The 57,671-nt window shown below is 50.6% G+C and carries 47 protein-coding genes and 6 tRNA genes (1 of these 53 cut by a window edge); 19 read left to right on the top strand and 34 right to left on the bottom strand.

Annotation, left to right across the window (positions count from 1 at the left end):
- From L1285_RS09875 to L1285_RS09840, 8 genes are all read right to left on the bottom strand, one after another.
- Nucleotides 1-112, bottom strand: the start of a protein-coding gene (locus L1285_RS09875; protein ID WP_235412188.1) for a riboflavin synthase. It extends 545 nt beyond the left edge of the window; only the first 112 of its 657 coding nucleotides appear in the window; its start codon is at nt 110-112; its stop codon lies beyond the left edge, outside the window.
- A gap of 6 nt (nt 113-118) precedes the next feature.
- On the bottom strand, nt 119-1,237 hold the full coding sequence (gene ribD / locus L1285_RS09870) for a bifunctional diaminohydroxyphosphoribosylaminopyrimidine deaminase/5-amino-6-(5-phosphoribosylamino)uracil reductase RibD (RefSeq protein ID WP_235412187.1): 1,119 nt from the start codon (nt 1,235-1,237) through the stop codon (nt 119-121).
- The gene (nrdR, locus tag L1285_RS09865; protein WP_010382799.1) at nt 1,234-1,686 is read right to left on the bottom strand and encodes a transcriptional regulator NrdR; all 453 of its coding nucleotides are present in this window, start codon (nt 1,684-1,686) and stop codon (nt 1,234-1,236) included. The genes ribD and nrdR overlap by 4 nt, the downstream gene beginning before the upstream one ends.
- 164 nt (nt 1,687-1,850) lie before the next feature.
- Nucleotides 1,851-3,107, bottom strand: a complete 1,257-nt coding sequence (glyA, locus tag L1285_RS09860; protein WP_046006870.1) for a serine hydroxymethyltransferase — start codon at nt 3,105-3,107, stop codon at nt 1,851-1,853.
- A 255-nt stretch (nt 3,108-3,362) separates the two neighbouring features.
- Nucleotides 3,363-4,649, bottom strand: coding sequence for a threonine synthase (gene thrC, locus L1285_RS09855; protein WP_235412186.1), 1,287 nt, complete (start codon nt 4,647-4,649; stop codon nt 3,363-3,365).
- Between the two features lies 1 nt (nt 4,650).
- Entirely contained in the window at nt 4,651-5,589 is a 939-nt protein-coding gene (gene thrB / locus L1285_RS09850) for a homoserine kinase (protein ID WP_235412185.1), read from the bottom strand.
- An 8-nt stretch (nt 5,590-5,597) separates the two neighbouring features.
- Nucleotides 5,598-8,015 (bottom strand): bifunctional aspartate kinase/homoserine dehydrogenase I, encoded by a 2,418-nt coding sequence (thrA, locus tag L1285_RS09845; protein WP_235412184.1) that lies wholly within the window; start codon nt 8,013-8,015, stop codon nt 5,598-5,600.
- Nucleotides 8,016-8,350: 335 nt separating this feature from the next.
- A complete protein-coding gene (locus L1285_RS09840) occupies nt 8,351-8,716 on the bottom strand; it encodes a response regulator (RefSeq protein ID WP_235412183.1) in 366 nt (121 codons plus the stop codon).
- A gap of 217 nt (nt 8,717-8,933) precedes the next feature.
- Between L1285_RS09840 and L1285_RS09835 the strand changes: the two genes are divergently transcribed.
- Together L1285_RS09835 and rdgC are read left to right on the top strand one after the other, a co-directional pair.
- Complete coding sequence (locus L1285_RS09835) at nt 8,934-10,694, top strand: sensor histidine kinase (RefSeq protein WP_125782286.1); 1,761 nt, start codon at nt 8,934-8,936, stop codon at nt 10,692-10,694.
- A gap of 104 nt (nt 10,695-10,798) precedes the next feature.
- On the top strand, nt 10,799-11,707 hold the full coding sequence (rdgC, locus tag L1285_RS09830; RefSeq protein WP_235412182.1) for a recombination-associated protein RdgC: 909 nt from the start codon (nt 10,799-10,801) through the stop codon (nt 11,705-11,707).
- 83 nt (nt 11,708-11,790) lie between these two features.
- Here rdgC and L1285_RS09825 read toward each other — a convergent pair whose 3' ends face one another.
- Nucleotides 11,791-12,630, bottom strand: coding sequence for an HDOD domain-containing protein (locus L1285_RS09825; protein WP_235412181.1), 840 nt, complete (start codon nt 12,628-12,630; stop codon nt 11,791-11,793).
- A 341-nt stretch (nt 12,631-12,971) separates the two neighbouring features.
- Between L1285_RS09825 and L1285_RS09820 the strand changes: the two genes are divergently transcribed.
- Nucleotides 12,972-14,657, top strand: a complete 1,686-nt coding sequence (locus L1285_RS09820) for a dipeptidyl-peptidase 3 family protein (protein ID WP_235412180.1) — start codon at nt 12,972-12,974, stop codon at nt 14,655-14,657.
- 32 nt (nt 14,658-14,689) lie between these two features.
- Here the strand turns inward: L1285_RS09820 and L1285_RS09815 are convergent, their stop codons facing one another.
- Nucleotides 14,690-15,088 (bottom strand): HIT domain-containing protein, encoded by a 399-nt coding sequence (locus tag L1285_RS09815; RefSeq protein WP_235412179.1) that lies wholly within the window; start codon nt 15,086-15,088, stop codon nt 14,690-14,692.
- A 351-nt stretch (nt 15,089-15,439) separates the two neighbouring features.
- On the opposite strand from L1285_RS09815, the gene L1285_RS09810 reads away from it, so the two are divergent.
- Nucleotides 15,440-17,656: a S9 family peptidase gene (locus L1285_RS09810; protein ID WP_235412211.1), complete on the top strand. Its 2,217-nt coding sequence runs from the start codon at nt 15,440-15,442 to the stop codon at nt 17,654-17,656.
- A 210-nt stretch (nt 17,657-17,866) separates the two neighbouring features.
- A complete protein-coding gene (locus L1285_RS09805; protein WP_235412178.1) occupies nt 17,867-19,501 on the top strand; it encodes a methyl-accepting chemotaxis protein in 1,635 nt (544 codons plus the stop codon).
- On the opposite strand, the gene L1285_RS09800 is transcribed toward L1285_RS09805, so the two are convergent.
- The 3 genes from L1285_RS09800 to dinB all read right to left on the bottom strand — a co-directional run bounded on the left by L1285_RS09800 (nt 19,498) and on the right by dinB (nt 24,199).
- Nucleotides 19,498-21,030 (bottom strand): M17 family metallopeptidase, encoded by a 1,533-nt coding sequence (locus tag L1285_RS09800; protein WP_235412177.1) that lies wholly within the window; start codon nt 21,028-21,030, stop codon nt 19,498-19,500. The two genes, L1285_RS09805 and L1285_RS09800, sit on opposite strands and share 4 nt — an antisense overlap.
- A gap of 150 nt (nt 21,031-21,180) precedes the next feature.
- Nucleotides 21,181-22,872, bottom strand: coding sequence for a carbon starvation CstA family protein (locus L1285_RS09795; protein ID WP_235412176.1), 1,692 nt, complete (start codon nt 22,870-22,872; stop codon nt 21,181-21,183).
- Nucleotides 22,873-23,128: 256 nt separating this feature from the next.
- On the bottom strand, nt 23,129-24,199 hold the full coding sequence (gene dinB / locus L1285_RS09790) for a DNA polymerase IV (protein ID WP_235412175.1): 1,071 nt from the start codon (nt 24,197-24,199) through the stop codon (nt 23,129-23,131).
- A 193-nt stretch (nt 24,200-24,392) separates the two neighbouring features.
- On the opposite strand from dinB, the gene L1285_RS09785 reads away from it, so the two are divergent.
- The 5 genes from L1285_RS09785 (at nt 24,393) to L1285_RS09765 (ending at nt 30,666) form a co-directional block, all read left to right on the top strand.
- The gene (locus L1285_RS09785; RefSeq protein WP_125782302.1) at nt 24,393-25,445 is read left to right on the top strand and encodes an aldo/keto reductase; all 1,053 of its coding nucleotides are present in this window, start codon (nt 24,393-24,395) and stop codon (nt 25,443-25,445) included.
- An 85-nt stretch (nt 25,446-25,530) separates the two neighbouring features.
- The gene (locus L1285_RS09780; RefSeq protein WP_235412174.1) at nt 25,531-26,049 is read left to right on the top strand and encodes an NUDIX hydrolase; all 519 of its coding nucleotides are present in this window, start codon (nt 25,531-25,533) and stop codon (nt 26,047-26,049) included.
- A gap of 72 nt (nt 26,050-26,121) precedes the next feature.
- Complete coding sequence (locus L1285_RS09775) at nt 26,122-26,835, top strand: hypothetical protein (protein ID WP_235412173.1); 714 nt, start codon at nt 26,122-26,124, stop codon at nt 26,833-26,835.
- A 168-nt stretch (nt 26,836-27,003) separates the two neighbouring features.
- On the top strand, nt 27,004-29,679 hold the full coding sequence (locus L1285_RS09770) for a bifunctional acetate--CoA ligase family protein/GNAT family N-acetyltransferase (RefSeq protein ID WP_235412172.1): 2,676 nt from the start codon (nt 27,004-27,006) through the stop codon (nt 29,677-29,679).
- A gap of 39 nt (nt 29,680-29,718) precedes the next feature.
- On the top strand, nt 29,719-30,666 hold the full coding sequence (locus L1285_RS09765; RefSeq protein WP_235412171.1) for an ion transporter: 948 nt from the start codon (nt 29,719-29,721) through the stop codon (nt 30,664-30,666).
- A gap of 33 nt (nt 30,667-30,699) precedes the next feature.
- Here L1285_RS09765 and L1285_RS09760 read toward each other — a convergent pair whose 3' ends face one another.
- The 3 genes from L1285_RS09760 to L1285_RS09750 are packed head-to-tail and all read right to left on the bottom strand — an operon-like array spanning nt 30,700 to nt 35,800.
- Nucleotides 30,700-35,163, bottom strand: a complete 4,464-nt coding sequence (locus tag L1285_RS09760) for an EAL domain-containing protein (protein WP_235412170.1) — start codon at nt 35,161-35,163, stop codon at nt 30,700-30,702.
- The gene (locus L1285_RS09755; RefSeq protein WP_235412169.1) at nt 35,151-35,594 is read right to left on the bottom strand and encodes a GNAT family N-acetyltransferase; all 444 of its coding nucleotides are present in this window, start codon (nt 35,592-35,594) and stop codon (nt 35,151-35,153) included. The genes L1285_RS09760 and L1285_RS09755 overlap by 13 nt, the downstream gene beginning before the upstream one ends.
- Nucleotides 35,595-35,596: 2 nt before the next feature.
- Complete coding sequence (locus L1285_RS09750; protein WP_046006889.1) at nt 35,597-35,800, bottom strand: DUF3283 family protein; 204 nt, start codon at nt 35,798-35,800, stop codon at nt 35,597-35,599.
- A 155-nt stretch (nt 35,801-35,955) separates the two neighbouring features.
- Here L1285_RS09750 and L1285_RS09745 point away from each other — a divergent pair, with 155 nt between their 5' ends.
- On the top strand, nt 35,956-36,639 hold the full coding sequence (locus L1285_RS09745; RefSeq protein ID WP_235412168.1) for a substrate-binding periplasmic protein: 684 nt from the start codon (nt 35,956-35,958) through the stop codon (nt 36,637-36,639).
- Here L1285_RS09745 and L1285_RS09740 read toward each other — a convergent pair.
- The 7 genes from L1285_RS09740 to L1285_RS09710 all read right to left on the bottom strand — a co-directional run bounded on the left by L1285_RS09740 (nt 36,636) and on the right by L1285_RS09710 (nt 37,675).
- Entirely contained in the window at nt 36,636-36,893 is a 258-nt protein-coding gene (locus L1285_RS09740; protein WP_235412167.1) for a DUF1289 domain-containing protein, read from the bottom strand. The two genes, L1285_RS09745 and L1285_RS09740, sit on opposite strands and share 4 nt — an antisense overlap.
- Nucleotides 36,894-37,067: 174 nt before the next feature.
- A tRNA-Thr gene (locus L1285_RS09735) sits at nt 37,068-37,143 on the bottom strand.
- A gap of 11 nt (nt 37,144-37,154) precedes the next feature.
- A tRNA-Phe gene (locus L1285_RS09730) sits at nt 37,155-37,230 on the bottom strand.
- Nucleotides 37,231-37,292: 62 nt separating this feature from the next.
- Nucleotides 37,293-37,368, bottom strand: a tRNA-Phe gene (locus L1285_RS09725).
- A gap of 61 nt (nt 37,369-37,429) precedes the next feature.
- Nucleotides 37,430-37,505, bottom strand: a tRNA-Phe gene (locus tag L1285_RS09720).
- Between the two features lie 5 nt (nt 37,506-37,510).
- A tRNA-Thr gene (locus L1285_RS09715) sits at nt 37,511-37,586 on the bottom strand.
- A gap of 13 nt (nt 37,587-37,599) precedes the next feature.
- Nucleotides 37,600-37,675, bottom strand: a tRNA-Phe gene (locus L1285_RS09710).
- 251 nt (nt 37,676-37,926) lie between these two features.
- Here L1285_RS09710 and L1285_RS09705 point away from each other — a divergent pair.
- The gene (locus tag L1285_RS09705; protein ID WP_235412166.1) at nt 37,927-40,860 is read left to right on the top strand and encodes a hybrid sensor histidine kinase/response regulator; all 2,934 of its coding nucleotides are present in this window, start codon (nt 37,927-37,929) and stop codon (nt 40,858-40,860) included.
- Nucleotides 40,861-40,902: 42 nt separating this feature from the next.
- Here L1285_RS09705 and L1285_RS09700 read toward each other — a convergent pair whose 3' ends face one another.
- The 4 genes from L1285_RS09700 to L1285_RS09685 all read right to left on the bottom strand — a co-directional run bounded on the left by L1285_RS09700 (nt 40,903) and on the right by L1285_RS09685 (nt 44,406).
- Nucleotides 40,903-41,082: a hypothetical protein gene (locus L1285_RS09700; RefSeq protein WP_046005527.1), complete on the bottom strand. Its 180-nt coding sequence runs from the start codon at nt 41,080-41,082 to the stop codon at nt 40,903-40,905.
- 132 nt (nt 41,083-41,214) lie between these two features.
- Complete coding sequence (locus L1285_RS09695; protein WP_235412165.1) at nt 41,215-42,348, bottom strand: sodium ion-translocating decarboxylase subunit beta; 1,134 nt, start codon at nt 42,346-42,348, stop codon at nt 41,215-41,217.
- A gap of 10 nt (nt 42,349-42,358) precedes the next feature.
- Nucleotides 42,359-44,131 (bottom strand): sodium-extruding oxaloacetate decarboxylase subunit alpha, encoded by a 1,773-nt coding sequence (gene oadA / locus L1285_RS09690; protein ID WP_235412164.1) that lies wholly within the window; start codon nt 44,129-44,131, stop codon nt 42,359-42,361.
- A 14-nt stretch (nt 44,132-44,145) separates the two neighbouring features.
- Entirely contained in the window at nt 44,146-44,406 is a 261-nt protein-coding gene (locus tag L1285_RS09685; RefSeq protein WP_235412163.1) for an OadG family protein, read from the bottom strand.
- Between the two features lie 407 nt (nt 44,407-44,813).
- Between L1285_RS09685 and L1285_RS09680 the strand changes: the two genes are divergently transcribed.
- Entirely contained in the window at nt 44,814-45,311 is a 498-nt protein-coding gene (locus L1285_RS09680; RefSeq protein ID WP_235412162.1) for a YcxB family protein, read from the top strand.
- A gap of 48 nt (nt 45,312-45,359) precedes the next feature.
- Here L1285_RS09680 and csrA read toward each other — a convergent pair whose 3' ends face one another.
- From csrA to L1285_RS09650, 6 genes are all read right to left on the bottom strand, one after another.
- Nucleotides 45,360-45,551, bottom strand: a complete 192-nt coding sequence (csrA, locus tag L1285_RS09675; RefSeq protein WP_010386837.1) for a carbon storage regulator CsrA — start codon at nt 45,549-45,551, stop codon at nt 45,360-45,362.
- 90 nt (nt 45,552-45,641) lie between these two features.
- Nucleotides 45,642-46,862, bottom strand: coding sequence for an aspartate kinase (locus tag L1285_RS09670; RefSeq protein WP_235412161.1), 1,221 nt, complete (start codon nt 46,860-46,862; stop codon nt 45,642-45,644).
- A gap of 3 nt (nt 46,863-46,865) precedes the next feature.
- Nucleotides 46,866-49,469 carry an alanine--tRNA ligase gene (alaS, locus tag L1285_RS09665; RefSeq protein WP_235412210.1) on the bottom strand — a complete coding sequence of 868 codons (2,604 nt, stop codon included), beginning with the start codon at nt 49,467-49,469 and terminating at the stop codon, nt 46,866-46,868.
- A 38-nt stretch (nt 49,470-49,507) separates the two neighbouring features.
- Entirely contained in the window at nt 49,508-49,975 is a 468-nt protein-coding gene (locus tag L1285_RS09660) for a regulatory protein RecX (RefSeq protein ID WP_046005521.1), read from the bottom strand.
- Nucleotides 49,975-50,769 (bottom strand): BPSS1780 family membrane protein, encoded by a 795-nt coding sequence (locus L1285_RS09655; RefSeq protein ID WP_235412160.1) that lies wholly within the window; start codon nt 50,767-50,769, stop codon nt 49,975-49,977. The genes L1285_RS09660 and L1285_RS09655 overlap by 1 nt, the downstream gene beginning before the upstream one ends.
- Before the next feature lie 151 nt (nt 50,770-50,920).
- A complete protein-coding gene (locus tag L1285_RS09650; RefSeq protein ID WP_046005520.1) occupies nt 50,921-51,553 on the bottom strand; it encodes a GTP cyclohydrolase II in 633 nt (210 codons plus the stop codon).
- Nucleotides 51,554-51,850: 297 nt separating this feature from the next.
- On the opposite strand from L1285_RS09650, the gene L1285_RS09645 reads away from it, so the two are divergent.
- Genes L1285_RS09645 through L1285_RS09635 form a run of 3 tightly spaced genes read left to right on the top strand, consistent with a single transcriptional unit; the run spans nt 51,851 to nt 55,066 of the window.
- On the top strand, nt 51,851-53,080 hold the full coding sequence (locus tag L1285_RS09645; protein WP_235412159.1) for a hypothetical protein: 1,230 nt from the start codon (nt 51,851-51,853) through the stop codon (nt 53,078-53,080).
- Complete coding sequence (locus L1285_RS09640; protein ID WP_235412158.1) at nt 53,080-53,517, top strand: hypothetical protein; 438 nt, start codon at nt 53,080-53,082, stop codon at nt 53,515-53,517. The genes L1285_RS09645 and L1285_RS09640 overlap by 1 nt, the downstream gene beginning before the upstream one ends.
- 7 nt (nt 53,518-53,524) lie before the next feature.
- A complete protein-coding gene (locus tag L1285_RS09635) occupies nt 53,525-55,066 on the top strand; it encodes a sensor domain-containing diguanylate cyclase (RefSeq protein WP_235412157.1) in 1,542 nt (513 codons plus the stop codon).
- Between the two features lie 33 nt (nt 55,067-55,099).
- On the opposite strand, the gene L1285_RS09630 is transcribed toward L1285_RS09635, so the two are convergent.
- The gene (locus L1285_RS09630; RefSeq protein WP_235412156.1) at nt 55,100-55,606 is read right to left on the bottom strand and encodes a DUF3087 domain-containing protein; all 507 of its coding nucleotides are present in this window, start codon (nt 55,604-55,606) and stop codon (nt 55,100-55,102) included.
- A 169-nt stretch (nt 55,607-55,775) separates the two neighbouring features.
- On the opposite strand from L1285_RS09630, the gene L1285_RS09625 reads away from it, so the two are divergent.
- From L1285_RS09625 to L1285_RS09615, 3 genes are all read left to right on the top strand, one after another.
- Nucleotides 55,776-56,423 carry an energy transducer TonB gene (locus L1285_RS09625; protein WP_235412155.1) on the top strand — a complete coding sequence of 216 codons (648 nt, stop codon included), beginning with the start codon at nt 55,776-55,778 and terminating at the stop codon, nt 56,421-56,423.
- Between the two features lie 72 nt (nt 56,424-56,495).
- A complete protein-coding gene (locus L1285_RS09620; protein WP_235412154.1) occupies nt 56,496-57,047 on the top strand; it encodes an RNA polymerase sigma factor in 552 nt (183 codons plus the stop codon).
- Complete coding sequence (locus L1285_RS09615; RefSeq protein WP_235412153.1) at nt 57,040-57,642, top strand: hypothetical protein; 603 nt, start codon at nt 57,040-57,042, stop codon at nt 57,640-57,642. Before L1285_RS09620 ends, L1285_RS09615 begins: the two co-directional genes overlap by 8 nt.
- The last annotated feature ends 29 nt before the right edge of the window (nt 57,643-57,671 follow it).

The following is a 57,671-nucleotide window of genomic DNA, read 5'->3' as shown; positions in this document are numbered from 1 at the left end:
GTTGCACATCATCCATATCCAGTGTTGCGCTGCTAATCCGCACGCTGAGATCACCTTGCTTGAGCGTTAACTCGGTCAATGTGCCCGTTGCTTCAATGATGCCTGTAAACATAATGCCTTACTTACCTTGTTGTTTGTGTGCCGTAATACGAATATCGGTGCCAATCGAGGTGACCTCGGTGAACTGTAGTTCAGTGATCTGGCTCATCGACGAAAGCGCTGCACTGTTGAATAAGTCTCTGCCATCCGTACCAATGATCTTGGGCGCCAGATAGATCAGGTACTCATCAATCAGGCCTTGCTGATGCATGGCCCCCGCCAGCGTCGCCCCCGCTTCCAGCCAGATCTGATTAATATTGCGCTCAGCCAGCGTATTCAGCGCCGCTTGCAGGTCAATTTTACCTGCCCGGGTGTTAATCTTAATTTGCTCTACGAAATGTGGCCAGTTGTGCTGATTATCAAGGTCTGAACGCAAAATAACGACGGGAGATGGAATTTTAAATAACGCCAGCTCGGGATGAAGACGGTTTTGCGAGTCGATGATCACCCGAACAGGCTGACGCCACTGCTCTACGGGGCGCTCAATATCCGTCAATTCCTCAGCCCTTACATTGAGGCGCGCATCGTCGACCAGCACAGTATCGGCGCCGGTTAAAATCGCGCAACTTTGTGCCCGGCCCAGCTGTACATCGCGCCGTGCTGCGGGCCCGGTGATCCATTTACTTTCGCCATTGCCCAATGCCGTTTTACCATCCAGGCTTGCTGCAAGTTTACAGACCACATACGGACGCCCCTGCTCCATACGTTTCAAAAAGCCCTTATTCAGTGCGCGAGCCTGCTGCTCGAGCAACCCAAAAGCCGTTTCTATCCCGGCCTCATTGAGCATCGCAAGCCCTCGCCCGGCCACTTCCGGATTGGGGTCAACCATAGCGGCAATAACTTTGCTCACGCCGGCCTCAATCAGCCCTTTTGCGCACGGCGGTGTACGACCGTAGTGACTACAGGGCTCCAGGGTGACATAAGCTGTTGCACCACGGGCACGCGCTTGAGCTTGTCGCAGCGCATGCACTTCTGCATGAGGCTCGCCGGCGCGCAAATGAAAGCCTTCACCAACAATCTCACCGTTTTTGACGATGACGCAGCCGACATTGGGATTTGGGGTAGTGGTAAAGCGGCCCTGTTGCGCCAGTTCAATGGCGCGTGCCATATAAGTCTGATCGGCTTGTGTAAAACTCATTCATCCCCCAGTCGGGCAATTTCTTCGCCAAACTCTTTCACGTCTTCAAAACAGCGATAGACCGACGCAAAACGAACATAGGCCACTTTATCGAGTTTTTTCAGCGCTTCCATAATACATTCACCCACCAGCTGACTGGGCACTTCGCGCTCACCGGTGGCGCGCAACTGAGACTTGATCTGATGGACCACTTCTTCAATCTGCTCGGTGCTCACCGGACGCTTCTCCAGTGCGCGATGCAGACCATTTTGCAACTTATCTTCATTGAATGGCTCTCGTGAGCCATCTTGTTTAATGACCCTGGGCATCACCAGCTCAGCGCCTTCAAAGGTGGTGAAACGCTCATGACATAAAATACATTCACGCCGCCTGCGAACCTGATGGCCCGAGCCGACTAACCGCGAATCAATCACTTTGGTTTCTTTTGCTGTACAAAATGGGCAGTGCATAAACGCTCACTATGAAAAACTGACAAACACCCAAAGCGCCTCATTTAATTGAGAGCACACTTTGAGCCAATTGCCAGAAGTATATCAAGATAGTGCCAGTGGGTGCACATAAAAAAGGCCGCACTCAGTGCAGCCTTCTTTGCTATCTCTGTGGTATCTGAGATTTATGCGTATACAGGCAGTTTAGCGCAGATTGCTTTCACTTTTTCTTTCACTTGTGCCTGAACTGACTCGTCTTCGATGTTGTCCAGTACATCACAGATCCAGCCTGCCAGCTCGCTTGCTTCAGCTTCTTTAAAGCCACGACGGGTAATTGCCGGTGAACCAATGCGCAGACCTGAAGTAACGAACGGAGAACGCGGATCGTTAGGTACTGAGTTCTTGTTAACCGTGATGTTGGCACGGCCAAGCGCTGCGTCGGCATCTTTACCTGTGATGTCTTTGTCGATCAAATCCAGTAGGAACAGGTGGTTGTCAGTCTTACCAGACACCACTTTGTAGCCACGCTCCTGAAGTACAGCCACCATAGCTTGGGCGTTTTTAACCACTTGCGTTTGGTAAGCTTTGAAGTCGTCCTGTAACGCTTCTTTGAATGCAACGGCTTTGGCTGCAATCACGTGACACAGAGGACCACCCTGACCGCCCGGGAAAACCGCGCTGTTAAGCTTTTTATAGATGTCGGCGTCGCCACATGCAGACAGGATCAGACCACCGCGAGGACCAGCCAGTGTTTTGTGTGTAGTCGTTGTCACAACGTGTGCGTGTGGAATTGGACTTGGGTAGATACCCGCAGCAACCAGACCCGCTACGTGTGCCATATCGACCAGCAGGTAAGCACCTACTTTGTCTGCAATCTCACGGAATTTCGCCCAGTCAACAATACCTGAGTAAGCCGAGAAACCGCCGATGATCATTTTTGGCTTGTGCTCTAATGCCAGCGCTTCTACCTGCGCGTAGTCAATTTCGCCCGTTTCTTCATTCAGACCGTACTGAATCGCATTGTAAGTCTTACCTGAGAAGTTCACGTGAGAGCCGTGAGTCAGGTGACCACCGTGTGCCAGGCTCATGCCCAGAACGGTGTCGTGCGGCTGAAGTAATGCCTGGAAAACCGCGGCATTTGCCTGAGAACCTGCGTGTGGCTGAACGTTCGCGTAGTCACATCCAAACAGTTCACAGGCACGGTCAATCGCCAGTTGCTCAACCACGTCAACGTGCTCACAGCCACCGTAGTAGCGCTTACCCGGATAACCTTCAGCATATTTGTTAGTTAACTGCGACCCCTGAGCCTCTAGTACACGCGGGCTACAGTAGTTTTCAGATGCGATAAGCTCGATGTGCTCTTCCTGACGAGTTGTTTCCGACTGGATCGCTTGAGCTAGTTCAGGGTCAAAATCTGCAATATTCATGTTACGTTCTAACATGGTGTCTCCTAGGTACACGTAAGATTGGTTTTTGAAGGCTTGATTGTACGCAAATTGCGGCCATTTGCCTATGAAATCGGCGTGAGCCTATTTAATCAAGGATTGAATTTATTTCACAGTGTTTGGGGGATGATATTTTTTTATTTAAACATTTATATTTTTTATTAAAATACGAAATTACATTTCAAATTGAAATCTACTGAATGGGCTTTGCCGATGCCTCAGAGGGTCACCAGCAAAGCAACTTACCAGGGTTTAACCCGTCAGACGCGCCAACACGGCCTGCTTAAGGGCAGCATAATCGGCAGACAAAGGCTCAGCCAGGCAGGGTTTTTCAAGCGCCGTTGCCAGCGCCTCTGGCATCTCTATCACCTGCTCCAGCACCGCTTCCACCGTTTCTCTAAATTTGGCGGGGTGTGCCGTCGCCAGAAAAATCCCGGTTTCTTCGGGCTGACCATCCAGCAGTAGCCCTTCATAGGCAATTGCAGTATGAGGCTCTGTCACATAACCTCCTTTCGCAACCTGACGCATGACTTCCTGGGTTCTCTCTTCAGACACTGAACATGAATAAAATTCATACCTTTGGAAATACCCTTGTTCTAACATGGACTCAACTCGAGGCCAGTTATTAGGTTTACTCACATCCATGGCATTGGAAATTGACTCTAAAGTCGCATTCGGCTGCCACTGACCTGAGTCCAGATAACGGGGCACAGTGTCATTCTGGTTGGTGGTCGCACTGAGGCGTTTTACCGGCAATCCCAGTGCGGCGGCAATCATGGCTGCACACACATTGCCGAAGTTACCGCTCGGCACAGAAACATGAACCTGCTGGCGCTGAGCCGCGTTAAGCTGGGCAAATGCCTCAAAGTAGTAGCAAACCTGAGCCAGCAAGCGGCTGATGTTGATTGAATTGGCCGAGTTCAGACCTAACGTTTGTTTAAACTCATCGTCCAGGAAGGCTTGTTTTACCAGTGCCTGACAGTCATCGAAGCTGCCTTCTACCGCATAGCAATGGATGTTTTCACCCAGCGTAGTAAAGAGTTTTTGCTGAGCCAGTGAGATTTTCCCCTGTGGATAGAGGATCACCACATCCACGCCCGGCATCTGATAAAAGGCATGAGCTACCGCCGCACCGGTATCGCCGCTGGTCGCGGTAAGAATGGTGACCCGCTCTCCCTGACTAAAGGCACCAATGCATTGCGCCATAAAACGTCCGCCAAAATCTTTAAAGGCCAGCGTCGGGCCATGAAATAGCTCAAGGCAATATTTATTTTTTTCAACTTCAACTAAGCGCGCAGGAAAATCAAATGCCTGCTCACACATGCTCTGTAATGAGTCCAGAGGTAACTCATCTCCAATCAGGTGTTTCAGGATAGCCGCGCTGCGCTGTGCAAAAGGCTGTGTCAGCAGGCCATCAATGTCATTCAAAGGCTCAAGCGCCTCGGGGAAAAACACCCCCTGATTGCGACCCAATCCTGTTTTAACGGCGTCAATAAAGGATACCACCTGAGTATCGTCTTTTAAGTTAACCAGTTTCATTCTACTCTCCTTCCTTTATTTCTCTTGTACCTTGTGGGTCTATTCGACAAATGTGGCTGAAGCCATGTTCATTCAGGTAATTCTGTTGTAACCACAGCTGACAGCGCTGTGCATCTTCTTCGCTGGCGCATAATGCAAACAAGGTTGGCCCGGCCCCCGAGATGCTGACACTTAGCGCGCCTAATTCAGGCAGGCTTTGTCTGGCCTCGGCAAACCCTTTTATCAAAGGTGCCCGCGCCGGCTCGGCAATCTCATCCTTCATTAAAGTCACGGCCTTATCAAACTGCTGCTGCGCCATTAACAAAGTAAAAGCGCTCAATCGCTGGGCAAATTCTACCGCATCGTGTGTCGCCAGCTGTTGCGGCAACACCGCTCTGGCCGCAGCGGTATTCAGGGCAAATCCGGGGTACGCCACCACCAGTCGCCAGTTGTCATCGCTCGGCAGGCTCAGTGCCCTGTCGGGAACCAATTCGGCTGTCAGCTGAAGCCCGCCCAGATAGCAGGGTGTGATATTGTCATAGTGACGTGCACCACTGACCTTGCCTTCGAAGTCGGCCATCAGCTCAATCATTTGAGTCTGAGACAGCTGTGTCTGTGCAAAAGCATCCAGCGCCGCAAACGTCGCGACCACAGAGCAGGCACTGGAACCCAGCCCAGAGCCGATCGGCAGTCGTTTTTCCAGGGTTAATTTCACTCCTGGCATGTTCGCTGCGACATGCTCTCTGAAATGAACCAGACATTGATAGGCGAGGTTTTCCTCAGCCTGTGCGGGTAATTTCGCCGCATACGGGCCGATGCAGGCAAAGCTGTCTTGCTCAGCAGCTTCAACGCTCACCACATCGCCCAATAAAGTCCCATCCAACGGGGCAATGGCGGCCCCGAGCGAATCAAATCCGACACAAAAGTTACCAATGGATGCCGGTGCAAAAAATCGTTTCATAGCCACTCCTAGCGTGTCAGTGTTTTCAGAATATCAGCGAACACCCCGGCTGCGGTGACTTCCGCACCGGCACCATACCCCCGGATCACAAAAGGTTTTGGCTGATAATACTGACTTAATATGGCAAGCGCATTTTCCCCGTCACGAATATCCGACAGTGCATGAGTACGCTCCACCGCTTCAATCCCGACCCGGCAGCGACCATCGGCAATACTGCCCACATAACGTAACACCTTACCTTCACTGGCTGCACTTTGAATGCGGTCCGCAAACGCACCGTCCAGTTCATGCAACCGTGCCATAAACTCATCCACAGAGCTGCCTGCGGCAAAGTCTTCGGGCACCACAGGCTCGACTTCGATGTCAGACAGCTCCAGCGCTAAACCCGACTCACGGGCGATGATCAGCAGTTTACGCGCGACATCCGTGCCGGAGAGGTCATCGCGCGGATCCGGTTCTGTAAAGCCGCTTTGTTTCGCTTTGGCGGTGGCCTCTGACAGGCTCAGGCCATCTTCCAGCTCACCGAAAATGTAAGACAGTGAGCCCGACAAGATACCACTGAAAGACAAAAGCTCATCGCCCGCACCGAACAATAGCTGCAGGTTATCGAGTACCGGCAGGCCCGCGCCGACATTGGTTTCGTATAAGAAGCGTCGGCCCTTTTGCTGTGCAACCTGCTTCAGTGTCTGGTAATAGTCGTAGTCGCTGGTGTTGGCTTTTTTATTGGCTGCCACAACGTGAAAGCCTGCCGCGAGAAAGTCCCGATATTGGTCGGCCAGTTGCTGAGACGAGCTGCAATCGACAATAACCGGATTGATCAGGTGGTTACGACGCACAAAGGCCTCGAGATCCGCAAGCTTAAAGCCCTCTGACGCATCTGCCAGCGCCTCTTGCCAGCGCTCAAAAGGCACGCCCTGTTCATTCAGGTAACAGTGTTTTGAGTTAGCCACTCCATAGAGGTTAAGCTTGATGTTGCGCTCTGCCAGCCAGCTTTGCTGACGTTGCAACTGGGCCACCAGCTCTGTACCAACCAGGCCACAGCCAAGTAAAAACACATCAATTGAGGGAACATGGGTAAAGAAGTTCTCATGGCACACCTTCACCGCGTCCTGACATAGCTCACCCTGGATCACGGCAGAGATAGCGCTTTCGGTAGAGTCCTGGGCAATCGCCACAATATTCACCTGCGCCTGCGCCAGCGAGGCAAAGAACTTAGCCGCTAAACCTTTGTGCGATTTCATGTTATCGCCCACCAGGGTAACGATTGCCAGTGAGCGGCGTACCTCAATTGGTTCAATCAGCTGAGCCTGCATTTCCAGCTCAAAGGCGCTTTGCAGTGCCTGCAATGCTAACGGCAGGTCTTGTTCGTGCACACAGAAACTGATGCTGAACTCGCAAGAAGATTGGGTGATCAACACAATAGACACATTGTCTTTCGCCAGCGCCGAAAACACCCTGGCCGCCATACCCACTTTGCCTTTCATGCCCGGCCCGGAAACCGTTAACATTGCCAGCTTATCCAGACTCGATAAGGCTTTAACCGGCTCATCACCATCGCCCTGGGCCGCAATCACAGAGCCTGGCAGCTCCGGCGCATGGGTATTTTTAATCTCGCACGGCACCCCGGTCTTGGCACAAGGTAATATCGTTTTAGGGTGTAAGACTTTGGCGCCAAAATACGACAGCTCCATTGCTTCTTTATAAGACAAGCGATTTACTTTGGTGGCTTTTTTAATCAGTCTGGGGTCGGCACTGTAGACGCCGTCGACGTCTGTCCAGATCTGGCAGACCTCTGCCTGAATACAGGCTGCGGCAATGGCGGCTGAATAATCCGATCCGTTACGTCCAAGTGTCGTCAGCTCGCCTGCGGAATTGCTGCCGGTAAAGCCGGGCATGATGTAAAATTGTGCGCGGTGGGCCTGCAGCTGCGCGCTAAAACGGACACGGCTTTCGTCCAACAGAGCTTGAGCATCCAGATAAGCGTCATTAGTAGCAATACACGCGGTGGCATCAAGATAATGGGCCTTGTCTTTACTTAGCATGGCCACCATCAGAGCGACACTGACGCGCTCACCGAAACTAATCACATACGCCTGTACGGCATCCGGGCATTGCCTGAGCAGTTTCACACCCGCCAGTTTATCTGCCAGTGCGGCAAAATCGGGCCAATGCGCCGCTTCACCAAACTCTGCTTCAACCTGAGATTTTAGCGCGTTCAGGCGCTCTGTCAGTGCTTGCCATTGCGCCTCATACGCTTGCCCCTGACGCGCCAGCTCGCACAGCTCTACCAGTTTGTCCGTAACGCCACCCGGAGCAGACAACACCACCAGCGCCTCGTCACCCCCCTGAGTCAGGATCAGTTCCCGAACCCGTTGCAGACAGCCATAATCGGCCAGCGATGATCCTCCAAACTTCAATACTTTCATGTCAATTTTCCTCATTCCAAAAACAAAAAAGGCCTGTGCTCGCAGTGAGCACAGGCCTTTTCGAATACGCACCGACCTATGCCACTATCCAGTTAGGATGGTGGTGGTAATAATGGTCGTAGTGTTAATAATCTTTTTCATAGACTTTAGACTGCCTGAACACTGGATAAGCTGTCAAGCACAAAAACCGAAATAATAGCGTGAAAAACTATGCAAAAAACTCAAGTTGTGAACAACAAAGCGCAAAGTTTATGTCAGGATGGCAAGATAATTGATGTGTGGAGCGGAAAAATTGATGTTAATAAAAGAGGCAGGCGGTTACAAACGTGTCGCTGTTAGCGGATCCCAAAGCGGCTAAGTGTCTCCTGCAAGGACTCTGGCTTGACCGGTTTTTCCAAAAACGCCAACGCCCCCAGCCTCGCAACCCGCGTTTTCATTTCGTCCTGAATATCGGCCGAAATCACCACAACGTAGGTTTCTATCACCTGTTGTTTGATTGCTTCCAGCACACCTATCCCATCCAGTATCGGCATGGTCAGGTCAAGACAAACTAAGTCAATCTGCTTTGATGCCAGTACCTCGAGGGCTTCACGTCCGTTACTGGCTTGGCAAATATCCACATCCAGCATGCCATTGAGGCAACGGATAACTTGTTTGCGGGCAACGACCGAGTCGTCACAGACTAATACTGAGTAGCTCATACGGTGAATTGTCAAATAATCTTTATTGTTCTGTTCTGGGATAAAGGTTATTGTTGTGGTTAAACTTATAACACAATAATCTCTGTCCAGTAAGTGCCACAGGAACAAATTCCTTGTGATATCAGATTGAGATTAATATTTATTTTTAGCACTTTATTGGCTAACTTTAAGTGTATTAAGCACGCAAAAACTCGTTGTTAGGAGCAAAGAACTCTTCATGCTGCAAAAAAGTCTGTCAAAGAAGCTGCTCACAAACGTCTTGTCGGTTTACTTTTTGCTCACCTTTGTCGTGACGTGCGGACAAGTGGTGGCCGAATATGTCAATACCAAGGACTATATTCGCAACGAGTTAACCATGCTGCAAAAAACCTTTAGCCGCAGCCTGACCCGTGCCATCTGGGAGCTCAATACCAAACAAACCGTCACCACAGCAGAGGGTTTGCTGGCGATCCCTATGATTGAAGGGATCATTGTGCGTGACGACAGTGGCGAGATCATTTCCCAGCTGGGCCGCTCCCTCAATATCCATGAGCTCTACAGCCAACAGCTGGTACAAGAAGAAGCGCTCATTGAGGACACGCCCTCAGGCTTATTTGGCTATACCTTTCCGCTTATCTTCGAGTTCTCGGGCCGTGCCACCCAAGTGGGCGATGTCACCCTGTTCTCAAGCCGCGAAGTGGTATTCAGTCGCATCATGATCTCCATCTACTTCCTGATCGGTAATGCGATGGTCAAAACCACTTTTCTAATCATTTTGTTTTTACTCGCGTTTAGAAAGTTACTTACCGAGCCTTTAACCGATCTGACCGAGCAGATTGATGATTTTGAAATAGACAATGTTGATGGCCACAAAATAGATATAGATACCACGGAGCGTAACGAGCTTAAGGTGATGGAAGAGGCCTTCAACAAGCTCATTGACCGCATTGCCGATTACCGTAAAAAGCTCGACCAGGCGCAAAAAGAGCTGTTGATTAGTAACGAGAAACTGGACCAGCATAATATTCAGCTGGAGCAGGAGGTGGCACGCAAAACCTCCAACCTGTCGCAGGCCATGATGGACCTGCAGCAACAAAAATATGAGCTGGAAAAGCAAAAGCTCACCTTAACAGAAGAAATCGATCTCAGACGTCAGACCGAAGAAGAGCTGCTAACCAAACAAAAAGAGCTGGAAAAGTATGTTGATGAACTCAATATGGCGCAGGAGCGTCTGGTTGGCTCAGAGAAAATGGCGGCACTGGGCGGCCTGGTCGCGGGGATAACCCACGACATTAATACTCCGGTCGGTATCGGTGTTACAGCGACCTCATTCCTGGAAGAACGCCTGGAACGCCTGGAAACGGCCTATCGGGATAAAACCCTGTCACCTAAGGCGCTGGAAGAATTTATTAATGAAGCCAAACAAAGCACCAGCTTACTAACCACCAACCTGGACCGGGCCTCTGAGCTGGTGGCCAGCTTTAAGCAAATTGCGGTTGACCAGGCCAGCGAAGCCGTGCGCACGATTAACTTTAAGCAGTATCTGGGCGAAGTGATCCGCTCCTTGCACCCTAAACTCAAAAAGACTGCGCATATTGTTAACGTTGACTGCCCGGAAGAGCTCACTTTGCACTTACCGGCCGGCGCTATCAGCCAGATCTTCACCAACCTGATCATGAACTCCCTAATCCATGGTTTTGAAGGCGTTGCTCAGGGCACCATAGACATAGAGATCAGAGAAGAAAACAACGACGTCTTTATCGTTTACAAGGATAATGGCAAAGGCGTGAGCAAGGCGCAGCTTGAAAAACTCTTTGACCCCTTCTTTACTACCAAGCGCGAGCAAGGCGGTAGCGGCCTGGGTACCCATATCACCTTCAACCTGGTGAAACAAACACTCAATGGCGATATTGAAGTGAATTCGGAAGAAGGAAAAGGGCTGACCTACTACATTCGTTTCCCCAAAGAGCTACAAAAGAACGTGGCGATGTTCAGTTAATAGACGTCGATACCGACTAGTCGAATAATCTGCTCAGAGCCTTTGCCCGAGAGGGGATCGGTTTGCTATGATGCGGGTCGATTTTACTCTTCGGAACCTGTTCTATGTGGTTTAGCAATCTTATCTGTTATCGATTTAAACAAGACGTCTCCTATACTCAGGAAGACTTTGAAGCAGCCCTGGAGCACGACGTATTTCGTCCGTGTGGTAGCCAGGATATGAGCACTTTTGGCTGGACCAAAGCCCTTGGCAAACACGGCCAGACGCTGAGCCACTTTTCTCAGCACTGTATTTTGGTGTGTGCGAAGCGGGAAGAAAAAGTGCTGCCAGCTTCGGTGATCAATGAAATGGTTGCGGAAAAAATAGAGTCGATCGAACAGGAAGAGAATCGTCCGGTCAAGAAAAAAGAAAAAGACGAAATCAAAGAAAACATCACGGCAACCTTACTGCCGCAGGCATTCAAAAAGTCCAGCCTGCAATTTGCTTTTATCGATCAGAAAAATGGCTGGGTCATCGTCAACAGCGGCAGCTTCAACAAAGCCGAAGAACTCACCGCCCTGTTACGTAAATCTCTGGGTACGCTGCCGATTGTCCCCGCATTTGCCAACTATGATCTGGATCTGTTCCTAACCGACTGGCTGACCAAGTTTGAGGTGCCGGAAGGCTTTGCAATTGGTTCTGACGCCGAGCTACAGGAAGCCGATGACAATGGCGCTCAGGTGAAACTAAAACAACATGACCTGGCAAGTGATGAAATAAAACTGCACCTGGAACACGGCAAACGAGTCACTAAACTGGGGATGAACTGGCGTGAGCGCGTTCAGTTTACACTGCAAAACGATGGCTCACTTAAGCGCCTGAGCTTCAGCGATACGCTGAAAGAGCAAAATGCCGATATCCCCAAAGAAGACATGGCGGTCAAACTGGATGCAGACTTTATTCTGGTCACCGAGGAGATCAAAGAGCTGCTCGAAGAGTTGTCACAGGGCCTGGGCGATCAGGACGACCTGTAACACGGCCTGTTAATCCAGTAACTTAGCTGGGTCAGAAAGCCGGCAGCGGGTGCTTACCCTCTGCCGGTTTGTTGTTATAAGGATTATGAGAAAGCGGCTTTTATGTCGTTCAGCATGTCCTGATAATCATCGTCATAGAACATATCGACCGACCCCAGCACCCCTTTTTCTTCATACACATGCAGCGCCGCAGCTTTATCGGATACCTGTAAGATCCCTTCCACAATGGCGCCCACACGAATAAAGTCGACGTAACAAACATGGGCCGGTTTATAGTTAGGGTTCGCCCAGCTCTCCGCCACTTCCACAAATTCCTCTGTGAACCCCCACTCGCGCATGATGGCGCCACCAATACGTCCACCCAGTTTCTGGATAGCGTGCGCCAAAAAGCTCGGATTAGCAAACACTTCCGGGTGGTGCTCCGCTTCGGTGAGGATTGGCAGTACACCTATGTTAAAGACCAGCGAGGCCAGCGTGATGGTGTCTTTGTTAAGCGAAGTGTGCTTATTCACCCGCAGGTAAAAGTCCATGGTGGTGATCGCCTGGCAAGCAACCTTGAGGGTTTTTTGCCAGGCCTTATCCATATAGGTTTTGATCAGTTTGTTTTGCGAAACAAATAATTGCTCCATCGCCATCGCGGTGGCAACATTTTTGACCTGACGCAGACCTATCCGGGTGACGGCCTGATTAAGAGTGTTAACTTTTACGGTACGGCCCAGAAACGCGCTGTTAGCCACTTTAATCATACGTGCTGCCAATGCGGGATCATGAGAAATCACCTCGGACATTTGCATCAAATTAACTTCCGGATCATCCGCAGCCTGCCGGACTCTTACAGCTATTTCAGGCAATGTAGGTAGTACCAGGGTATCATTGTTTATTTTATCAATCAAAATCGTCAACAAGGCATTTTCAGTAGACATATTGGTTCAATCCTCGAATTTATTGGCCTATTGTGCGCACTTCTGGCGTGCAGCAAAGGCCATGCGCTCAGAGCAAGGTGCTGTTCATGTTATTAGTATTGTCTAACTTAAAGAGTAAGTTAAGAAAAGTATAAAAATTATTCGTGACGCAGGTAAAACCCCCTATCAGCCGCGGCTCAATAAAATATTCTCCGACTTCATATCGCAACAGCAGCAAGTTGCCGTCATTTCATGTAAGGTATAGCACCGAAATAATAATACGGGCCCCTGAGCAGTCACTGAGTACTGAGTGACCGCATCACAGAATAGGTCCGACTTACACTCCGGATGAAGGAAAAATGATGAAACGCGCAATCTTATCAACGGCCGTGATGCTGGCCTGTGGCGTTATGCTAAGCGCCTGCTCTGAGCCACAACAGACAAACGCTGAATCTCAGGCACAATCACACCAGGCAAGCGAAGGCTATCAGCTGCAAGACCTGTCTCCTGAGCGACTGGATATTTACACTCAGGTCACCCTGAACAGCGATCTGTCGCACCTTAATGACAACCAGAAAAAAATGCTCGGCCTTTTGATAGATGCCTCTAAAATCATGGATGAGCTGTTCTGGAAACAAGCCTTTGGCATGGACAAAACAGCCTTTCTGGCGAACATTCAGGACCCCAAGGTCCGTCAGTTTGCTGACATCAACTATGGGCCATGGGATCGTCTTAACGGCGATAAGGTCTTCCTGAGTGGCTTTGCAGCTAAAACACCGGGTGCCGAGTTCTACCCAAGCGACATCAGCAAAGGCGAGCTCAATCAGGCCGATGTAAAAGACAAAGCGGGCTTATACTCGGTGATCAAACGCGACGCACAGGGCCAGCTGTACAGCGTGCCCTACTCTGAGGCCTATCAGACAGAGCTGAACACCGCTGCGCAATTGCTGCGTGATGCCAGTAAACTGGCTGTGGACAAGCAGTTTTCTAAATACTTAAACTTGCGTGCCGATGCGCTGGTGAACAACAGCTATCAGGCTTCTGACTTTGCCTGGATGGACATGAAGAACAACCCCATTGACGTGGTGATCGGTCCTATCGAAACCTATGAAGATCAATTGTTTGGCTATCGTACGGCGTTTGAGTCTTATGTGCTGGTTAAAGACATGGCGTGGAGCGAGCGTCTGGCTAAGTTTGCCGCCTTCCTGCCTGAACTACAGCAAGGCCTGCCGGTCGATGCCAAATATAAGCAAGAAGTTCCCGGCTCCGATGCCGACCTTAACGCCTACGATGTGATTTACTATGCCGGTCACTCTAATGCGGGCAGCAAGACCATCGCCATCAACCTGCCAAACGATGAAGCCGTTCAGTTACAAAAAGGCACGCGTCGTTTGCAACTGAAAAATGCCATGCAGGCTAAATTTGATAAGATCCTGGTGCCGATTGCCGAGCAGCTGATTGTGCCAGAGCAGCGTAAACACATTACCTTTGACGCTTTCTTTGCCAACACTATGTTCCATGAAGTGGCACATGGTCTGGGGATTAAAAACACCATCACAGGTAAAGGCACAGTGCGTCAGTCGCTGCAGGAACATGCCAGCGCACTGGAAGAAGGCAAAGCCGATATCCTGGGCCTTTACATGGTTGAGCAACTGCTGAACAAAGGCGAAATCACCGAGGGCACACTGGAAGATTACTATGTAACCTTTATGGCTGGGATTTTCCGCTCGGTACGTTTTGGCGCATCCAGTGCTCATGGTAAAGCCAATATGATCCGCTTTAACTTCTTCAAACAAGAAGGCGCGTTTTCAAAGAATGCCGACGGCCTTTACGCCGTAGACATGGCCAAAATGGGCGCAGCGATGGAAAAACTGTCTAACCTGATCCTGACGCTGCAAGGCGACGGCGACTATCAAAAAGTGGATCAGTTGCTGGCAACCCATGGCGACATAAAAGCGGAACTCCAGACCGATCTGGACAAGCTAGCGGCCGCCAATATTCCGGTTGATGTTACCTTTAAACAAGGTAAAGCGGTACTGGGCTTATAACAGCCCAATACACAAACACTGCTAAACAGGCGCTAACACTCCAGCGCCTGTTTTATTTGGGCAATTTGCTGGTCGCTGTATGGCACGGCAGGCAACGCCCCCCACACGGGCTTTGGCCAGGCTGCATCATGCTCAAAGCGGGCAATATGATGAACGTGCAACTGTGGCACCATATTACCCAAAGCCGCGACATTTAACTTATGCGGATTAAACACCGCTTTGATCATATGGCTCAGCTTCGCGGACTCCTGCCAAAATACTTGCTGTTGCTGTTCACTAAGATCAATGATCTCACGCAGCCCGGCTATGCGTGGCACCAGTACAAACCAGGGATACTGGCTGTCGTTTAATAACAGTAGTTTACACAGTGGCCAGTCGGCCAGTTCAATACAATCGCGCGCCAGTTCCGGCGCCAGTTGAAATGTGCTCATCGTTCTTTTTTAAGTCCGTTGTTGGTGGCCTCACTGTAACTAAGTTGCGCCGCAAAAGCGACAGTATGCAGATAATACCAATTTCACTTAATACTTGTTCAATTTGACGGATCAAATATGACGCTAACTGTGTTAAAAATTTCTCATTTAGAACAACTAAATAGCAAAATTTTTGCCTGGTTATCGACCATATTTCCTCGCCTCAAATTAGAACACTTAATTAAGCAAATTGGTATAAGATTCCACCCCCAGTCACGTCCGTCTGATTTTATTGCCATCATGGTTGACAGCCTTTACCATCAAGGCACTCATACCAACACAACATAATTAAAAGGTGACTCTGTGCGCAATCTGCTATCTTACGCCGCGCTTGCCACCGGTTTGCTGGCCACCAGCCAGTTGACCGTGGCCCAGCCGCTGACGCTGGAACGTATCTTCGATGACCCCTCTTTGGCGGGCAAGGCTCCGGTAAAACTCAAGTTCTCACCCGATGGGTCCCGGGTAACTTACCTGCAAGGCAAAGTCGATGACTACAACCGCTACGACCTGTGGGAATACAATATTAAAGCCGACACCAATCGCCTGCTGGTTGATTCACAGGCGCTGTTCTCAGGCCCGGAAACTCTGTCAGACGAAGAAAAAGCGCGCCGTGAAAGGCAACGTATTTTTGGCCGCGGGATCCTCGAATATAAGTGGTCGAAAGATGGCAAAGCCCTGCTCTTCCCGCTCAATGGCGACCTCTACTATTATGAGCTGAATTCCGGAAAAAGCCGTAAGCTCACCGACACCGAAGCCTTTGAAACCGATGCGCGTTTTTCACCCAAAGGCAACTATGTCTCTTTTATCCGCGAACAAGACTTATATGCCCTGGAACTGGCAACCGGCAAAGAGATCCGCCTGAGTAAAGATGGCGGCGGCGTGATTAAAAACGGCATGGCCGAATTTGTGGCGCAGGAAGAAATGAGCCGTATGACCGGCTACTGGTGGGCCGGTGATGAGAGCAAAATCGCCTTTACCCGCATCGACGAAAGCCCGGTACAGGAAGCCATCCGCAACGAGATCTATGCCGACGAAGTGAAGCTGTTTAACCAGCGCTACCCGTTTACCGGCACGGATAACGTCAGAGTAGATCTGGGCGTTGTCACCCTCAATGATCAAAAAGTGGACTGGATTGACCTGGGTAAAGACAAAGACATCTACATTGCCCGTGCAAACTGGCTGGAAGACGACACCACCTTGTCGTATCAGTGGCAAAACCGCTCCCAGCAAAAGCTGGAATTGAGATTCTACAACGCCGACACTAAACAACAGCGCGTTGCCCTGACAGAGACCAGCGACACCTGGATCAACCTGCATTTTGATCTGCACTTTTTAAAAGACAAAAAGCACTTTATCTGGGCCTCGGAGCGCGATGGCTATAAGCACCTGTATTTGTATCGCACCAGCGGCCAGCTGATTCGTCAGCTGACTCAGGGCGACTGGATTGTCGAAAAGCTTCAGGGCGTGGATGAGAAAAAAGGCCTGGTCTACTTCTCTGGTCGTAAAGACACCCCGCTTGAAAGCCATCTGTATGCCGTTCCCTTGTTCAAAAAAGGCAATATCAAGCGGATCACAGAAGCCGGAGCCTATCATAAGGTGGTCATGGCCGAAGACAACCGTACTTTTATCGACAGCAAGTCTGCGGTAAATCAGCCAACTTCCGTATCCCTGCGCAAAGCCAATGGCGAGTTCATTACCTGGCTGGAACAAAATAAACTGGACGAGCAACACCCACTGACGCCTTTCTTAAGCGATTTATCGACGCCTGAATATGGCACGCTAAAAGCGCAAGATGGCCAGCTGATGCACTATCGTCTGTTTAAGCCTAAGCAGCTGGAAAAAGGTAAAAAGTACCCGGTGATCGTCAACGTCTATGGCGGTCCGCATGCCCAGCGCGTGACCAATAGCTGGCGCAGCAAAAACCTTTATTTCCAGTACATGGTGCAACAAGGTTATATCGTCTTCCAGCTGGACAACCGGGGCTCGTATAACCGGGGTAAGCGCTTTGAAGACCCGATTTATAAACACTTAGGGGAAGTGGAAGTGGCCGATCAGATCCGCGGCGTAGAATTTTTACGCACGCTGGATTATGTTGATCCATCACGCATTGGCATTTATGGCCACAGCTACGGCGGCTATATGGCTCTGATGACCATGTTCAAGGCAGGTGATTACTTCTCAGCCGGCGTCTCGGGCGCACCGGTCACCGACTGGGCGCTGTACGATACACACTACACCGAGCGATATCTGGGACACCCGCAAACCAATGCTAAGGGCTATGAGCAAAGCGCCGTATTCCCCTACACAGATGGCTTAAAGGGCCCATTGATGATTTATCATGGCATGGCGGATGACAACGTGTTGTTTACTCATGCCACTAAGTTGTTTAAACAGCTTCAGGATGAGGCTAAGCCTTTTGAAATGATGACTTATCCGGGCTCTAAACACAGCTTGCGCGGTAAAAAAGTGCAAACCCATCTGCACCAGACCATCACCAACTTCTTTAATCGTCACTTTGACGTGAAGTAACCCCAGGCGCGGGCCCGTTTTGGCCCGCGCCCCTCATACGCGTAATTCTCTGCCGGCACTATTCGACAAATAGCTAATTGCTCTTACCTTTCCTCTGTAAATATATTATTCACTTGATTTAGAACAAATTTCACCCTCACATTTATTGCAAACTATGCAATGTCAGTCTGTTCAGCACACGACCTTGTGCTTTCAAAAGGAGCCTCAGCTATGGCATTTTTAAGACAGTTCACCATTTTTGGCCGCCTTGCTATGCTGGTGGGGGTTGTGGTGCTTGGCCTGATTGCGCTGGGCGTTATGAACTTACAGCAACAACATCAGGCACTCAGTCAACAGCAGTACGAAAAAACCAAAAACCTGGTCGAAACGGCTCACAGCCTGATAGCCCACTTTCACCAGGCGCAACTTAGCGGAACACTCAGCGAAGCCGAGGCACAAAGCGCCGCGCTCAGCGCCCTGAAAGCGCTCAGATATGATGAAAATAACTATTTCTGGGTCAATGACCATTATCCGCGTATGGTGATGCACCCCTTTAAACCTCAGCTCAACGGGCAATCAGTCAGAGACAGCAAAGACCCAGACGGCGTTGCGCTGTTTCAGGAAATGGTCGCCGTTGTCAGCACACAGGGAGACGGGTTTGTGCCCTACAAATGGCCCAAACCCGGCAAGTCTGCTGCGGTCGACAAAATTTCCTATGTAAAAGGCTTTGCTCCCTGGCAATGGATAGTCGGCTCCGGGGTGTATCTTGACAGTATCGACGTGCAATTTGCCCAGCTGCGCAATCAGATGATATTCAACATCGTCGCGTTGCTGGTCGTGCTGATAGTGCTGAACTTTGTGATCAGCAACAGCATTTTGCAGCCCATCCGCTCTGGGGCTGATATGATGCGCGACATTTCCCAGGGAGAGGGCGATTTAACGCAACAGCTGGATGAACATGGCCGCGATGAGATCTCCCGTTTGTCTCGCTTCTTTAATGCTTATACCTCTAAAATGCGCCATTCGATTGCCGCCGTGGCAGGCAATGCTACAGAGGTGGAAGCACTGGCAGACAGGGTCGATAACACCGGCGAAGTCAACCTGGAGTACATCGAGCGTCAGAATGACAGCAGCCGCCAGGTGGCAACGGCCGTGGAGCAAATGAGCGCGCAGATCAAGGAGATCAGCCAGCATGCCGAAGCCGCAGAGCAGGCTGCAGGTGATGCGATGCGCACCAGTGAAACGGGCAAAGCAACGGTCAGCACAACCATCAGTGCCATTGGCACGCTCTCCGGCACCATTGAAGAAGTCAGTGTCGTCACTCAAGCGCTGGCTGAAGAAAGCCAGCATATTGGCTCTGTGCTGGACGTGATCCGGGGCATATCGGAGCAGACCAATCTGCTTGCGCTTAATGCGGCCATAGAAGCCGCCCGGGCGGGCGAGCAGGGTCGTGGGTTTGCGGTGGTGGCCGATGAAGTGCGCACCCTGGCGAGTCGCACCGGGCAAAGCACCGATGAGATCCAGTCAATGATTGAGAAACTACAAAAAGGCGCTCAGGCGGCGGTGGACGCGGTACAGAAAAGCCAGCGCCTGTCGAGCAGTACGGTCGATCAGGTACATGAGGCTGAGCAGGCATTGAATGAGATTGAACGCCTGATCACGGTGATCCTGCAAATGAATGGCTTGATAGCCCGGGCCACAGAAGAGCAAAGCAGTGCGGCGGCCGATGTGAATGTACGTATCAGCGACCTGTCGGACGCAACCCATCACTCACTCGACACCACACAGACTTTGTCTGAGGCCAGTAAATCGCTCAAACAGGCAAGCCATCAGCTTGCCCAGATTGTAGAGCGCTTTAAGGTTTAGCGGCAGTAACGGGCAAACAGACTGCTGACGGTTGCTGCAGTTGGCTTGCCATGCTGCCAGTCGCCGCCTTCCACGCCGCTACCCGCAATGTCCATGTGGACATAAGGCAGTGGCAATTCAGAGTCACTACCGTGTTTATCCAGCCCGCCCACAATGGCGAGAAAAGCCATCGGGAACTGGTGACCACGGGCAGTGACAGCCGACGGCGCATTGTTGCTCGATAAAACATCGTCCGCCAGAGTGCGTGGCTGAACAAAGTCATAATCTTCGCGACGACTGCGCGAGACTTCTGCACAGTCGGCCCACAGGTCGCCGATGTCAGCCAGCTGACGAGACACCTGTCGTGCACGCGCCGGACCATTTTCCACATACGCACTGTAAGGACCTACCGCACGGGCAGCATGTCCGGTGAGTGTTGCCACAGTAAACAGCTCAGGGTTAACCTCCTGAGTCGCCATGTCTTTGAGCTCGCTGAGCAAGTCACCCATTGCCAGGCGCCCTTCCGCATCGGTGTTGCCAATGCGTACTTTTACGCCTTCGCGCGTGGTGATGATCTCATCTGGCACAAAACAATCAGAACCAATCGAGTTACGTACCACGGCCAGATACGCAATCACTTTAACCCCTTTTGGCTTAAAATCGGCCACAGACTTCATAAAGCCAGCAACAGAGGCTGCGCCCCCTTTATCGCGGCTCATGCCCGCCATAAATCCGCCCACCTTGAGATCTGCACCACCGGTGTCATACACCAGGCCTTTACCCACAAACATCAGGGTACGCTCAATGTCACCTTCCGGAGTGTAAACCAGTTTAACAACACGCGGGTGATGGCGCTCTACCGCGTAAGAGGCGCGCGCAACAGTGCCAAGCATTGGGTAATCTTTGTTGATGGTCGTCGGATCCGCTACTACTTCAACACTGACACAGGTGTCTTTGAATAGCTCAACGCAGTAATCCGCAAACTTAGGGGGCGCCATTCGCTCAGGTTCGGTACCACACAGGTCGCGGGCTGCGTACTGACCAGCAGCGATGGCGTTCAGTTGACGACACTGCTCATCGCTGGCACCCAGCAACGCAATAGATTCAATCGGCTCGATTGCCGGTCCACGGTATTCACGGGCCTCTAGTGGCTGCCACAATGCCTGACACGCGCCCAGGTAAGCCACTTCCAGGGCATTCTGATAACGTGCATCGCTTGGTACGCCTGCCACCATCAATACCGGTTTTACCGCACCAGCGGCTTTGGCTTCCAGCACAGCAGCTTTGCCCGCTTCAAAAAAGCGTCGTACGTCGTCATAGTCACGGTTAAGCGGGCCTGTAGGTGACACTATCAGACGCTTGCCCGGTACACCTTCTGCCAGCAGTAAGCTGGCCTTGGTACGCAATCGTGCATCAACCGCCAGATAAGGGGCTGCTGCACTGTTTAGTGCCGCATTGGCAAGATCTGAGACATCGGAAGTGACGACGATAACAGCATCGGCGTCCTGAACTTGCCAGTCACTGACCGGCAAAGCGAGAGGAAAAGACATATAATCAGCCCTTGGTTATTAAAATGCTGGGCTGATTATCGGTTATTTGCCCGCAAGAACCAAGGCCTTAGGGACAAATGCCGGAGCACACAGAGGTGCATTATCTGCTTTTAGCGCTGCCTGGGACAGCGCTAAAAGCCAAAGCGGGCATTAATCGGACTGGGCTGTTGCACTGTCGTCCTTTTGCAGTTTCAGCTTACTGACCACAGACCAGGCTTCAAGCATCACCAGAACGCTGACAACCAGCACTATTATATCGAGTGCCACCAGCAACCAGTTACCTTGCTCGTAGTATTCGCCCAGCTTGATCACGCCCGCGAAAAAGGCCATCAGGATCACAAAGATCATGGGGATCAGTGTAAACTTGGCCGGACGACCCAGCTTGATCAGATACACAGAGATCACCAATAAGGTCAGGCTCGCCAGAATCTGATTGGTCGAGCCAAACAAAGGCCAGATGATCATACCGCCGCTGCCCGACGCACCGCCGGCACCAAATGCCAATAACAAACAGCAGCCTACCGCAACCAAAGTTGCCAGCACTGGGTTTTTCAGTGCATTGAGCTGATAAATTTCACCCCATTCCTGAATGATATATCGCTGCAAACGCACGCCAGAGTCCATGGTAGTACCGGCAAACAACACCACCATCACCGCCAGCAAGGTCGACGCAATTTCCACCGACAGTCCCCAGCCGTTGCTGATCAAATTAGCGCCCCCCTGGATAAACGCACCCACGCTGCCCGCGCCGAGGTGGCTGTATATTTCATGCCACTCTTCAGGTGACACCGCCAGCATTACGCCACTCACGGCCACCAGGGTGATCAATGCCAGAGAGCCCTCGCCCACCGCGCCCAGATATCCAACAAAACGACCATCCGTTTCTTTGTCGAGCTGTTTGGAGCTGGTACCCGATGACACTATGCCGTGGAACCCGGAAACGGCCCCGCAGGCAATCGTCACAAATAACAAAGGAATGATACTCGGCGTATCCACCGCAGTTTGGGTATTAAAGGCCGGCGCCGTAATATCCGGCATAACCACAAATACCGCACCATAGAGCAATACCAGACCAACCAGCAGTTGCATGCCGTTAATGAAATCTCGTGGTTGTAATAACATCCAAACGGGCAGCAAGGACGCTACCGCTGCGTAAATAAACAGGATAATGATCCAATTGGCTTTATCGGCCAAGCCAAACAACTCACTGGGCAGTGCCAGCGGCATGCCCGAACCCACGTAAATACTGGCATACAGAATCGCCACGCCAATGACACACAAGGGCACCAGCGGCACCTGACGTTTCAGTAACTGACCAATCACCAGCGCCACCAAAATAGCTGCCCAGGCAGGGAATACGGCACTGGGGTTGGCCACAAAAGAGTTGGCTATCACCACCCCAAACACGGCATTTACCATCAGCAACACTAAAAAGACCACTATCATAAACAGAGAGCGGGTGCGCTTGCCGATAACCGTTTCAGACAAAGCCCCCATGGACTTGCCCTTGTGCCGGGCACTGGCCCACAGCGCGCCCATATCATGGACCCCGGCAAAAAAGATGGTCCCAAATACCACCCACAAAACGGCTGGCACCCAGCCCCAGTAAACGGCGATGGCCGGGCCAACTATTGGCGCAGCCCCCGCCACAGATGTAAAGTGGTGCCCCCAGAGCACCACTTTATTAGTCGGTACATAGTCTATTCCGTCGTTTAATTCATGCGCCGGTGTGACGAACTTATCGTCCATTTTAAATATTTTTTCGGCGATGAACTTTGAATAGACAAACCAGCCAAACAGCATACCCAGTATGCCAAACAGCACGATCATGATTGACTGCATTGTATTCCCCCTGTTGTTGTTCTTGGTGTCCGCTTTGACTCAGTCCGTTATTGCCTGATACCACCTGCTTTGCTTTGTGGCAATCACAAGTCTGTTGAGCGAAATTGATGCCGTCGTGGCGCTGGCACTTATGTTATCTAAGCACACAAAACCTGGTTGCCACTGGTGGTATCGCAAAATAGCACTTCTGCGTAGTCGGATAAGCTATACCCTAGCACACCGGCGAATAATCGCAGAATACTGTCCTTGTTATCTTTTAGTCGAAGGTCTGAACATCAAACAGGCCCAATTGCGCCTGAGCAGAGGCCGCCTCTCCCAGGCCCAGCTGAATACCTATCAGCCTGACTGGTTTGCTGCCAAAGCGCTCAACCGCCTGCTCCAGTAAAGTAATCAGCACGCCTTCATCAATCTCATGGTACTGGCACTCTTTGGTGGTTTGCGAAAAGTCATAAAACTTAACCTTAACGCCCAGCTTGTTGAAGACCCGAGCCCCGCGATAGGGCTCGGCCCGCCGCTGTAACTCAGGCAACAGCCGCAGGCTCAGTATGTCTTTGAGCGCATCCAGGCTTTGAATGTCTTTTTCAAAGGTGGTTTCCACCCCGACAGACTTGCGAATGCGCTCAGTTTCTACTTGTCGCTCATCAATGCCCTGACAACGCCGCCACAGTACATCGCCAAATTTGCCAAAGCGTTCCGTCATCTGGGCTCTGCTGTAAGACTTGACGTCGCGACCATACTGCAACCCCATTGCAAGGAGCTTTTCATGCGTCACTTTACCCACACCGGGGATTTTTTTCAGTGGCAAGGTATCGATGAATCCGGCGATATCATCCGGAGTGACCACATACTGGCCATTGGGTTTGTTTTCATCACTGGCAATTTTGGCCAGGAATTTGATGGGCGCAATACCAGCCGAGGCCGTCAGGCCGGTTTCACGGTAAATATCGCTGCGGATCTGCTGAGCAATTAAGGTCGCACTGCCCTGACACACAGTGCAGTCGGTCACATCCAGGTAAGCTTCATCTAAGGAAAGTGGCTCAATCAGTTCTGTATAACGCGCAAAAATCGCGCGGATCTGCGCAGACACCGCCTTATACACCGCCATCCGCCCCGGCACAATCACCAGCTCAGGACACAACTGCTTGGCTTTGTAATTAGACATAGCAGAGCGCACCCCGTATTGACGCGCGATATAATTGGCCGTTGACAGTACGCCGCGATGGCTTTTCCCGCCAATCGCAATCGGCACATTGGCCAGCGCAGGGTTATCGCGCATTTCTACCGCGGCATAAAAGCAGTCCATATCAACATGAATAAACTTACGCATGATTTTAATAACTGGTTATTTATACAGTTATTATGTGCAAAGAATCGCATAATGGCAATATGATTGTTCATTATTTGTCATCGCATCTGATCTGTATTTTACTGGGAAATACTCTAAACTGGTCAGACAATGCCTGCGTATCTATATGTATTTTGAGCCGATACGCCAGACCTATTTAACACAAGGAGCAACTATGAAGTACAGCCGCCTGGGTCATTCTAATTTAGAGGTGTCACGTGTCTGTCTGGGCAGCATGACATGGGGTGTGCAGAATAATCAGCACGATGCCGATGAACAGATCAATTACGCACTCGCACAGGGTATTAATTTTATCGATACCGCCGAGATGTATGCCGTCCCGCCGTCTCCTGAAACCTATGGTAAGACCGAGGAAATCATCGGAGACTGGCTACGTCGTCATCCGGAAAAGCGCCAGGACATCATTATTGCCACTAAAATCGCAGGCTCAGGACTGGCCTGGATCCGTGGCGGCGCGCCTATAACCGCAGAGGCCATTGTGGCAGCGGTCGACGCCTCGCTAAAACGGCTGCAAACCGACTACATCGATGTGTATCAGCTGCACTGGCCAAATCGCACCTCTCCACACTTTTCTAAACACTGGCCCGGTATGATCACTTTCAGTGATGTATCCACAGAGCAACACAGAAATGAGATGCACGAGATCCTCGGCGCACTCCAGCAGTGTATTGATGCCGGAAAAATTCGCCACTGGGGGCTGTCTAACGACACACCCTGGGGGATCAATACATACTTGCAACTGGCACACCAGCACCAATTGCCCAGGCCGGTTTCAATCCAGAATGAATTCAACTTATTACATGCGAAGGACTGGCCCTACATCATAGAAAACTGCGTCCATGAAGACATTGCCTATCTGCCCTGGTCACCCCTTGCCGGTGGCGCGTTGTCGGGCAAATATCTGGGTGGCGCCCGACCGCAAGGGTCACGCTGGACCCTGATCCAACGTAATGGCTTGTTCCGGGATACGCAGTTTGCACAGGAAGCCACCGCGGCGTACCTGGAGATTGCCAAAGAGCATCACCTCACGGCTGCCCAGCTGGCACTGGCCTGGTGCGACCAGGTCGATGGCGTTACCTCGACCATCATAGGCGCTACTACCATGAGCCAGCTGAAAGAAAATATTAAAGCGTTTGATCTGACACTGCCACCAGAAGCGTTGGCTGAAATTGACACTGTGCTCAAGGCCTACCCACTGCCTTATTAAACACAGCGCGCCCGACAGGCTGTACCCGGGCGCTGTCGCCTGACCCGAAATGTGCTAGACTCGGCACTTTTTCGGGACCCTGATCATGCGCGTTCTTAATCCAGCCCCGGCTTTACCTTTACCGGGCACTTGTTTTACCCGCCCGGCAACACGAGCCATTATTACCCGTCAGTCGCAAATTTTACTGCTCTATACGCAAAGATACGACGATTACACTTTGCCCGGTGGAGGTGTCGATGCAGGGGAATCCTTAACCGATGCCTTAGTGCGCGAAGTAAAAGAAGAAACCGGGGCGCGCTCGGTCACCAACATTGTGCCCTTTGGCGTGTATGAAGAATATCAGCGCTGGCATAAGCCTGACTTTGACAATGTACACATCGTTTCTCACTGCTATTTGTGTGAAATCTGCGGCGAGTTTGATGAACCAGATATGGAACATTATGAGATAAACAATGGCATGCGCCCGCAATGGGTCGAGATTGCTGAAGCCATCGCTCACAATGAGGCGGTACTGGCAAACAGCGATAAACAGGGGCAATCTCTGCTCCGTGAAACCCGATTACTCAAACTGATTGCAACGGAGTTGATGAAACTGAACTTTTGATCACAAGCTCAGGTCCTAACAGTGTTTTGACTATAAAACAGAATAATAAATTCAGGACACTAAGGAAAAGTGATGCGTTCATGGCTCAGTGCAGTTGTTATTTCCATCGCCTGCCACTTAATCATACTGTGGCTGCTGGCCCAGCAAACCGTGGTGGTCCCTCTCGGGCCGCCTGAGCCGACGATTAAAACCTACCTGGTGGTAGAGCAACCAGCGCAAAAATCAGATACGAATAAAGCCAGCTCCGAGCCGCTTCCCGTCACCAAACCTGCACAACGTCCCGAACAACAGACTGTCGTTGTCAGCTCTGCACCTTTACCCAAACTGGTCGAGTCGAGCCAGCTCGACGCCATCACAGAGAGCTCAGTCGCAGATATCCACAGCAGTACCGACCCAGCTCCTGAAAAACCAGCGCAGGCTGCAGGTGTGCAACCGAACAAAAAATACCAGCGGATCGACCCGGCACTGGGTCTGTCACGACTGCGTCAGCACATCTTAACTCAGCCGGTATCCAGAGACATCGAGTCTCGGCCACAACGCCTTAGTGTACCCAAGTCTCACCAGACGCAGGGTCAGCCGCTACGACAGATAGAGTCTCAGAATCACATTTTTACCGAATATCGCATAAAAGACCGCTGCTACAAAGAAGTTCAGGGTGACCCCAATAACCCGCCCCCGGAAGGCTTTGCTAAGAACTGGCTCACCGCCAGCAGCACCTGCGATAAAACAGCCATCACAGACGCCTACGATGCCGCGATGGGAAAGTGGCTGAAGACCAAGCGCTAAGCTTTGTGTCGTCATAATCACAGGTTCACACGATACTTATGGTATCCCTTGCAGCACGCAAACTCGACTGAGATCAAAACAATCCCAGCTTAGACTCGCAACCTGCCACTAAAGCGATTAATATTTAGCAAATAGCCCGCCCATAGTCTGGCAAGTCAAGGAGTTAGTATGAGTATCAAGCGCATCGGTCAATTTTTTAATCCCAGCTCGGTGGCGGTGATTGGCGCCTCCAGCAACCCAGGACGGGCCGGTAATGTGGTGATGCGCAACCTGCTACACGGTGGCTTTAAAGGCCCCATCATGCCAGTCACCCCAAAATACGCGGCCGTACAAGGCGTACTGGCCTATCCGACCATTGCCAAGCTTCCTCAGGTGCCCGATCTGGCCGTTATCTGCACCAATAAGTCGACCTTGATCCAGGTACTGACCGAGCTGGCTGAACTAGGCTGTCGTAACGCCATCGTTGTTGCCGCCGGGCTCGACAAAGAACAAAAGGCACGTTTACAGGCACTGGCCAGAGAAAAGCACATCACGTTGCTGGGCTCAAACAGCCTGGGCATGCTGGTCCCGCACTTAGGGCTGAATGCCAGCTTTTCTCATACCACCGCCGATGCCGGCAAACTGGCTTTTATTTCCCAATCGGCTGCCGTCTGCTCCACGATCCTGGACTGGGCTAACAGTAAACGCATCGGATTTTCCTATTTTATCTCCCTCGGGGATAGCCTCGATATTGACTTTGATGAGTTGCTGGACTTGTTCGGCCGGGATGGCAAAACCAAGGCAATTTTGCTCTACATAGACAACATCAAAGACGTCAGGCGCTTTATTTCCGCGGCCCGGGCAGCCGCTTTTAGCAAGCCTGTGATCGCCATCAAGACCGGCCGTACCCAAGCAGGTGCCGAAGCGGCCATGATCCACACCGGTGGTTCAACCTCAGACGATGCGGTGTACGATGCCATGTTTCAGCGCGCAGGTATGCTCAGAGTAACCGACTTACGGGAGCTGTTTGCAGCCACACAAACCCTGGCACTCCATCCTAAACTGCTACAGGTTGAGCACCTCACCATACTCACTAATGGCGGCGGCCCAGGCATTATGGCGGTAGATACGCTGTTGCAGCGCAGTGGAAAACTCGCCGAGCTGAGTGATAAAACCATTCAGGCGCTCAATGCGGTGATCCCCCAGTCTAACCATACCGCAAACCCGATTGACATTTTCGGCGACTCTGCGCCCCACCGCTATCAGCAGGCACTGGAGATTTTACTCAAAGCTGACGAAGTCAAAAATTTACTGATCATCCACACGCCATCGGCACTGGCACCCAGCGAAGCCTATGCTCAGATCATTGCCCAGACTCTGGCCACTTTACCCAAAATGGCCCGCCCCTTTGTGATGACCAACTTTATGGGTGAAGAAGCCGCCTTTGCAGCGCGTGATGTCTGCGTCGAGCAGGGTATCCCAACTTATCGCACCCCCGAAGGCGCCGTGGGCGCATTTATGCACCTGATCAGTTATCGTCGTAACCAGAAACACCTGACTCAAACCCCGGAATCTATCAGTCAGGATGAGCTGATCCACAGCCACAGTGCAAAACAGCAGATAGACAGCTACCTTGACCAGTCACTGACTCAGCTATCAACCCATCAGGCCAGCCAGATCCTCTGTCATTACGGCATGGAATGCATAGATACAGACATTGCGCTGACGCCCAGTGAAGCCAAAGAGCAGGCCCAGCTGCTTGGCTTTCCCGTCGCGCTCAAGTTGATCAGCCCCTCTATTCCCTCGAAATCCGAGGTCGGCGGGGTGGTCCTTAATTTGAATGACGCTGATGAAGTTGAACAAAGCGCCTTTGCCATTTTGCTGCGTATCAAGCAGGCCTATCCGGATGCCATCATTGAAGGTTTTTCATTACAAAAAATGGCGCCCAGGGCGGGCAGCCAGGAGCTGCGTATTGCCGTTAAAACCGAACCGGATGTGGGCCCGGTAATTTTACTTGGTGAGGCCGGCACCGGATTTAATTTTAATCAGGCTGCCGTTGCTTTGCCTCCACTAAACATGAATCTGGCCAAATACCTGATTGCCGCCGCCTACGACAAAGGCGTACTGAAAGAGCGTTTATTACCTGAAAAAGTGGATAAATATCGGCTGTGTGCGCTGCTGACCCGGGTTTCTCAGCTGGTGATCGATCAGCCAGACATTCAGACGCTTGAGCTCAATCCAATTTTGGCAACCGACGGGCATTTTTTGATTCTGGATGCCAGCATTACCCTGCAACGTTTCACGCCGCTCCCCGGCCGTAAAAGACTCGCCATTAAACCCTACCCTAAAGAATGGGAGCGCACCGTCATGCTGAAAAATGACACACAAGCGCAGTTAAGGCCGATCCGTCCGGAAGATGAGCGCAATCATCAGGAGTTTGATCAGTCGCTGAGTAAAGAAGACAGATACCGGCGCTTTTTCGGTGAACTGCCACAGTTTACCCATGAGCAGCTGGCTAAAATGACGCAAATTGACTACGACCGTGAAATGGCGTTTATCATTACCCAGCCCTATAAAAGCGCCCAGCGCACCCTGGGGGTCTCCCGGGTATTGATGGACCCCGATAATCTGCTCGCAGAGTTTGCGGTGGTTGTACGTTCTGATTGTCAGGGCCTGGGACTTGGCAAATTACTGATGGAGGCCGCAATCGCCTACTGTAAACGCCAGCGCGTTGGTGCTATCGAGGGGATCACCTTACCGGAAAATACCGGCATGATAGGATTGGCAAAAAAACTGGGGTTCACCATCAGCCGGGATTTTGAAGAAGGGACAGTGGTAATGAAAATGCCACTGACTAGCGAATAATACAGCCCCGCCCACATTAGTAAGGTTAACAATAGACTTATGGATCTGACACTCAGACAAAAAGCCGCAGCCCTGCTGGAAGCCAGCGGCCGATTCAGAAAAGCCGGGCACGCGATTGATGTCTTTCTGATATCGCTTATCATCATTAACGTCATTGCCATAGTGCTGGAGTCTGTGCCGACGCTGGCTGCGCGCTATCACACGCTGTTCTTTTTCATTGAAGTGATTTCGGTGGCGATATTCACCATTGAATATCTGCTCAGGCTATGGTGTTGTGTTGATAAACTGGAATTTAAGCACACTAAAGGCAACAACAGCGCAAAGCGCCTGCGCTACGTCCTCTCTCCTTTGGCCATTATCGATCTGCTGGCCATTCTGCCTACCCTGCTGATGGTGTTTTTCACGTTTGATTTGCGCTTTTTACGGGTGTTCCGCTTGTTGCGGATCTTCAAACTAACCCGCTACTCACGCGCCATGCAACTGCTATTGGCCGCGTTCAGAGAAGAAAGTAGCTCATTGCTGGCCGCCTTCTTTATTATGTCACTGGTATTGATTGTCGCCTCATGCGGCATCTATTTGATTGAACATGATGTTCAGCCCGACAAGTTTGGCTCTATCCCCGCCGCGATGTGGTGGGCCATGGCCACCCTTACCACCGTCGGTTATGGCGATGTAGTCCCCATCACCCCGCTGGGGCGCTTTTTTGGTGGCGTGATCACTTTACTGAGTATGGGCATGGTCGCAATTCCAACCGGCCTGCTGGCCTCCAGCTTTGCCGATCAGCTGCGCAAGCGCCGCGATGCCTTCAATGAGGCCGTGCTGCATTCTCTGAGCGATGGTGTGGTAGATGAACAGGAGAAAGAGCACCTTGAGGCCCTGAGGATAGAACTAGGCCTTAGCCCGGTGGAAGCCAATCAGGCGATCAAAATCATGACCAGCCAGCGAGTACATAACCTGTATTGTCGACACTGTGGTGGCAAACTGTAAGATGTTCAGGCCTGCATCACGCAGGCCTTAACATTAACTGGCGCGAACAAACACCTGATGCCAGTTGCGTCGCAATAACTCGCAGGCCTCATCAGCTGGCAGCGCCTTGCTAAACAAGTAGCCCTGGAAGCGCTCACATCCCAGCATACGCAGAAAAGACAACTGCTCCATGTGTTCAACCCCTTCTGCAACGCAGTACTTACCCAGACTGTGTGCCAAAGACAACGTGGAGTGAATGATCACTTCGTGTTCTTTATCCTGGCCAATGTCGTTGACAAAACTGCGGTCGATTTTCAATGCGTCTACCGGATACTGTTTAAGATAAGTCAGCGAGGAATAGCCGGTGCCAAAGTCATCCATATAGAGTCGACAGCCCAGCGCCCTGAGTTCATGCATACGGGTAATTGCTTGCTCGGCATCCGCCATCATCACCGACTCGGTGATTTCGAATACCAGGTAGCGCCCGTCGATATTATTTCGCGAGAGGATCTCGGTGATCCGGGCCAGTAAATCATCGTACTGAAAATCCAGCGCGGAAAGGTTAACCGAGATATACAAATCAGGATGCAAGGTGTGCCAGCCTTTGAGGTCTATCAGCGCCCTTTCCAGGGTTTGCAACATAACTCGGGTAATGATCCCGGTCTGCTCTGCGGTGTGGGCCAGCTCTTCAATGCTGTAACTGGGGTCCTGTGGCCAGCGCAGCAAGACTTCAAAGCCCTCTACCGACATATGCGTTGCATTGATAATCGGCTGATAGTGATTACGAAATGCTTCTTCCTGATATGCCTTCAAAAGTGCCTGTTCAATCGCCAAAGCGCGCTGTACCTGTTCATTGATCTCACTGTGATAGAACTGATAATCCGTCACCAGTGACTGTCTGGCATGGTTCAGTGCGGTCTCGGCAGCCTGATTGAGGTCGAATGCATCACAGGCATCATCGGGGAACATGGCAATCCCCAGCTTGGCTTTCACATGCACCTGCTGCTGTTCAATCTCAAACCCTTTTTCGAAGCGCTCCAGCAGGCAATGTATATAACGCATCACCTGCTCCACGCCCGTCAGCTGCTCCATCAGAATATAGAAGTCTCGTTCGTTGCCAATCGCCAGGCTGTCTACTTCGCGGAAGCAGCACTGCAAGTTGGCCGCCAGTTTCTGTGTCACCAGGGCCAGAAAGTCGTTGCCATAGGTATCGGCAAACCTCTGTAAGCGACTGAACTTAATCGCGATGATGGCCAGTGGCTGGCGCGACAAGCGCGCCTGCTCAATGGCATGCTGAACCCTATCCATAAACAGCACTTTATTTGGCAACTTGGTCAGCGCATCATAGTTAGCCAGTTGATAGAGCTCTTTTTCGGTCCGCTTTTGCTTGCTGATGTCGGTCAACACCAGAATATAATGCTTATCTTGCGTTGCACTGATCTTGAGCAGCACCTGGCGCTTTTCGCCACTGGGCAGGCGCAGAGTTTCTTCGGCAACATACAGGTCATCGACCTTTAATTTACTGATCTCACGCAGATACTTCATTCTGACATTGCGTTCCAGCCCCAGAGTAACGCTGGTACTGGACGAAGGCGCCGCACTGACAGAAAAGGCATGCTGCAATGCCTTGTTGCAGGCCAGAATACGCAGGTGCTTGTCAAAGATCATCACCCAGTCCCGGGTTTGTTCAAACGCCGCACCAAACAGCGTGGCGCGCTCTTCAAACACCCGCTCGCGGGTCAGGTTAGTGTAGGTCCCGGCAACCTGTACCGGCACCCCGTCCTGCCACACCATTACTTTGCCGTAGTCTTTGTACCAGCGCCATTGTCCATTGAGATGGCGCAACCGATATGTACAGTCGATGAACCCCTTCTCAGTCGAGACAAACTCCAGCCACTCAATTCGAAACAGGGCACGATCCTGAGGGTGAATAAGCTCCAGGTATTCGTCCAACACTATGCTTTCGTTGTCGTAACCAAGGTCGCTGACCAAACGAGGTTGATAGACAAACTGGCTTCCCGAGTGCCAGTCCCAGACCCCAGAGTTGCTGCCTTCGAGCGCCATTTTTAAGCGCGTTTCGCTGTTTTGTGTTTCACGGTGCGCCGCCAGGATCATACCCGCGACCTTATTTTTGCGGTGCACCCAAAAAGCAAACAGGGCTGCCGCCAGCAGGACATAACAAAACAATGCCCAGGGCGCGCGCCATATCGGGTAATGCACCACAATCTCAAGCTGAGCTGGCGGCGTATAATCACCAGTCAGCGGATCTTTTGCCCACACCTTAAGACGATAATTGCCCGGACTAAGCTTGGGAAACACCACCCGATTACTGTTACGACTGAGGATCCGCTGCTCACCGGAGAGCTGGTACTCGTAGACAATGCGCTCTTGCAGTGTAAACGCCATGGCCGAGAAGGACACTTCCAGTCCGATGTCGTCATGATTGAGCTCAATATAAGAGAATGACTTAAGTCCAGAGGGTAAAATATCCCGCGACATCAGATCCACATCGGTAATATTGACGCGATTTAACAGCGATTTGGTAGGGCGATGCACCTTAGGATCAAACAAGGTAAAGCCCTGCAAAGAGCCATAGCCAATCCGGCCATCCGCCAGCTTCACCGATGCTCCACCATTGAATTCGTTACTCATCAGGCCATCTGCTGTGGTAAAACCCTGCAGGTGGAAATTATCCGGGTCGAGTCGCCAGATCCCCTGGTGAGACGACATCCAGATCATGCCCACGTCATCCTGTACCATTTCATACAAAATATTATTGGTGACGGTGTGCTGCTCATTGGGCATTGGCAGTTGCTCATAACCATCTGCGGTCAGACGTACCAGGCCATGTCTGGCAAACGACAGCCACAGTACATTATGCTTGTCGATGGTATAACTCAGCAGGTCGACCGCACTTTGCTTGTGTGCTTTGGGCACCTGATAAATTTCGACCAGCCGATGCGCTTGTGTATCGTAGCGGAACAACCTGCCTTCACTGTAAAAGACCGGATCTTCAGGGTGTGTACTCAACGGCTTGTAAAAACCATAACTCAGGAAAGGGTCAAACCGGTCAAACTCTTCACCCAGCTTGGTGAGTGTTTGGGTATTGATATCAAAGACATAAAACCCGGTTTTTTCATCCACCAGGTACAGCTGCCCATCGCCCACGATCACGGCACCTTTAACAAACCCGGACAACACAGCGGTCGCAGCCGCATCCTGAGCCTGGGGTCGATAGATATCCTCTGATCCAGGTTCGAATACAAATAGTCCACGGTTACTACTGAGCCATAGCTTGTCCTGATAATTCAGCAGGCCAAAAATGGTGAATTCGGGGTAGAAGCCATCACCCAGAAAACCGGCCAGATACTGCTCTGAGGTGCGACTTTGCGGGTCGTAGCGGGTCAGGCCATCTCGCGTGCCTGCCCAGATATAGCAATCGTACTCTACCAGGCCCCACACAGTCCCCTTCGAAAAGTTGCCCTGTACGGAACCCGGGTGAACATTATCAAACCCCTGCGACTCAGCAGGCAGGTAGAAGGCACCATCTTTTTTAGTGGCGGCCCAGATCCCGCCAAAGTCGTCGCGGATAAAGTAAATCACGCTGTTGTCCGAGACCGCATAATGGCTGCTGGTTAGGCGTGTATCCCGATGTACCTCGCCACTGGCGATATCGTAATGCATCAGCCCGTGGTCTGTGCCCAGTAACAAGCCTGTGCCACTGCGCTCAATTTGCCAGATATTAAGTTCTTCAATCAGTGTCTGATAGGGCACCTCTGCATCAAAGTCACGGCGCAGAGCGCTAATATCCAGCTGGTACATGCCAATCACGGCCCCTAAAATCAGGGTATCGTCGTCCAGCAAATGCAGAGACTTGGTGTTGGTCTGAAATGGATGGGTGATCTTGTCGCGGTGCTCAATGGCACGTAGCTGCTCAGTATCTGTGTTGTAAACAAACAAGCGTTCGGCAGAGGCGATAAACAACAGGTTGTCGTGCTTAAGCAAGCCGCGCACCGCTATCTGCGGGTCTTCAACAGGCAATACAATCTCCTGAGTGATAGTGCCTGTGCGCGTGTCCATCACTGCCACATTTTGTGCCCTGCCAAGCCACAGCTCATGCTTACTCTTGCTCAACATCTGGAATACACTGTTTTTAAAGTAGTCTTCTTCAGACTCCGGTGCCGAGGTGTAACGGCGATAACTATCCTGCTCCGGGTCATAGCTGAACAAGCCGGCGCGTCCCGAGGCTATCCAGATGATGCCGTTATCATCCTTATAGATGCGGTCTATTTGCATTTTATTCAGATCCTGGTTTGGCCCTGCAACCTCCAACACCTGATACCCATCGTAGCGATTCAGCCCGCCTTCGGTTGCCAGCCAAAGATAGCCGTTATCGTCGAACAGCAAAGTGTTCACATAGCTTTGTGACAGGCCCTCAGCCGGAGACAGGCGGGATACCTGTGCGTGAGCAAAAAAAGCCGAAACAATAAGGATAAAACTGAGGATTATTCGCAACATAGTCGATTCTGATCGGGGTTAATATATTGCATCGCCAGGATCTGCCGCCCTTGTGCAACATAACAATGATATTTTTCTGCCAGTTCCTGAGGCAGCGCTACAGGGTCTATCACAGTAAAACCCAAGCCTTGATAAAAGGCGCTCAAATGACAATAAGCAAAGGTGTACAACGAGCGCGGTTGCGACGCCAGTACAGCGGTTAATAGCACTTTGGCAAAGCCCTTACCTCGATACTCGGGCGCCACCAACACCGTGGACAAAAAGTACTCCCCCGAAATGTGCTGTACCCTGCACGCAGCCACAATGTCTGTGGCTTTGAGTACCCAACTCTGATCCTGACGGGTCGCCTTGCCCCTGGCCTTGTGAGCCTGATAAAACTTATTGACCAGCGGCGTTTGGATGGCCGGTAGTAGCTGAGCAACAACCTTCATGGCTATGCCAGCATCAGTCCCAGGTAAAACTCGAACTTTTCTTTCAGCACCGCCTGCTCAGAGATGGGACGCTGATTAATCGCATCATATATGGCCTCACGACTGTTCTTGCCGCGTTTGATCTGATAAGCCCAGAAAGAGGCTTCGTATTCTAATTGAATTTGATACTTATCGTGTCTCGATAAATTACACAGGTTATAGCTCATAGTAAATTTGGTTACTGCAATCTCTGTAAAAAGTGTATCATAATTACGCTAAGGTGTATCCGTTGATGTACACGCGCCGTTCATTTCGCACAAGTACGCGTTGAATGGCGAAAGCCACGCTAAGTAAGTGGGTTCGTTTTTTACAAGGAGATCCATTGCGAATTTTCAGTTTCTTATTGTTATGCTGCCTCAGCGCACCCAGTGTAGCAACAGATAACCGCACGCTGTACTTTAACCGCCCGGCTGATACCCCTCAGGCGAGATACGTCATTGAGTTACTACAAACAGCCTATCAGCAGCTTGGCTACACGTTAGAGGTGGTGGATTTTAACCGCCAAAGTGCTCTGATTGCCGCCAATAATGGCGCACTCGATGGACAGCTAGGACGGATCCATGGCGTCACCCAGGCCTACCCCAATTTACTTCAGGTGCAGTTTCCTTTATACAGCTTTAATTTGCAGCTACTCAGCCGCTGTTTAGAGTGCACATTTAAACAACTTGATTCTTTGGTGATTCAAAGCGGTTACCTGGTCGCGAATCGGTATCTGCAAAGCACCCCATTTAATGGTCAGGTGATAGAGGTAAAGAACAACATTACTCAGCTTAATCTGGTTACTCAGGGCAAAGTCCAGGCAGCATTAGTGGTAGATTTTCATTTGCGTGAACACCTGGCAGATATTGATCTGGAGTCGTTTAAAATTGAGACCTTGTTAACCATTGAGACCTATCATTATCTGCATAGCAAGCACGAAGCCCTGCTCCCACAACTGGAAGAGGTGCTTAATCGTCTTGCAGAGAAAGGAACTGTGGCGATGCTTAAAGCTAAGTACCAGATTTAAAAAAGATCTTCCTGCTCGCCATGCTGCGGGTTGTCCGCTGACGGAGTATCTGAACTACGTTTTTTTGCCGCTATCACACGTTTTTGCCGTTGCGCGCACAGCTCAATCACCTTGCGTTTTTGCTGCTCGCTCAGCGCATGCCAATGAAAGCGCTCTTCGCGACTGCGAAAGCACCCCTTGCAATAACCCCGATTATTCACTTCACAAATCCCACGACACGGACTGGGGATCTCGAATATCTCAATCTGTTCCATAACAAACCATTACTACTTGCTAGGTTAAGTATATGAGCAAATTAGTGACAAAGTCATGGTTTGATGTGCAAAGGCTTAAATCAATCGTTCTGCTGGTCTGTGTAATTTCGCCAATCCGCAATTGCTTAGCATCAGAAATGAAAAAGCCCCGCTGGTGCGAGGCTTTTTAAAGAATGGTGCCGACTATCCGAGTCGAACGGATGACCTACTGATTACAAGTCAGTTGCTCTACCAACTGAGCTAAGTCGGCACACTTAATAATGGTGCCCAGAGGCGGAATCGAACCACCGACACGAGGATTTTCAATCCTCTGCTCTACCGACTGAGCTATCTGGGCTAAAACTGGTTATATTGTGCTGCTTTAAAGCAGAAGCCTGAATTTCAGACTAAAAAAAATAATGGTGCCCAGAGGCGGAATCGAACCACCGACACGAGGATTTTCAATCCTCTGCTCTACCGACTGAGCTATCTGGGCTAAAACTGGTTATATTGTGCTGCTTTAAAGCAGCAGCCTGAATTTCAGACTTAAAAAATAATGGTGCCCAGAGGCGGAATCGAACCACCGACACGAGGATTTTCAATCCTCTGCTCTACCGACTGAGCTATCTGGGCTTAAATGGTGCCGACTATCCGAGTCGAACGGATGACCTACTGATTACAAGTCAGTTGCTCTACCAACTGAGCTAAGTCGGCGCACCTTTAAAAATGGTGCCCAGAGGCGGAATCGAACCACCGACACGAGGATTTTCAATCCTCTGCTCTACCGACTGAGCTATCTGGGCGTGCGGCGTATTAAACGGGTTTTGCCTTGTTAAGTCAACTTTTTTTTTAAACTCTGTGTTCGACTGACCACTATTCCGACAAAACACGACTAATCGCTTAAATTTCCCTCTGTATTTGGTATTTTAAAGCACTTTATCGCGCCGTTTTATCGCCTGCGGTGGGCAAAAACGGGGAGAATTCATCCAGCATAGGTGGTAGGATTGCATCCAACAAAGAAACATAGCACAAAAGTTGGGTTCGGAATCATACAATGGAAAACTCGTCGCAAACGCAAATAAAGGGCTTCGTGCCACTGTTTATTGTCGTTACCATCATTATTGCAGCTATTTCTGCTGCCGCCGCTTTTACTTGGCCCGATAAGCACCAGAGTAACACCGACACATCCCAGCGGCCCGACCTTGTGCTGCTGGCAAAGGACATCGCAACCCCTTTATCGCATTCCATGATGAAGCTGGGCTACAACTATGCCAAACAAATTCTTTCTGCATTCGAAGCCAGCAACCCAGACATAGAATTGTATTTATATAGCGACAGCGGCATCGGCCAGGCCAGCTTGGTCTATCAAACTAATGAACAAAGCATTGCGCCGATAAAGCGCCAGGCGAAAGTCGATCAGGGGGGCGAACTTGTTGTACACCAGCCTCTGGTGCTGGATGATTTGCCGGTAGGCGAATTGATTTTAAGGTATGCACCTAAACAGCCTGTGTCGAATGCAACTCCTGTGACCAGCATCATTCTGGCGGGATGTGCTTTGTTACTCACCATTGCCTTTGGTATTTTCCTCAAACGCCAGATCATAGGTCGCCTGAGTAAAGACTTGAACGAGCTCAACGAAGAACTTCAGCATCTGCTGGCGCAAAAGTCTTACGATATTCATGTCACTGAAAAGCTAAGCTTTGGCCTGTCGAAAACCGCGGTGGGCATTAATCAGTTAATCAATCAGATCCGAGACATCATTCAGGGCAACCAGGCGGCACAAAGGGAGCTAAAGCAGTTACAAACCAGCTTAGAATCTGAAGTGCAGGCCCGCACCCTGGCTCTTGAGAAAGCCACACTGAATGCCGAGCGCGCCAGTGAGGCCAAGACCACCTTCCTGGCCACCATGAGCCATGAGATCAGAACCCCAATGAATGGAGTCATCGGCACCATAGATTTGCTACGCCAAACCGAACTGGATGGTGCACAACACCGACTGACCACCATTATTCGCGACTCAGCCTTTTCATTGCTGGGCATACTGGATGACATTCTCGACTTCTCAAAAATAGAAGCGGGTAAACTGCAGATGGATAACAGTGTCTTTTCCGTCGCCGAAACCATTGAAGAAGTGGCCCGGGTGCTGTCATCCGTGGCAAGAAAGCGCAAACTGGATCTGCAACTGGCCATTGCACCGGATATTCCAAACAATCTGGTGGGTGATGCAGTGCGAGTTCGTCAGGTGCTATACAACCTGTGTAGCAATGCAATTAAATTCACCACCACCGATGACACAAGACGTGGCTTTGTGAAAATTGCCGTAGAAGTTGCGCAAAACACGTCTGAGCACTACACCCTGCGCTTTACGGTGACCGATAATGGTAAAGGGATGACTCAGGCACAATTGCGAGAGATTTTTAATCCCTTTATCCAGGCAGAAGGGTCAATTACCCGCGAATACGGCGGTACCGGCCTGGGCTTATCGATCTGTAAAAGCCTGGTTGAACTGATGCTGGGTTCTATTCATGTCAGCTCAGACATAGGCATGGGCAGTGAATTTGTGGTGGAGCTACCGTTTAGTGTCAAAGGCCAGATAGCTTACGCCAATAAAGCAGTACTGAACGGACAAAGAATAGCTGTACTAACCCATGAGCATGCTCGTCGAAACATTTTGGCCCGTTATCTGTCCTTTCTGGGCGCAGACACTGTGGTACTAAGAGAAGCGGATGAGCTGAGCGAATATCAGTACGACAGCGATGTGATTTGGGTGCTCGATGGCCTGGACGGCATGGACAAAGTCAATGGTCAGCTGCGTGATTTGCTCTATTCTATTGAACACAATAACCAACAGGTAATTGTACTTAGCACCATGGATGAACCGGCGTTAAACCACGATCGTATTTTCTATCTCAACGCGGCGCCGTTATGTAAGTCGAGCTTTATGACCGCCATTTTGGTCGCAGCAGGCCTGCATCAACCGAAAAAACTCAAGCCATCACGGTCATTGAACAAATACCTGAATGTAGACGATGCCAGAGCGGCCAATAAATTGGTGCTGCTGGTAGAGGACAATGTGCTGAACCAGCAGGTTCTGACCGATCAGTTGCATCTGCTTGGCTATGGTGTTGAAGTTGCCGAGAACGGAGAAGAAGGTCTGGCCCGCTGGCAACAAGCCCACTACCCGATCATTCTAACCGACCTGCACATGCCTAAGATGTCTGGCTACGACATGGTGGCCAAGATCCGTGAAGAGGCCGAGCAGGCGGCAGACATCAATGCTCAGCCTTACATCATTGCCATCACCGCCAATGCACTGAAAGGTGAGCGTGACCGCTGCCTGGCAGCCGGCATGAATGATTACATCACTAAACCGGTTGAGCTGAATGTACTTGAAGCAACCTTAGAAACCTGGCAGAAATCGGCTGGTAAGCCTGCACAAGTCCAGACAGAAAACAAAACAACGCCAGTACCGACAGCGGCACAAGAACCTGTCACGCAATCACAAGCACCGGCTAAACCGGATACAGCTGACAACGAACACCAAGCCCCGGCAGAAACCGCTGAGCCAGTAGATGACTCGAGTGATGCACAGCCAGTGGCAGAGCAAGCGCCCGAGCCACAACAAACAGCCCCCGAGGAGCCCATAGATCTCGCGCAGCTGGACAAATATGTCAATCATGATGCAAACAAGCGACTGCGCTTTTTCCGCATGTATCTGGAGCAAAGCAGTGAGCTGGCCCGGGATATCAACGGCGCCGTGATCTCTATGAGCCAGGAAGAAATCGTAGAGGCCTGCCATCAGCTCAAATCGATTTCAAAGACCATAGGTGCGCATCGGGTTGCCGACGTAGCGGCTGAGTTTGAGCAACGCTGTAAAGGCGAGGAGTTGAACAGTGACGACCTGATCCATCTACGTGACACTTTGGAAACACACTACCAGCAAGCCACTGAGTTTATTCAACGCTATTTGCAATCACAGGTTGAGTAACAGCGATGCGCTCAGCAGCACTGTGCTGCTGAGCGCATCGGGCTAGCCCTGAACCATATCGTAAATCAGGCGGATCACGATAGAAACCATCACCAACGGCAAAATATATTTACCGTACTTCTGCATTTTATCCAGTCCCATGCGGCTTTGATATTTCTCAAGCAGTGGGATCAGGATCAGCAAAGCGACGACCAGGCTGCCTAAAATTATCAGAACATTCATAACTACGCGCTCCTTATGTTGATGGCGATACCATGCCACAGCTGTACCTGCTTTGCCAAGCATTGGGTCAGTTCATATAGGAGGAAAAGAAAAAAGCGCGAAGCAGTACTTCGCGCAACAGGTTGGAGAGTGCTAACCGACTAGAGCAAGCAAGATACCCGCAGCAACGGCACTACCCAGTACCCCCGCCACGTTAGGTCCCATTGCATGCATCAATAAGAAGTTATGAGGATTGCTTTGAAGGCCGACCTTATTCACGACCCGCGCAGCCATTGGCACTGCCGACACCCCGGCCGCACCGACAAGTGGATTAATGGGGCTGTCACCGGCAAAACGGTTCATCACCTTGGCCATATATACCCCCGATGCTGTGCCAATGCTAAAGGCCACGGCTCCCAGCACCAGGATCCCGATTGTCTCTACCGTCAGGAACTGATCTGCGGCCAGCTTAGAGCCGACTGCCAGACCTAGGAAAATGGTCGTTATATTGATGATTTCGTTTTGAGCTGAGTTACTCAGGCGATCAACCACCCCGGATTCCTTCATCAGGTTGCCCAGACAGAACATCCCAACCAGTGGCGTTGCCGCCGGTAAGAATAGTAAGGTCAGTGCCAGCACACCCAGTGGGAAGAGGATCTTCTCCTGCTTTGAGACCGCTCTTAACTGAGGCATAGCAATATTTCGCTCTTCCTCTGTGGTCAGTAAGCGCATAATGGGCGGCTGAATGATAGGCACCAGCGCCATGTAGGAATATGCAGCCACCGCAATGGCACCCAACAACTCAGGCGACAGGCGTGAAGCCAGGAATATGGCCGTCGGGCCATCAGCGCCCCCGATAATCGCAATTGCCGACGCATCTTGCAGGGTAAATTCAAAGCCAGGCACATAATTCAGTAAAATGGCACCAAACAGGGTCGCAAAAATACCAAACTGAGCAGCGGCTCCCAGCAACAACATTCTGGGGTTCGCGATCAGCGCACTGAAGTCAGTCAGCGCACCAACGCCCATAAAGATCAGTAGCGGAAATACCCCACTGTCGATGCCAATGTAATACACGTAATACAGCAGGCCACCGGGATCGGCCAGACCCGCAACCGGAATATTGGTCAAAATGGCACCAAAGCCAATTGGTACCAATAGCAAGGGCTCAAACCCTTTTGCAATTGCCAGATAAAGTAAGCCACAACCAACCGCTATCATGGCCAGTGCGGGAAAGGTCAGGTTGGCCAGCCCCGTCGCTGACCACAGGTTCACAAGTCCATCCATTACAGGCCTCCTATGCCAGCTCGACGATGGCGTCGCCAGCCGATACAGAGTCACCTTCATTAACCAGGATATCGGCAATTTTACCGCTGTGCGTCGCGCGCACTTCGGTTTCCATCTTCATCGCCTCCATGATCAACACCAAATCGCCTTGCTCTACCACATCGCCACGTCGGGCATGGAGTTTGAAAATATTACCGGCCAGTGGCGCGTTGAGCGTTTCACCACTGCTCACTGAGGCCGATTGTGGCATCAGCTCGCTGTCCTTTACTGCCACTTCCTGTAACTCACCGCCCGGTGCAACCACCACATTGTAAACCTTGCCATCGACCTGAACACTGTAGCGCTCTTGTGATGCTTTAGACTGTGCCGGTTTTGGAGCAGCTGAGTTGTTCTGTACCAGCTCAGGTTTCGGCTCAAATGCCGCCGGGTTATCCCGGTTTTGTATAAATTTCAGACCTATCTGTGGGAACAAGGCATAAGTAAGCACGTCATCAACCACCGCATCACTGAGGTTCAGTGACAGGCTCTTGGCTTTATCGAGTAGGTCGGACTCAAGCTGCGCCAGCTCTGGTTCGATTAAGTCTGCCGGACGACAGGTGATCGCTTCTGCTCCATCGAGCACCCGCTGTTGCAGCGCGGCATCAACCGCTGCCGGTGTTTTCCCGTATTCACCTTTAAGCACACCCGCAGTTTCTTTGGTGATGGTTTTATAGCGCTCCCCGGTCAGCACATTCAGTACAGCCTGAGTCCCGACTATCTGCGAGGTAGGCGTCACCAGAGGCAGGTAACCCAAGTCCTGACGGACCGATGGGATCTCCTTAAGCACTTCATCCAGACGGCCCCCTGCACCTTGCTCTTTGAGCTGATTTTCCATATTGGTCAGCATACCACCTGGCACCTGGGCAGAAAGAATACGGCCATCCACGCCCTTAAGGCTGCCCTCAAAGGCCGCATACTTTTTGCGAACATCACGGAAATAAGCCGCAATTTCTTCAAGCTGCAATAAGTCCAGTCCGGTATCTCTTTCAGTGCCCTCTACAATCGACACCAAAGTCTCTGTGGCACTGTGACCATAAGTCATACTCATTGAAGAAATCGCGGTATCCAGCATATCAATGCCCGCATCTACCGCTTTTTGGTAAGTTGCAGTGCTCAGACCTGTGGTGGCATGACATTGCATTGCAATGGGCACAGACACGGTGTTTTTCAGCTCCCGGATCAACACTTCAGCGTCATAAGGCTTGAGCAACCCGGCCATGTCTTTAATACAGATTGAATGACAGCCCATTTGTTCCAGCTGCTTCGCCTGCGCCAGCCACATCTCCAGCGTGTGTACCGGGCTGACCGTATAAGAGATGGTGCCCTGGGCATGTGCGCCCACTTTAATGGCAGCGCGAATCGCAGTTTCCAGGTTACGTACATCATTCATGGCATCAAAAATACGGAAGACATCCACCCCATTATGATGGGCACGCTCAACGAATTTTTCGACAACATCATCCGCATAGTGCCGGTATCCCAACAGGTTTTGACCCCTTAACAGCATCTGTTGCTTGGTATTTGGCATGGCTTCTTTGAGGGCACGGATCCGATACCAGGGATCTTCACCAAGATAACGAATACATGCATCAAAAGTGGCACCTCCCCAGGATTCCACTGACCAGTAGCCAATCTGATCGAGTTTTTCAGCGATTGGCAACATATCCTCAAGGCGCATACGCGTGGCCAGTAGCGACTGATGTGCATCGCGCAGTACCAATTCTGTTAGTTTGAGCTGTGACATAAATGACCCCTTGATTATTTTTCTGATGGGAAGTGCTGGTTACGGTATTGCGAAATCGCGGCACTGATAGCCGCCAGGTGTTCTGCGGGCACTTGCTTAGCGCCGGCAGGCTTTGACTTGGCTGCCTGTGACCTTGGTTGCACCGGCTCATCCGGGGCGGCGAATTTGGATAGCCCCTTCACTGCGATGATCAAAATAGACAAGAATACAAACACCCCGACCATGCCGGTAAGCATTAAGTTGGCGGCCTGAGCCAGTAAGGCGGTTATGTCCATCTCTGCTCTCCCCTTGTTGTTAACATTTTTTTGCGTGGCATCATGCAGATACAATAGATAGCCACAATTTATAGATAATTATGCAATCATCATAACAAAACCGCCTGCTTTGTAAACCAATCTGTAAATTGGTATTACCAATAACAAATTACACACAATTTCAACCTGTTACGATAATCCAAATGAAAATTTAATGAAAACAGGGGAATAAATATGAAAAATAGTCAAGATACCCGACAAAAATAAGCAGATGGCATAAAAATTATTCACCCACCAGCTTACCCTGAACAGAAACGCACAATTGGTATGACCAAGACATCTATTTTGTAAAATGTTAACAGCGCCATACAAGACCAATCCGCAGTTTACGTAAAGTCGCTCATGTGGAAGATTTCGGGGTATAATGGTTGGATGAAATAACTGGAGTTGTGTTTGTGTTTCACTGCGAGTTTACGCTGGATAAAGATTACTTTCGCGAATGTTTTGATCAGTCATTGCCTTACAGCAATGTCAGCAAACCTAAGTATGCCCTGGTCGCATTTTTGTTCGTCCTGGGCTGTGTTGCCATCTATGGCTTAGATAATGCCTACTTAGGTAACTTTTTAATTTTATTGGCTGTTTTAGAATGTATCGCACACTATTACCGACGCCCCTGGTGGGTGGCAAGGCAAATGGTCACCCGTGCCAGTGGCAGCAAAATAACACTGGACATTAATGAGCAGGGCGTCACGGCCACTAACCCGTATAAGTCTTATCAGATCTCCTGGTCAGAGGTAAATGAAATAGCAGAAACCGAGCTGGGTGTGGTGCTGGTGCGCGCCGGTACAAACCAGTACATTTCTAAAAAAGCCCTGTCTGACGAGGCCTTGCAATATATTTTGAGCAAAAAAAATAGCCACGACTGAGTGGCTACTTTTTCGAATTCTACCGGGCTGTGCGCCGGGAATTGTAGATTACATATTACCCGTAGTCGGGTTAGACTTTTCAGCCTGAATACGCATGTAGATCTCTTCACGGTGTACAGAAACATCTTTAGGGGCGTTAACGCCAATACGAACTTGATTTCCTTTAACACCTAATACGGTTACAGTTACTTCATCACCTATCATTAGAGTTTCGCCTACACGGCGAGTTAGAATTAGCATTCTCTTGCTCCTGTTATTCCAAAATTTAAAAGATTCCGCGTCTTGGTCATTTTAATGAAAAGTTTCCGTAAAAGTAAGCAAAATAATTGCTTATTCGTCACTTTCCAATTTAAAAGCGTCATGCAGAGCACGTACTGCCAACTCAAGGTATCGCTCATCGATTAATACTGAAATCTTTATTTCCGAGGTTGCAACTAACAAAGGTGAAATATTCTCTGCTGCCAGCGCCGAAAAAAATGTACCGGCATTCGCAGAGTGCGACTTTAATCCCACCCCTACCGCTGAGACTTTTGCAACGGCTGTATTACTCTCGATTTCAACTGCCCCAAACGTGTGCTGATGCGTCTTGAGCACATCCTGCGCCTGCAGATGATCATTGCTATGCACAGTTAAAGCATAGTCTATTTTGCCAGTCTGTTGATTCATTTGACTGATCATGTCGACTTCTATCGCATATTCGCCTAACAGCGACAAGATCGAAGCAAGCGTTGCGGGGCCATCTGGTGCCTGTCTGATAGTCAGTAAGCACTCGTCCTTTTGGTGGGCAATCCCCGACACCACTTTATTCTTCATGGGGTTTTCCTCGTAGGTAATCAAGGTCCCGGCATCCGGTTTGAAGGTGGATAAAACACGCAGTGGTAAGGTGTAGCGGCCCGCGGCTTCAACAGAGCGGATCTGCAAGACCTTGGCGCCTAAGCTCGCAAGCTCAAGCATTTCTTCAAAGGTAACCTGGGTCATGCGGCGGGCTTTAGGTTCAATTCGGGGGTCGCAGGTATAAACCCCATCCACATCAGTGTAGATCTGACATTCATCAGCCCCGAGCGCAGCGGCTATCTCCACGGCACTGGTATCCGTCCCGCCACGACCTAAGGTGGTAATATTGCCTTCCAGGTCACGGCCCTGAAAACCCGCAATAATGCTGATATGATGCTGCTGCAGCTCTTGTTGTAAACGTACCGTATCTATCTGGGCAATGCGGGCACGACCGAACATATTGTCGGTCACTATGCCCACCTGATCGGCCAATAAACTGATGGCGGAGTGACCACGCTTGATGATAGCCATGGCCAGCAAAGCAATAGATACCTGCTCACCGGTACTCAGCAGCACATCCAGTTCTCTGGGGCTGGGCTGAGCGTCTATCTGTTTGGCCAGCTCAACCAGGCGATTGGTTTCACCAGACATAGCAGACAGTACGACCACCACCTGATGGCCAGCCTGTCGGGTTTTGACCACCAAATCGGCGACCGCTTCGATGCGGTCAATTGACCCCACCGAAGTGCCACCAAACTTTTGAACAATAAGGGCCACGTGTTACTGAGTTTTCTCAGCCAGCCACGCTGAAACACTGGCTAGTGCCGCATCCAGGTTTTGTGGTTCAGAACCACCTGCCTGCGCCATATCCGGACGACCACCGCCCTTGCCGCCTACCTGTGCAGCCATATGGTTAACCAGCTCACCCGCTTTCACACGGCCGACCAAGTCTTTGGTCACACCGGCTATCAGGCTGACTTTGTCGCCATTGGCCACGCCCAGCGCGATAACGCCTGAACCCATTTTGTTCTTCAGGTCATCAACCATGCCACGCAGCGCTTTCGACTCGGTACCTGCCACATTCGCAACCAGCACTTTAATGCCGTTGATGTCTGTCGCCGACTCCAGTAGTGACGCACCCGCAGCGCTGGCCAGCTTGTCGTTCAGCTGAGACACCTGCTTTTCAAGACCCTTGGCTTTTTCAATCAGTGCCGCAACTTTATCCAGCGCGCTGCTGTTATCACCTTTTACCAGTGCCGCTATTTCAGCCAGGGTTTGCTCCTGATTGGCCACATAGTTAATGGCTTCAGCACCGGTTACCGCTTCAATACGGCGCACGCCCGCTGCAATACCGCCTTCAGAGACGATTTTGAACAAGCCAATGTCACCGGCGCGAGACACGTGTGTACCACCACACAGCTCGATAGAGTAATCGCCAATCGAGACTACGCGTACTTCGTCGTCGTACTTTTCGCCGAACAGTGCCATGGCACCTTTTTCTTTGGCCGCATCTATGTCCATTAACTCAGTATTGAGTGCGAAGTTAGTGCGGATCTGGGCATTCACGGTATCTTCAATCTCACGCAGCTGGGCTTTGCTCACTCCTTCGAAGTGAGAAAAGTCAAAGCGCAGCTTGTCTGCCATGACCAGTGAGCCTTTCTGAGCAACATGCTCGCCCAGTGCCTGACGCAATGCTTCGTGTAAAATGTGTGTTGCTGTGTGGTTTTTCTTGATGTCTTCACGGCGCGCAGCATCTACCTGAGCATCTGCTTTGCCATTGACGCCAATACGGCCTGTAACCTGACCGTGATGCGCAATGGCATTACCCAGCTTTTGCGTATCTGTGACAACAAACTCACCCGCCGCAACTTTCAGGCTGCCGGTATCGCCAACCTGACCACCTGATTCGGCGTAAAACGGCGTGCGATCCAGTACCACAATACCCGTTTCACCGTCTTCAAGTACTGAAACAGACTGACCTTCTTTGAACAGCTCTACCACAGTACCAGTGTAGTGAGTGGCATCATAGCCCTTAAAGTCTGACGATTTTTCAGATTTCAGCTGCTCGTTGTAGTCGGCACCAAATTTACCGGCCTGCTGAGCCATTTTACGCTGAGTTTCCATGCAGTCTTTAAAGCCGCGCTCATCGATAGTCATAAAGCGCTCACGAGCTACATCCGCGGTCAAATCCGCCGGAAAACCATAGGTATCATAAAGCTTAAACACCACATCACCCGGGATCACATCGCCTTCGAGTGAGGCCAGGTGCTCTTCAAGGATAGCCAGACCACGGTCCAGTGTTTTGCCAAACTGCTCTTCTTCGATACGCAGGACTTTTTCGATGATAGCACCTTGTTTAACCAGCTCAGGGTAAGCGTCACCCATTTGCTCGCTCAGGGCGCTGACCAGCTGATAGAAGAATGCGCCTTTGGCACCTAACTTGTTGCCATGACGCACTGCACGACGAATGATACGACGCAATACATAACCGCGCCCTTCGTTTGATGGCATCACCCCATCGGCAATCAAAAAGGCACAAGAGCGAATGTGGTCCGCGATAACACGCAGTGATTTGTCTTCGAGATCCTGCGCTCCAGTTACTTTAGCCGCAGCAGCAATCAATGCCTGGAACAGATCAATCTCGTAGTTAGAGTGCACGCCCTGCATAATTGCAGAAATACGCTCAAGACCCATACCGGTATCAACCGACTGTTTAGGCAGCGGTTCCATCGTGCCATCGGCGTGACGGTTATACTGCATAAAGACCAGGTTCCAGATCTCAATAAAACGGTCACCGTCTTCTTCTGGTGAGCCCGGAGGTCCGCCCCAGATCTCTTCGCCGTGGTCGTAGAAAATTTCCGAACAAGGGCCACACGGGCCTGTGTCACCCATTGACCAGAAGTTGTCGGAGGTTGCGATACGGATGATTTTGTCTTCCGGCACCCCCATATCTTTTGCCCAGATATCATAAGCTTCCTGGTCGTCGTGATAAACAGTGACCAACAGCTTTTCTTTAGGCAGGTTGATTTCTTTAGTCAGAAATTCCCAGGCAAAACGAATGGCATCTTTTTTAAAGTAATCGCCAAAGCTGAAGTTACCCAGCATTTCGAAAAAGGTGTGGTGACGCGCAGTGTAACCTACATTTTCCAGGTCATTGTGTTTACCCCCGGCACGTACACAGCGCTGTGAGCTGGTCGCGCGGTTGTAAGGACGTTTCTCACCGCCCAGAAACACGTCTTTAAACTGCACCATTCCGGCATTGGTAAATAGCAACGTGGCGTCATTACCCGGGATCAGTGAACTTGAAGGCACCACCTGGTGTTGTTGTTTGGCAAAGTAGTCAAGAAAGCTCTGCCTTATCTGTGCGGTCGTCATCTGCTGCATGTGCTCATTACCCTTTTTTGCTGCTGTAGTGACAGGCATTACTCACCCTGTGAGTATGCCTCGATAGCATAATCTATTTCGTCATAACGGAATCCACGCGACATCATGTAGCGAATTCGTTTTGACTTCTCTTTATAATCCAATTGATTTGTCGAACGGCTGTATTTCTTTTCGTAGGCGCGCAAGGCCACGCTAAACCAGTCGACTTCTTGTTCTTCTATTAAGTGCTGTAAATATGATTTATCGACACCTTTGCGTTGCGCGTCCATCATAACACGTTTTTCGCCAAGCCCCTTGGCCACTTGCTGGGACAAAAAACTCGCGCAATAGCGCTTATCATCCAGATAGCCAAGCGATTCTAGCCAGTCAAGCAAACGCGTAATATATGCCTCTTCGCCATCTTTTGCGCGTAACTTCTGAGCCAGTAACTGACGAGAATACTCCTGTCTGGACAATAACCAAAGAGCGTAGTTCTTCAGCTTTTTTTCAATATCTTGTTGATCCATCAAGCGTCAAACCGACCACTTTGCTGCTGTTGCTGTGGTGGTGTATTGTCATTTGACGCCGGCGGCTCTGACGCTGATACAATAGCCTGAAAAGACACAAAAAAACCGATGTACGCAATAGGCATCACCACAAGCAGCGGTACCAGCGACATTGGAATAGACAGCAGCATCAGCAACGCCACCAACAGCCCAAATACCGTCAGCGGGGCCATATTGTGATAAAACACCGTTAATGATTGCTTCATCGCCTGAATAATACGCGCTTCATCGCGGAAAAACACCAAAGGAAGCGCATAAGCAAAGGCCATCATCGCCAGCGATTGGAACACCACAAAAATAGCGATGTCCGCAAAAGTAATTTGCGCGATCACCTGTGCCAGCACTTGCGCTTCATCGCTCTGCTCGTTGACGTTTTGCAACACCTCCAGTGCCGGGCCAAACAGTACCCCCAACAAGGCGCTCAATAATAAGGCCACACCCATTTGGTACAAACCAAAGCGAAACAGGTTCAGTCGTCGGCCTTTAGTGGAAAAAGGCGCTAAAATATCGGCCAGCGTAATGGCCTGACCTTGCTGTTTTTTTACCACTGCCAGATAAAAACCCGCAGTCAGAAAGGGCGATGCCAGTACAGCTACCAGCTGCAACGGCCCAAAGACAAAAGGCACCAGGCTCACAACAACCATGAGCAGGTACATCATTACGAAAGTAAAGGGCTGAGACTTGAAAATAATCCACCCGGCTTTTAGCCATTGCAAGCCAAACCCGGCGGTAAATGTTTTAAATTCTGTTGGCATATTCATCAATTCATTGTGAAACGGAGCAATTATACTGGGTCACAGGAGGACTTAAAAGGTCAGATGGGGGAATTTTCAACTCATCACCTGTTACATCTGAGTCGATACTGGCCAGCCGTGAAGTGCGACTGACCCGCACATAGCAACCGGCCTAGATTTCGTCCGGCTTCTTAATTTTTTTAATGTCTAACATGTGTGAGCCATGCTTTACCTTGGTTTCGAGGTAATTACGATTCCCGGCCACCCCAACTTTAACATGGGCATGTGTCCCGACTACTTCCTCAACCTGAATACCGGCATCTCTGAGTGCATTCAGCTTACGAGGGTTGTTGGTCATCAGGCGCACATGGTTCAGGCCCAGTGCCTGTAGCATCAGTACAGCGTCCGAAAAATCGCGCAAATCGTCGTCAAAGCCCAGGTGGTTATTCGCTTCGTAGGTATTCATACCTTGCGACTGCAGCACATAAGCGTCGATTTTGTTATACAGGCCAATTCCCCGGCCTTCCTGGCGCAAATATAACAGGACACCACCTTGGAGGTGCATAGCTTCGATGCTCTCATTAAGCTGCTCACCACAGTCACACCGCGATGAGTGAAACACATCACCCGTTAAACACTCAGAATGCATTCTGATCAAAGGCACCGATTGTTCGCTATCGGCACGATTAAATACCAGGGCAACATGCTCCTGGCCATCCTGCAACCCTTCAAATGAGACGATTTCCGCGGGGATATGACTACGCTGCCCAACATTCAGCTCAACTCTTGCTCTTACTTGTGCCACGACTACAAAATACCTAATTGCAAAAATGTGATAATATCACAAAGAATACTGTAACTGACTATATGGTGACAAAGTTGCTCAGTTACAAGTCCTCCGACGAAATACTGGCAAATACACCGAACACCGCTAGGATAGTAATACCAGCTTGCATTAATACAGCAGCGATCCGAGGGATTAATACACCCGGGATTCTTCGCCGCAGGATTAACAGCTCAACGAAGTGCGCTGGTATAAGAACTGCCCGGTGCCACTCGCACTCATGCATTTTCTACTGAAATAATATCTTAATGGTAACTGATGCGCTCGACATTTGTGATGTTTTTATCTCTGCTCTGGTGCCTGAGCTTAGCTCTACAAGCAGATGAGTTAAAAGTAGACGGCTTTGCTACTTTAGATATTAACATCAGTAACTCTCAAACCGCCGGGATCCGACATGTGATCTCTCAGCCCGATGTCAGCTATCTGGGGGAGCCCAGCTTTGCTAACTCCTCCATAGGTTTGCAACTCGACTGGCAATCATCGTCACAACTACAGTGGGTAGCACAGGCCGTGCTTAAAGAGCGCAAAGAATACAAGCTGGATTACCTCATTCAAATGGCTTTTGCACGCTATACGCTGACACCCAACTGGCAATTTCGTGCAGGGCGCACCGGCCTTGATCTGTATATGATGACGGAGTACCGGGATATTGGCTTTGCGTTTAACTATGGCCACCCGCCAACGGAATTTTACGCCGTTGTACCGCATCAAAACCTCGATGGCTTTGATGTTACTTATACCTATCCGTTTGCGCAAAGCGTGCTGAGTTACAAGGTTTTTGCCGGGCGCTCAAATGCACCCATAGTCAGCGACGACGACTTTATCTGGGACGTGGAGTTGGAATCAATTTATGGCATGAGCCTATCATTACAAAGCCAAAACTGGCTGATCCGCAGCAACTACACCACCACCAAAGCCGGTAACACCAATGAGCAACAAGGCCAATTACTCAGTGCTTTACAACCCATACCCGATAGTATCTGGCCGACACGCCAGGCATTGATTGAATCTTTGCAGATAAAAGGCAAACGGTTTAATTATTTTACCGTGGGCGCCATGTATGACGATAGCCAATGGATACTGCAAGGTGAGCTTGCCTACATCGACTCTCACTCTGAGGTACTGAACCATTTAAAAGCGGGTTATGTGAGCGCCGGAACGCACCAGGAAGATGACACCTGGCTAATCACTTTCAGCGCGGCAAAATCTAACAATCGTGTTGATCCGGGGCCATTGCAGAGCACACCAGAACTTGATGTTCTCTATCATGGGGTGATCCGTCACACCAATTTCTACCTGATAGATCAACATACCTGGTCGTTAAGCTGGCGGCGGGACCTGACCTCCACTTTGGCAGTTAAAGTCCAGCTGGATCATACCCTGGCCAATCATCTGCCATCGGCTTTTTATCTTCACAAAGACTTGTCTACCTCCAAGCATGACAAGTACTTTCAGTCACTTGGCCTGAGTCTGAATTGGGTGTTCTGATGCGACTACAGGTTTTTTGCTGCATCATCTTAAAGCTGCTGCTATTCACCACCTGCTCGGCCAATGCCACTGACCCCCTGGTGGTAATTGTTCACCGTGACAACCCAAACCCGCAGCTATCCCTACATCAGCTCGTCGATCTCTACATGGGCAAATACACCGCCTTCCCCGATGGCACCCTGGCCAAAGTGCTCGACTATGAGCAGGGACATCCATTACGTACTCTTTTTCTGACTACTCTGACGGGCCGCCCTATCAGCCAGATCAATGCTTACTGGTCGCAGGTAAAATTTAGTGGTAAGGCCTCTTTTCCACAAGCGTATCAATCAATCGACGCTATACTTGAGGAAGTTGCATCGACCCCGGATGCTATTGGTTATGTGCCCGCAACAGCGGTTACTGAGGACGTCAAAGTGGTGTATCGTTTTGTTCAATAAACACAGTTTGATCACACGGCTAACCCTTTTACTGAGTCTGACGACACTGCTATTCAGTGTGATCTACGCAAAACTATATTATCGGCATGTGTTTGAAGAAGAGCTGGCGCGTGCTAACGGCACCGTAATGCAGATAGGCAAAACCGTCTCTTCCACCGCCTCGATTGCTGCGTACCTCGAAGACAAAGATTTGGCGACTGAAGTCGTCAATGGGCTGATCAGTAACGATATCATTCTGTCGGCCGCGCTGGTTAGCAAAGACACGCTGCTAGCCAAGAGTATTTTGCACAGTGGACCGGGCAGCATCCAAATAAAACTGGTTAACCCGTTTTTTCTGTCCGAGAACATCGGCATGATACACATAGCGCCCAACACACTCATCATAGAACAAAATGCCCGCAATATTGCCTTGGGTGGTGTCAAAACTATGCTGGTCGTGATCCTGCCCATCATCATACTGCTCTCTACCCTGGTTTACTGGCAAGTCACCCGACCGCTCAATCAGCTCGGCAGGTCGCTTGCAAAAATACTGCCGGGCAGTGCCCAGCGCTTAAGGATAGACAAACATGCCAGTCATAATGAAATCGGCCGAATTGAGCTGGGGATCAACACCTTACTGGATAAAGCCGAAGTCTTATTTGAGCAAGAACGCAGCCTCAGAGCCGAAGTCGTCGAGCTGGAAAAACGCTTTCGACTGATGTTTGAACAGTCCTCTTCACCCACCCTGCTTGTGAAAGACGAAGGGGATATTTTACTGATCAATGACGCCGCCAAAGATCTGCTCGTGGGCATGGGCATTGATGTCGATGAACGCTTTCCCGAAAACCTTGGGCTGTACTGTAAAACCCCGGATATTCTCTATACCTTCACCGAAAACAGCATCAAGCAAAAGCAGGTGATGCAGTCTGAGTTTGAATTTATTAACCCGCTGACACAGTCTACGGTATGGCTGAGCATTATTGTGCTCAATACCCTCAGTGACGGACAATGGTATTTTCAGGTGTTTCTTGCCGATATTACCCTGCGCAAAACCATGCTGAACCAGCTCAACAAGCGAGCCCAAAGAGACAGCCTGACGGGGCTCTACAACCGTTACGGCGCAGAACTTATGCTACTCGACTGGATAGACAACCAGTGTACATTTAGCCTGCTGCTAATCGACCTGGACAAGTTCAAACCTATCAATGATGTCTATGGTCACAACGCAGGAGACGCGCTGCTGAAGCACATTGCCAATCAGCTATCTGTGACAATGGACACCACCGATCTGGTGTGTCGCTGGGGAGGTGACGAGTTTTTAGTCGCCCGATTAGACATCACACAGCAAGAGCTAACTCGCCTTGCACAGACGTTGCTGGAAGCCATTAACCAACCTATGCCATTTGAGCACCGTGAGGGGCAAACCGAGCTGGCGGTGGGTGCCAGTATTGGTATTGCCCACTTCCCTCAGCATGCTGAAAATCTCAAAGGCCTGGTTGAGTGCGCCGACGTTGCTATGTACAGCATCAAAAAGACCTCCCGAAATAGCTTTACCTTTTACTCAGAATGACAGTTCAGAGGTAATACCTTGCCCGGTGATATCTCAGAACTTATCCAACAATGAGGCGTCATAACGGGTGATATCCAGCGTCACCTGATACTGCTTGGTCAGCGCATCCAGCTCGGCCTGCCAAATGCCCAGCTCTTCCATGGTGAGGGTATTGTCATCAAGCTGCCATAGCTGGCGTGAGCCACTGTAACTGAATTGCATGGCAAGCATGGCGTCCACATCGCCCTGTTGGGCGGCCTTTTTAACCTTGGCCATCTTGCGAGTGACCTTGTTAAGCGCCTGCTTGAGTTGCCAGACATAGTTAACTTCATACATAAACGGATGATACTGCACCCGCTTAAGCACGGCTGCTATCATCACACACGTCAGTACCACGCCTATCAGATTCCAGTGGAAGTGGCTGCCATCCGGATCCGGAAATGCCACAATTAACACCCGGGCGATGCCCAGACTGCCAATCACCAGCGCTGCAATACAGGCCGCGATCACTATGTTCAGGTGTTTTCTGTATCGTGTTTTATCTATCTCCAACAGTTGCATCTTGTCTCCCACTTACTGCAATGCACAGACGCCACTTGGGTCTTTTTTGCGACCCGATAGCGACAGTTATTGTGCGCATTTTAACGTAACCAGGAAAAAAAACGCCAACTACTTCACCCCTTTTTGACCTCACCCCCGTTTTACTGATAAATCATCAAGGAGCATGCCTATGAACGGTCAATTTTTAGCACAGCAGTCCCCTCGCCCTTTGCAAACTCTGAACAAGGTTTTACTGTCGTTTCTGGGCGCCTGTGGCGTCACCTTTGCGGCTTTTGCTTTTATGCAGTATCTAATCAGTCAGGATCTGGCGTTTGAGCAAGACACTGTCGCATATACGCCACTCTTTCTGCCCGACGTAAAACAAGATAGTCCGGTCGAAACCAGGCGTCCACTGCCACCACCGCCAAAACCCGCACCTAAAGCGCCGCCTAAGCCGACGCTGAATGCAGAAGTGCCCACAGTGGCATTCAACGGGCTAGGTAATGCCCCCGTTGTCGAAACAGGCCCAATACAAATGGGCTCATCCATGCAACCAACGGATATGCAAGCTACGCCCATCGTGAGAGTCGAGCCGCGCTACCCAGCTATAGCCGCACGGGATGGCACAGAAGGCTGGGTAGAGCTGCACTTTACGATTTCAGAAACAGGTGAAGTGATTGATGCCCGAGTCGCAAACGCAGAACCCAAGCGAGTGTTCAACCGTGAGGCACTTAAAGCGCTGAAACGCTGGAAATATCGTCCGCAAGTGGTCGATGGTCAGCCTAAGGCGCAAAGCGGACAAAAAGTCGTGCTGGAGTTCAAGCTCAACCAGAATTAAGATGAAGGTTATGCACCTGGGTGAAAACTCAGGTGCATGCGGGCACATACCAATAAAAACAAGGAACTGCCTATGCTACTTACATTAAAAAACTGGCTGTCGGCAATCGAAACTGAGCCTGCCGATCCTTTATATGAGTTCAAACTGAGTGGGGAAAATAAGTACCTGGAATTGGCCATAGATAAGTACAACCACGATTTATATCACTTTTTACTGACTCAGAGTGACGGTGAGCTGGCCAAAGATGTCTGTCAGAAAACCTGGCTCACTGTGGTTGAAAAGCGTCAGGCTTATCATACCAGCCAGGCGCCCAAGGCTTTCCTGTTTAAGCTGGCCCGAAATGCCCTGATTGATGAATTGCGCAAACAACAGCGGCTATCCTACACGGACTCTTTAGAGCAGCATCTGCCAGCCACGGAGCCCAGTATTGCGTCGCACCAGTCCTTATATGACGCGATTTTATCCTTGCCGCTGCTGCAAAGAGAGGCAATTAGCCTGCAACTGGAAGGGTTCTCCTTGCAGCAAATTGCCAGTATCACGGACACGCCCCAGGAAACCATCAAAACCCGACTGCGCTACGCCCGGGCTGCACTGAAAAACGTATTAGGAGAAGATGATGAGTGACAATCAGCAGGCAGAACAACTCAGGCAGGCCTATCAGCAGGCAAAGCAGCAGCATAAGCCCTCAGCACTGCAACAGCGTCAGCTCAAGCACACTTGTCGCGCTGCCAATGCTGCCGTCAGGCAAGTCAGCTGGTGGCAACGAGGTCAGTGGATTTTAGCGTGCGGCGCACTCCTGGTGCTGGCCACGGTGATGGTAACGCAAGAGCACTCGCAACACGCGACCGTGTCTGTGTATGCGCTGAGCTATGACGACTATGAGCAGGTTGAAACCCACAGTGTTGAACAGGGTCATTATGTTACGCACATTCGGGAACAAAAACAGGCGCTGGATAAGCAGTTTAGCCAGCAGCAAAAGCGACTCAGCGAGCAACACTTTTATGGCCGACTGGTTCACAGCGACCAGGATACCTGGTTTGTTGCCGACTGCCGAAGTAAAACGTTATTGGAAATCAAGCACTCGGTACTCGATGCAATGCAGGGCAAGCCTGTTTTATCAGAACTGGCTCCCGGTCAGATGCTCGCACTGGACAAAAACACCGACGGTCATCTAACCACCATCGCTGCGGTTCCACGCACCGTATACGCCTGCCCTTAATGTCGCCAGCCTGACAGGCTGGCGAGCAA

It is taken from the genome of Pseudoalteromonas sp. DL2-H2.2, assembly GCF_021532535.1.
GTDB classification, from domain to species: Bacteria; Pseudomonadota; Gammaproteobacteria; order Enterobacterales; family Alteromonadaceae; genus Pseudoalteromonas; species Pseudoalteromonas rubra_A.
Note: the sequence above shows the minus strand (reverse complement) of the source record. Positions and strands in the feature narration are given on the sequence as shown.

Excerpts from the sequence above, each read along its gene's own strand:
- ribD (WP_235412187.1), bottom strand. The coding sequence starts at position 1,237 with ATGAGTTTTACACAAGCCGATCAGACTTATATGGCACGCGCCATTGAA.
- nrdR (WP_010382799.1), bottom strand. The coding sequence starts at position 1,686 with ATGCACTGCCCATTTTGTACAGCAAAAGAAACCAAAGTGATTGATTCG.
- glyA (WP_046006870.1), bottom strand. The coding sequence starts at position 3,107 with ATGTTAGAACGTAACATGAATATTGCAGATTTTGACCCTGAACTAGCT.
- thrC (WP_235412186.1), bottom strand. The coding sequence starts at position 4,649 with ATGAAACTGGTTAACTTAAAAGACGATACTCAGGTGGTATCCTTTATT.
- thrB (WP_235412185.1), bottom strand. The coding sequence starts at position 5,589 with ATGAAACGATTTTTTGCACCGGCATCCATTGGTAACTTTTGTGTCGGA.
- thrA (WP_235412184.1), bottom strand. The coding sequence starts at position 8,015 with ATGAAAGTATTGAAGTTTGGAGGATCATCGCTGGCCGATTATGGCTGT.
- L1285_RS09840 (WP_235412183.1), bottom strand. The coding sequence starts at position 8,716 with ATGAGCTACTCAGTATTAGTCTGTGACGACTCGGTCGTTGCCCGCAAA.
- L1285_RS09835 (WP_125782286.1), top strand. The coding sequence starts at position 8,934 with ATGCTGCAAAAAAGTCTGTCAAAGAAGCTGCTCACAAACGTCTTGTCG.
- rdgC (WP_235412182.1), top strand. The coding sequence starts at position 10,799 with ATGTGGTTTAGCAATCTTATCTGTTATCGATTTAAACAAGACGTCTCC.
- L1285_RS09825 (WP_235412181.1), bottom strand. The coding sequence starts at position 12,630 with ATGTCTACTGAAAATGCCTTGTTGACGATTTTGATTGATAAAATAAAC.
- L1285_RS09820 (WP_235412180.1), top strand. The coding sequence starts at position 12,972 with ATGAAACGCGCAATCTTATCAACGGCCGTGATGCTGGCCTGTGGCGTT.
- L1285_RS09815 (WP_235412179.1), bottom strand. The coding sequence starts at position 15,088 with ATGAGCACATTTCAACTGGCGCCGGAACTGGCGCGCGATTGTATTGAA.
- L1285_RS09805 (WP_235412178.1), top strand. The coding sequence starts at position 17,867 with ATGGCATTTTTAAGACAGTTCACCATTTTTGGCCGCCTTGCTATGCTG.
- L1285_RS09800 (WP_235412177.1), bottom strand. The coding sequence starts at position 21,030 with ATGTCTTTTCCTCTCGCTTTGCCGGTCAGTGACTGGCAAGTTCAGGAC.
- L1285_RS09795 (WP_235412176.1), bottom strand. The coding sequence starts at position 22,872 with ATGCAGTCAATCATGATCGTGCTGTTTGGCATACTGGGTATGCTGTTT.
- dinB (WP_235412175.1), bottom strand. The coding sequence starts at position 24,199 with ATGCGTAAGTTTATTCATGTTGATATGGACTGCTTTTATGCCGCGGTA.
- L1285_RS09785 (WP_125782302.1), top strand. The coding sequence starts at position 24,393 with ATGAAGTACAGCCGCCTGGGTCATTCTAATTTAGAGGTGTCACGTGTC.
- L1285_RS09780 (WP_235412174.1), top strand. The coding sequence starts at position 25,531 with ATGCGCGTTCTTAATCCAGCCCCGGCTTTACCTTTACCGGGCACTTGT.
- L1285_RS09775 (WP_235412173.1), top strand. The coding sequence starts at position 26,122 with ATGCGTTCATGGCTCAGTGCAGTTGTTATTTCCATCGCCTGCCACTTA.
- L1285_RS09770 (WP_235412172.1), top strand. The coding sequence starts at position 27,004 with ATGAGTATCAAGCGCATCGGTCAATTTTTTAATCCCAGCTCGGTGGCG.
- L1285_RS09765 (WP_235412171.1), top strand. The coding sequence starts at position 29,719 with ATGGATCTGACACTCAGACAAAAAGCCGCAGCCCTGCTGGAAGCCAGC.
- L1285_RS09760 (WP_235412170.1), bottom strand. The coding sequence starts at position 35,163 with ATGTTGCGAATAATCCTCAGTTTTATCCTTATTGTTTCGGCTTTTTTT.
- L1285_RS09755 (WP_235412169.1), bottom strand. The coding sequence starts at position 35,594 with ATGAAGGTTGTTGCTCAGCTACTACCGGCCATCCAAACGCCGCTGGTC.
- L1285_RS09750 (WP_046006889.1), bottom strand. The coding sequence starts at position 35,800 with ATGAGCTATAACCTGTGTAATTTATCGAGACACGATAAGTATCAAATT.
- L1285_RS09740 (WP_235412167.1), bottom strand. The coding sequence starts at position 36,893 with ATGGAACAGATTGAGATATTCGAGATCCCCAGTCCGTGTCGTGGGATT.
- L1285_RS09705 (WP_235412166.1), top strand. The coding sequence starts at position 37,927 with ATGGAAAACTCGTCGCAAACGCAAATAAAGGGCTTCGTGCCACTGTTT.
- L1285_RS09700 (WP_046005527.1), bottom strand. The coding sequence starts at position 41,082 with ATGAATGTTCTGATAATTTTAGGCAGCCTGGTCGTCGCTTTGCTGATC.
- L1285_RS09695 (WP_235412165.1), bottom strand. The coding sequence starts at position 42,348 with ATGGATGGACTTGTGAACCTGTGGTCAGCGACGGGGCTGGCCAACCTG.
- oadA (WP_235412164.1), bottom strand. The coding sequence starts at position 44,131 with ATGTCACAGCTCAAACTAACAGAATTGGTACTGCGCGATGCACATCAG.
- L1285_RS09685 (WP_235412163.1), bottom strand. The coding sequence starts at position 44,406 with ATGGACATAACCGCCTTACTGGCTCAGGCCGCCAACTTAATGCTTACC.
- csrA (WP_010386837.1), bottom strand. The coding sequence starts at position 45,551 with ATGCTAATTCTAACTCGCCGTGTAGGCGAAACTCTAATGATAGGTGAT.
- alaS (WP_235412210.1), bottom strand. The coding sequence starts at position 49,469 with ATGCAGCAGATGACGACCGCACAGATAAGGCAGAGCTTTCTTGACTAC.
- L1285_RS09660 (WP_046005521.1), bottom strand. The coding sequence starts at position 49,975 with ATGGATCAACAAGATATTGAAAAAAAGCTGAAGAACTACGCTCTTTGG.
- L1285_RS09655 (WP_235412160.1), bottom strand. The coding sequence starts at position 50,769 with ATGCCAACAGAATTTAAAACATTTACCGCCGGGTTTGGCTTGCAATGG.
- L1285_RS09645 (WP_235412159.1), top strand. The coding sequence starts at position 51,851 with ATGCGCTCGACATTTGTGATGTTTTTATCTCTGCTCTGGTGCCTGAGC.
- L1285_RS09640 (WP_235412158.1), top strand. The coding sequence starts at position 53,080 with ATGCGACTACAGGTTTTTTGCTGCATCATCTTAAAGCTGCTGCTATTC.
- L1285_RS09630 (WP_235412156.1), bottom strand. The coding sequence starts at position 55,606 with ATGCAACTGTTGGAGATAGATAAAACACGATACAGAAAACACCTGAAC.
- L1285_RS09625 (WP_235412155.1), top strand. The coding sequence starts at position 55,776 with ATGAACGGTCAATTTTTAGCACAGCAGTCCCCTCGCCCTTTGCAAACT.
- L1285_RS09620 (WP_235412154.1), top strand. The coding sequence starts at position 56,496 with ATGCTACTTACATTAAAAAACTGGCTGTCGGCAATCGAAACTGAGCCT.
- L1285_RS09615 (WP_235412153.1), top strand. The coding sequence starts at position 57,040 with ATGAGTGACAATCAGCAGGCAGAACAACTCAGGCAGGCCTATCAGCAG.